This window comes from Burkholderia sp. F1, from assembly GCF_050813845.1.
GTDB lineage: Bacteria > Pseudomonadota > Gammaproteobacteria > Burkholderiales > Burkholderiaceae > Burkholderia > Burkholderia ubonensis.
The window spans coordinates 1127826-1185496 of sequence record NZ_CP172422.1; the positions used below are offsets into that span (position 1 = coordinate 1127826).

43 protein-coding genes (2 of these 43 cut by a window edge) are annotated in these 57671 nt (G+C 68.8%); 25 read left to right on the plus strand and 18 right to left on the minus strand.

The annotated features are described in order from the left end of the window. The 4 genes from ACFIMZ_RS24200 to ACFIMZ_RS24215 form a co-directional block, all read left to right on the plus strand. Positions 1–44: the end of an efflux RND transporter periplasmic adaptor subunit gene (locus ACFIMZ_RS24200; RefSeq protein ID WP_431824826.1), read on the plus strand. 1150 nt of this gene lie to the left of the window's left edge; 44 of the gene's 1194 nt are visible here — the last part of the coding sequence; its start codon lies off the left edge, out of view; its stop codon occupies positions 42–44. Positions 45–57: 13 nt separating this feature from the next. Further along, on the plus strand, positions 58–3231 hold the full coding sequence (locus ACFIMZ_RS24205) for an efflux RND transporter permease subunit (protein ID WP_431824827.1): 3174 nt from the start codon (positions 58–60) through the stop codon (positions 3229–3231). Continuing rightward, entirely contained in the window at positions 3228–4688 is a 1461-nt protein-coding gene (locus ACFIMZ_RS24210; RefSeq protein ID WP_431824828.1) for an efflux transporter outer membrane subunit, read from the plus strand. Before ACFIMZ_RS24205 ends, ACFIMZ_RS24210 begins: the two co-directional genes overlap by 4 nt. A 320-nt stretch (positions 4689–5008) precedes the next feature. Further along, complete coding sequence (locus ACFIMZ_RS24215) at positions 5009–5623, plus strand: cysteine hydrolase family protein (RefSeq protein ID WP_431824829.1); 615 nt, start codon at positions 5009–5011, stop codon at positions 5621–5623. Positions 5624–5626: 3 nt separating this feature from the next. On the opposite strand, the gene ACFIMZ_RS24220 is transcribed toward ACFIMZ_RS24215, so the two are convergent. After that, positions 5627–6106, minus strand: a complete 480-nt coding sequence (locus ACFIMZ_RS24220; RefSeq protein ID WP_431824830.1) for a nuclear transport factor 2 family protein — start codon at positions 6104–6106, stop codon at positions 5627–5629. A gap of 270 nt (positions 6107–6376) precedes the next feature. Here ACFIMZ_RS24220 and ACFIMZ_RS24225 point away from each other — a divergent pair, with 270 nt between their 5' ends. Further along, positions 6377–6763: a winged helix-turn-helix transcriptional regulator gene (locus ACFIMZ_RS24225; protein WP_431825349.1), complete on the plus strand. Its 387-nt coding sequence runs from the start codon at positions 6377–6379 to the stop codon at positions 6761–6763. Positions 6764–6956: 193 nt separating this feature from the next. Here ACFIMZ_RS24225 and ACFIMZ_RS24230 read toward each other — a convergent pair whose 3' ends face one another. Beyond that, the gene (locus tag ACFIMZ_RS24230; RefSeq protein WP_431824831.1) at positions 6957–7331 is read right to left on the minus strand and encodes a hypothetical protein; all 375 of its coding nucleotides are present in this window, start codon (positions 7329–7331) and stop codon (positions 6957–6959) included. A gap of 593 nt (positions 7332–7924) precedes the next feature. Between ACFIMZ_RS24230 and ACFIMZ_RS24235 the strand changes: the two genes are divergently transcribed. After that, complete coding sequence (locus ACFIMZ_RS24235; RefSeq protein ID WP_431824832.1) at positions 7925–9046, plus strand: porin; 1122 nt, start codon at positions 7925–7927, stop codon at positions 9044–9046. 161 nt (positions 9047–9207) lie between these two features. On the opposite strand, the gene ACFIMZ_RS24240 is transcribed toward ACFIMZ_RS24235, so the two are convergent. Further along, positions 9208–9606 (minus strand): GreA/GreB family elongation factor, encoded by a 399-nt coding sequence (locus ACFIMZ_RS24240; protein ID WP_431824833.1) that lies wholly within the window; start codon positions 9604–9606, stop codon positions 9208–9210. Positions 9607–10121: 515 nt separating this feature from the next. On the opposite strand from ACFIMZ_RS24240, the gene ACFIMZ_RS24245 reads away from it, so the two are divergent. Continuing rightward, on the plus strand, positions 10122–10448 hold the full coding sequence (locus tag ACFIMZ_RS24245) for a DUF4148 domain-containing protein (RefSeq protein ID WP_431824834.1): 327 nt from the start codon (positions 10122–10124) through the stop codon (positions 10446–10448). Between the two features lie 162 nt (positions 10449–10610). On the opposite strand, the gene ACFIMZ_RS24250 is transcribed toward ACFIMZ_RS24245, so the two are convergent. After that, a complete protein-coding gene (locus ACFIMZ_RS24250) occupies positions 10611–11072 on the minus strand; it encodes a CBS domain-containing protein (protein WP_431824835.1) in 462 nt (153 codons plus the stop codon). A 176-nt stretch (positions 11073–11248) separates the two neighbouring features. On the opposite strand from ACFIMZ_RS24250, the gene ribA reads away from it, so the two are divergent. Both ribA and ACFIMZ_RS24260 read left to right on the plus strand, forming a co-directional pair. Continuing rightward, positions 11249–11899 (plus strand): GTP cyclohydrolase II, encoded by a 651-nt coding sequence (gene ribA / locus ACFIMZ_RS24255; protein WP_059612592.1) that lies wholly within the window; start codon positions 11249–11251, stop codon positions 11897–11899. A gap of 148 nt (positions 11900–12047) precedes the next feature. Next, positions 12048–12647: a GNAT family N-acetyltransferase gene (locus ACFIMZ_RS24260; RefSeq protein WP_431824836.1), complete on the plus strand. Its 600-nt coding sequence runs from the start codon at positions 12048–12050 to the stop codon at positions 12645–12647. Between the two features lie 25 nt (positions 12648–12672). Here ACFIMZ_RS24260 and ACFIMZ_RS24265 read toward each other — a convergent pair whose 3' ends face one another. Beyond that, the gene (locus tag ACFIMZ_RS24265) at positions 12673–13062 is read right to left on the minus strand and encodes a VOC family protein (RefSeq protein ID WP_431824837.1); all 390 of its coding nucleotides are present in this window, start codon (positions 13060–13062) and stop codon (positions 12673–12675) included. 105 nt (positions 13063–13167) lie between these two features. Then, complete coding sequence (gene shc, locus ACFIMZ_RS24270) at positions 13168–15204, minus strand: squalene--hopene cyclase (RefSeq protein WP_431824838.1); 2037 nt, start codon at positions 15202–15204, stop codon at positions 13168–13170. A 64-nt stretch (positions 15205–15268) separates the two neighbouring features. On the opposite strand from shc, the gene ACFIMZ_RS24275 reads away from it, so the two are divergent. Further along, positions 15269–15946 carry a TetR family transcriptional regulator gene (locus ACFIMZ_RS24275; RefSeq protein ID WP_431824839.1) on the plus strand — a complete coding sequence of 226 codons (678 nt, stop codon included), beginning with the start codon at positions 15269–15271 and terminating at the stop codon, positions 15944–15946. 144 nt (positions 15947–16090) lie between these two features. Continuing rightward, positions 16091–16318: a hypothetical protein gene (locus ACFIMZ_RS24280; protein WP_431824840.1), complete on the plus strand. Its 228-nt coding sequence runs from the start codon at positions 16091–16093 to the stop codon at positions 16316–16318. A gap of 148 nt (positions 16319–16466) precedes the next feature. Here ACFIMZ_RS24280 and ACFIMZ_RS24285 read toward each other — a convergent pair whose 3' ends face one another. The 3 genes from ACFIMZ_RS24285 to ACFIMZ_RS24295 form a co-directional block, all read right to left on the minus strand. Beyond that, positions 16467–17264, minus strand: a complete 798-nt coding sequence (locus ACFIMZ_RS24285; RefSeq protein WP_431824841.1) for a hypothetical protein — start codon at positions 17262–17264, stop codon at positions 16467–16469. A gap of 47 nt (positions 17265–17311) precedes the next feature. After that, positions 17312–17920, minus strand: coding sequence for an acyl-homoserine-lactone synthase (locus tag ACFIMZ_RS24290; protein ID WP_431824842.1), 609 nt, complete (start codon positions 17918–17920; stop codon positions 17312–17314). A 207-nt stretch (positions 17921–18127) separates the two neighbouring features. Then, a complete protein-coding gene (locus tag ACFIMZ_RS24295; protein ID WP_431824843.1) occupies positions 18128–18571 on the minus strand; it encodes a DUF4902 domain-containing protein in 444 nt (147 codons plus the stop codon). Positions 18572–18642: 71 nt separating this feature from the next. On the opposite strand from ACFIMZ_RS24295, the gene ACFIMZ_RS24300 reads away from it, so the two are divergent. Further along, on the plus strand, positions 18643–19362 hold the full coding sequence (locus ACFIMZ_RS24300) for an autoinducer binding domain-containing protein (RefSeq protein ID WP_431824844.1): 720 nt from the start codon (positions 18643–18645) through the stop codon (positions 19360–19362). A gap of 33 nt (positions 19363–19395) precedes the next feature. Here ACFIMZ_RS24300 and ACFIMZ_RS24305 read toward each other — a convergent pair whose 3' ends face one another. The 6 genes from ACFIMZ_RS24305 to ACFIMZ_RS24330 all read right to left on the minus strand — a co-directional run bounded on the left by ACFIMZ_RS24305 (position 19396) and on the right by ACFIMZ_RS24330 (position 26674). Beyond that, positions 19396–20103, minus strand: a complete 708-nt coding sequence (locus ACFIMZ_RS24305; protein WP_098551726.1) for an MgtC/SapB family protein — start codon at positions 20101–20103, stop codon at positions 19396–19398. Positions 20104–20457: 354 nt separating this feature from the next. Further along, a complete protein-coding gene (locus ACFIMZ_RS24310) occupies positions 20458–22005 on the minus strand; it encodes a TolC family protein (RefSeq protein ID WP_431824845.1) in 1548 nt (515 codons plus the stop codon). Beyond that, positions 21992–24139: an FUSC family protein gene (locus ACFIMZ_RS24315; RefSeq protein WP_431824846.1), complete on the minus strand. Its 2148-nt coding sequence runs from the start codon at positions 24137–24139 to the stop codon at positions 21992–21994. Before ACFIMZ_RS24315 ends, ACFIMZ_RS24310 begins: the two co-directional genes overlap by 14 nt. Then, positions 24120–25169 (minus strand): multidrug transporter subunit MdtN, encoded by a 1050-nt coding sequence (gene mdtN, locus ACFIMZ_RS24320; RefSeq protein WP_431824847.1) that lies wholly within the window; start codon positions 25167–25169, stop codon positions 24120–24122. Before mdtN ends, ACFIMZ_RS24315 begins: the two co-directional genes overlap by 20 nt. Continuing rightward, entirely contained in the window at positions 25166–25456 is a 291-nt protein-coding gene (locus ACFIMZ_RS24325; protein WP_431824848.1) for a hypothetical protein, read from the minus strand. The genes mdtN and ACFIMZ_RS24325 overlap by 4 nt, the downstream gene beginning before the upstream one ends. 315 nt (positions 25457–25771) lie before the next feature. After that, the gene (locus tag ACFIMZ_RS24330; protein ID WP_431824849.1) at positions 25772–26674 is read right to left on the minus strand and encodes a LysR substrate-binding domain-containing protein; all 903 of its coding nucleotides are present in this window, start codon (positions 26672–26674) and stop codon (positions 25772–25774) included. A 231-nt stretch (positions 26675–26905) separates the two neighbouring features. Here ACFIMZ_RS24330 and ACFIMZ_RS24335 point away from each other — a divergent pair, with 231 nt between their 5' ends. Then, positions 26906–28054: a metallophosphoesterase gene (locus ACFIMZ_RS24335; protein ID WP_431824850.1), complete on the plus strand. Its 1149-nt coding sequence runs from the start codon at positions 26906–26908 to the stop codon at positions 28052–28054. Positions 28055–28119: 65 nt separating this feature from the next. Here ACFIMZ_RS24335 and ACFIMZ_RS24340 read toward each other — a convergent pair whose 3' ends face one another. Then, entirely contained in the window at positions 28120–28704 is a 585-nt protein-coding gene (locus ACFIMZ_RS24340) for a malonic semialdehyde reductase (protein ID WP_431824851.1), read from the minus strand. Between the two features lie 255 nt (positions 28705–28959). Here ACFIMZ_RS24340 and ACFIMZ_RS24345 point away from each other — a divergent pair, with 255 nt between their 5' ends. The 8 genes from ACFIMZ_RS24345 to ACFIMZ_RS24380 all read left to right on the plus strand — a co-directional run bounded on the left by ACFIMZ_RS24345 (position 28960) and on the right by ACFIMZ_RS24380 (position 51216). Next, on the plus strand, positions 28960–29568 hold the full coding sequence (locus ACFIMZ_RS24345) for an alpha-ketoglutarate-dependent dioxygenase AlkB family protein (protein ID WP_431824852.1): 609 nt from the start codon (positions 28960–28962) through the stop codon (positions 29566–29568). 243 nt (positions 29569–29811) lie between these two features. Continuing rightward, positions 29812–30018, plus strand: a complete 207-nt coding sequence (locus tag ACFIMZ_RS24350) for a hypothetical protein (protein ID WP_431825350.1) — start codon at positions 29812–29814, stop codon at positions 30016–30018. A gap of 279 nt (positions 30019–30297) precedes the next feature. Then, positions 30298–30732 carry a type II secretion system minor pseudopilin GspI gene (gene gspI, locus ACFIMZ_RS24355; RefSeq protein WP_431825351.1) on the plus strand — a complete coding sequence of 145 codons (435 nt, stop codon included), beginning with the start codon at positions 30298–30300 and terminating at the stop codon, positions 30730–30732. Further along, the gene (locus ACFIMZ_RS24360; protein WP_431824853.1) at positions 30716–31378 is read left to right on the plus strand and encodes a PulJ/GspJ family protein; all 663 of its coding nucleotides are present in this window, start codon (positions 30716–30718) and stop codon (positions 31376–31378) included. Before gspI ends, ACFIMZ_RS24360 begins: the two co-directional genes overlap by 17 nt. Positions 31379–31508: 130 nt before the next feature. Then, the gene (locus ACFIMZ_RS24365) at positions 31509–33776 is read left to right on the plus strand and encodes a tetratricopeptide repeat protein (RefSeq protein ID WP_431824854.1); all 2268 of its coding nucleotides are present in this window, start codon (positions 31509–31511) and stop codon (positions 33774–33776) included. 40 nt (positions 33777–33816) lie between these two features. Next, positions 33817–36069, plus strand: a complete 2253-nt coding sequence (locus ACFIMZ_RS24370) for a tetratricopeptide repeat protein (RefSeq protein WP_431824855.1) — start codon at positions 33817–33819, stop codon at positions 36067–36069. Next, a complete protein-coding gene (locus ACFIMZ_RS24375; protein ID WP_431824856.1) occupies positions 36066–38354 on the plus strand; it encodes a tetratricopeptide repeat protein in 2289 nt (762 codons plus the stop codon). The genes ACFIMZ_RS24370 and ACFIMZ_RS24375 overlap by 4 nt, the downstream gene beginning before the upstream one ends. Before the next feature lie 304 nt (positions 38355–38658). Then, complete coding sequence (locus ACFIMZ_RS24380; protein WP_431825352.1) at positions 38659–51216, plus strand: filamentous haemagglutinin family protein; 12558 nt, start codon at positions 38659–38661, stop codon at positions 51214–51216. Between the two features lie 231 nt (positions 51217–51447). Here ACFIMZ_RS24380 and ACFIMZ_RS24385 read toward each other — a convergent pair whose 3' ends face one another. Beyond that, positions 51448–52761, minus strand: coding sequence for a substrate-binding domain-containing protein (locus ACFIMZ_RS24385; RefSeq protein ID WP_431824857.1), 1314 nt, complete (start codon positions 52759–52761; stop codon positions 51448–51450). A gap of 276 nt (positions 52762–53037) precedes the next feature. Further along, a complete protein-coding gene (locus tag ACFIMZ_RS24390) occupies positions 53038–54348 on the minus strand; it encodes a substrate-binding domain-containing protein (RefSeq protein WP_431824858.1) in 1311 nt (436 codons plus the stop codon). Positions 54349–54863: 515 nt separating this feature from the next. On the opposite strand from ACFIMZ_RS24390, the gene gspF reads away from it, so the two are divergent. From gspF to ACFIMZ_RS24410, 4 genes are all read left to right on the plus strand, one after another. Further along, positions 54864–56081 (plus strand): type II secretion system inner membrane protein GspF, encoded by a 1218-nt coding sequence (gene gspF / locus ACFIMZ_RS24395; RefSeq protein WP_431824859.1) that lies wholly within the window; start codon positions 54864–54866, stop codon positions 56079–56081. A 98-nt stretch (positions 56082–56179) separates the two neighbouring features. Then, positions 56180–56620, plus strand: coding sequence for a type II secretion system major pseudopilin GspG (gene gspG, locus ACFIMZ_RS24400; RefSeq protein WP_431825353.1), 441 nt, complete (start codon positions 56180–56182; stop codon positions 56618–56620). Between the two features lie 70 nt (positions 56621–56690). Next, a complete protein-coding gene (locus tag ACFIMZ_RS24405; RefSeq protein WP_431825354.1) occupies positions 56691–57122 on the plus strand; it encodes a GspH/FimT family pseudopilin in 432 nt (143 codons plus the stop codon). Positions 57123–57425: 303 nt separating this feature from the next. Further along, positions 57426–57671, plus strand: partial view of a secretin and TonB N-terminal domain-containing protein gene (locus ACFIMZ_RS24410; RefSeq protein WP_431824860.1) — the start only. 495 nt of this gene lie beyond the right edge of the window; only the first 246 of its 741 coding nucleotides appear in the window; the start codon lies at positions 57426–57428; its stop codon lies off the right edge, out of view.

Here is a 57671-nt window from a genome sequence, read left to right on the forward strand (position 1 = left end):
TGCAGGCCGCGTCCGTCGAAGCCGCCGCGCCCGCGGCGCAATAACGGGAGGACGAACATGGATTTCTCCCGTTTCTTCATCGACCGGCCGATCTTCGCGGTCGTGCTGTCGATCGTCACCTTCGCGCTCGGGCTGATCGCGATTCCGATGCTGCCCGCGGGCGAGTATCCGGAAGTCGTGCCGCCGAGCGTCGTGGTGCGCGCGACGTATCCGGGCGCGAACCCGAAGGCCATCGCCGAATCGGTTGCCGAGCCGCTCGAGGAGGCGATCAACGGCGTCGAAGGGATCATGTACATGAAGTCGGTGGCCGGCTCCGACGGCAGCCTGCAGGTGGTCGTCACGTTCGTGCCGGGCGTCGATCCGGACACGGCCGCGGTGCGCGTGCAGAACCGCGTGAGCCAGGCGCTGTCGCGCCTGCCCGACGAGGTGCGCCAGTACGGCGTGACGACGCAGAAGCAATCGCCGACGCCGCTGATGTACGTGAGCCTCTACTCGCCCGACAACAGCCGTGATTCGCTGTACCTGCGCAACTACCTGACGCTGCACGTGAAGGACGAGCTGTCGCGGATCACCGGCATCGGCGACGTCGGCGTGTACGGCTCCGGCGACTATGCGATGCGGATCTGGCTCGACCCGAACCGGCTCGCGTCGCGCGGGCTGACCGCGAGCGACGCGATCGCCGCGGTGCGCGAGCAGAACGTGCAGGTGTCGGCGGGCCAGCTCGGCGCGGAGCCGTCGCCGAAGGCGACCGACTTCCTCGTATCGATCAACGTGCGCGGCCGGCTGCGCACGGTGCAGGAATTCGGCGACATCGTGCTGCGCAACGGCGACGACGGCCAGGTCGTCAAGCTGTCCGACGTCGCGCGGCTCGAACTGGGCGCCGGCGACTATACGCTGCGGTCGTTCTTCAACGACAAGCAATCGGCGGTGGTCGGCGTGTTCCTGTCGCCGGGCGCGAATGCGCTCGACGTCGCGAAGGCGGTGTACGCGAAGCTCGACGAGCTGTCGAAGCGCTTCCCGCCCGGCATCGCGTACCGGTCCGTGTGGGACCCGACGGTGTTCGTGCGCGAATCGATTCGCGCGGTCCAGCACACGCTGATCGAGGCGGTCGTGCTGGTCGTGTTCGTCGTGATCCTGTTCCTGCAGACGTGGCGTGCGTCGATCATTCCGCTCGTCGCGGTGCCGGTGTCGGTGGTCGGCACGTTCGCGTGGCTGCTGCTGCTCGGCTATTCGATCAACACGCTGACGCTGTTCGGGCTCGTGCTGGCGATCGGGATCGTCGTCGACGATGCGATCGTCGTCGTCGAGAACGTCGAGCGCAACATCGCGCAGGGGCTGAGCCCGCGCGACGCCGCGCACCAGGCGATGAAGGAGGTGTCGGGCCCGATCGTCGCGATCGCGCTGGTGCTGTGCGCGGTGTTCGTGCCGATGGCGTTCCTGTCGGGCGTCACGGGCCAGTTCTACAAGCAGTTCGCGGTGACGATCGCGATCTCGACGGTGATCTCCGCGATCAACTCGCTGACGCTGTCGCCCGCGCTCGCCGCGAAGCTGTTGCGCCCGCACGGCGCGCGGCCGGACGCGCTCACGCGCGCGCTCGATCGCGCGTTCGGCTGGCTGTTCCGTCCGTTCAACCGCTTCTTCGAGCGCAGCTCGGACCGCTATCACGGCGTCGTCGGGCGCTCGCTGAAGCGGCGCGGCGCGGTGTTCGTCGTCTATGCGGCGCTGCTCGCGGCGACGGCGCTGCTGTTCAACACGGTGCCGGGCGGTTTCATCCCGGTCCAGGACAAGCTGTACCTGTTCGCCGGCGCGAAGCTGCCCGAAGGCGCGTCGCTGTCGCGCACGAACGCGGTGGCGGAGGAGATGGCGCGGATCGCGCGCAGCACCGAAGGCGTCGAAATGGTGGCGGGCTTCTCGGGCCTGAACGCGCTGCAGGGCGTGAACACGCCGAACATCACGAACTCGTACGTCATCCTCAAGCCGTTCGACCAGCGCAAGCGCAACGCCGCACGGATCAATGCCGAACTCGGCGCGCGGTTCGCGGCGATCCATGGCGGCATCGCATACGCGATGATGCCGCCGCCGATCGAGGGGCTCGGCAACGGGTCGGGCTATTCGCTGTACCTGGAGGATCGCGCGGGCCTCGGCTACGGCGCGCTGCAGAGCGCGCTGACCGCGTTCCAGGCCGCAGTCGCGAAGACGCCGGGGATGCGCTATCCGGTCAGCTCGTACCAGGCGAACATCCCGCAGCTCGAAGTGAAGGTCGACCGGTTGAAGGCGAAGGCGCAGGGCGTCGCGCTGACCGACCTGTTCAGCACGCTGCAGGTCTATCTCGGCTCGATCTACGTGAACGACTTCAACCTGTTCGGCCGCGTCTACCGCGTGATGGCGCAGGCGGACGCCGGCCATCGGCAGACCGCGGAGGACATCGCGAACCTGCGCACGCGCAACGCGAAAGGGGAGATGGTGCCGATCGGCTCGATGGTGACCGTCGAGCCGACCTACGGGCCGGACCCGGTGGTCCGCTACAACGGCTATCCGGCCGCGGACCTGATCGGCGACGCGGACCCGAAGGTGATGTCGTCCGCGCAGGCGATCGCGAAGCTCGAGCAGATCGCGAAGGACGTGCTGCCGCCGGGCATCACGCTCGAATGGACCGACCTCAGCTACCAGCAGGTCACGCAGAGCAACGCGGCGATCGTCGTGTTCCCGCTCGCGGTGATGCTGGTGTTCCTCGTGCTCGCATCGTTGTACGAAAGCTGGACGCTGCCGCTCGCGGTGATCCTGATCGTGCCGGTGTGCATGTGCGCGGCGCTGTTCGGCGTGTGGCTGTCGGGCGGCGACAACAACGTGTTCGTGCAGGTCGGTCTCGTCGTGCTGATGGGGCTGGCGTGCAAGAACGCGATCCTGATCGTCGAGTTCGCGCGCGAGCTGGAGATCCAGGGGCAGGGGATCGTCGAGGCCGCGCTCGAAGCGTGCCGGCTGCGGCTGCGCCCGATCGTGATGACGTCGGTCGCGTTCATCGCCGGCTCGGTGCCGCTGCTGATCGGCAGCGGCGCGGGCAGCGAAGTGCGTGCGGCCACCGGCGTCACCGTGTTCGCGGGGATGCTCGGCGTCACGCTGTTCGGACTGTTCCTGACGCCGGTGTTCTACGTTGCGATCCGCAAGCTCGCGGGCGGCACGCCGGCCGTCTGGAGCGAACAGCATGCCACCCTCGAAGGAGAAAACCGATGAGCGCAGTGTTTCGTCTTTCCGCGCTCGCGACGTCGCTGGCGCTTGCCGCGTGCGCGGTCGGTCCCGACTACGAGCGGCCCGCGTCGGCGGTTTCCGCGCGGTTCGCGCGCGACGCATTGCCGGCGACGCAGCGTGACACGGCGCCGGCCGGCACGTCCGCGGACGCGGATGCCGCATTCTGGCGCGGCTTCGGCGATCCCGCGCTGACCCGCCTGATTGACGCGGCGCTCGCCGCGAACCAGGACCTGCGACTCGCGGTGTCGCGCTACGACGCGTCGAACGCGCTGCTGCGCGAGACCCGCTTCGACCAGATTCCGACCATCACCGCGAGCGGGCAGGTCGGCCATCAACTGATGAGCAAGGACCAGGCGTTCGGCGCGCCGCGCGACCAGCGCGACAGGCCGACGTCGAGCGTCGGCATCAACGCCGCGTGGGAGCTCGACCTGTTCGGCCGTGTGCGGCGCGCGGTCGAAGCGCAGCGCGCGGAAACGGCCGCGAGCGCGGCGGACGTCCGCGCGGTGCGGATCGCGATCGCGGGCGAGGTCGCGCGCGCCTATGTCGACCTGCGCGGCTCGCAGGAACGGTTGCGGATCGCGCGCGAGAACGCCGACAACCAGCGGCAGACCCTTGCGCTGATCGATGCGCGCGTTGGCGCGGGGCGCGGCTCGGAGCTGGACGCCGCGCGCGCCCGCGCGCAGGTCGAATCGACGACGTCGCGGATCGCCGTCTACGAGGCGGCGATCGGCGTCGACGAGCACCGGCTCGCGGTGCTGACGGGCCAGCCGCCGGGCGCGCTGATCGGCGAGCTCGATGCGCCCGCGCCGCTGCCCGCGCTCGTCGCGGACATCGACCCCGGCACGCCGGGCGACCTGCTGCGCCGGCGTCCGGACGTTGCGGCGGCCGAGGCGCGCCTGCACGCGGCCACCGCGCGGGTCGGCGTCGCGACCGCGGACCTGTTCCCGCGCTTCACGTTGACCGGGCTGCTCGGCAGCATGACGAGCAGCTACGGCTTCTTTCGCTCGGGCAGCGACACGAACCTGATCGCGCTTGGCGTCGACTGGTCGTTCCTCGATGTCGGCCGCGTGCGCGCGCGGCTCGCGGCGAGCAACGCGGATGCGGCCGGCCAGCTCGCGCAATACCGGCAGACGGTGCTCGGCGCGCTCGAGGAAACGGAGAACGCGCTGCTGCGCGCCGCGCGCACGCGCGACGAAACCACGCATCTGGAGCGTGCGGCGACCGACAGCGCACGCGCCGCGCAGCTCGCGCATGCGCGGTTTACCGCGGGGGCGATCGACTACTACGAGGTGCTCGACGCGGAACGCACGCTGCTGCAGGCGCAGGACGCGGCGGCCGACGGCCGGATGCGCAGCGCGGACGCGACGGTCGCGCTGTACAAGGCGCTCGCGGGCGGCTGGCCGTCGGGGGCAGGGCCGGATGCGCCGATTGCGCGGCGGTGACGCGGGATGAGGTGGCGGGCTGCCGCGTGCCGGCGCTCGCGGCGGCCCGGTCGCCGCCCCGGCGACGCGTTCCCGTCGCGCGTCGCTTGCCTGAAGACACGGGGCCGGCCGGCGGCGTGCTGTCGTCGGCATCGCGCAGTGCGGGCCGCCGTCCCCGACGTCCGGTTGGCCCGATCCTTTCCGATGTTGTCCCGCGGGCCGCTGTCGCGTGCCGCCGCGCGGCCCGACACTGGCGCCTCGCGGCTTGCGCCGCGAACGGCACGGCCGGCGCAGGCCGGGCGATGCCGTTCCGTTTCCCATCCACATCGAGAGAGCGACGCATGCAACATCCCACCATCCGCACCCTGGCCGGCGCGACCGCGCCCCAGTCGATCCGGGCCGACGGCACGGCGCTGCTGGTCATCGATTTCCAGAATGAATACTTCAGCGGCCGGCTTCCGATCCCGGACGGCCTGCGCGCGCTGCGCAACGCGCAACGCCTGATCGCGCTGGCGGATCGCGCGGGCATGCCGGTATTCCACGTCCAGCACGTCGCGGCGGCCGACAGCCCGATCTTCGCCGATGCAAGCGACGGCATCCGGCTGCACGCCGACCTGCAGCCGGCGCCGCATCATGCGGTGGTGAAGAAGACGTCCGTCAGCGTGTTTCCGACGACCGATCTCGACGTGCGCCTCAAGGCCGCGGGCATCGACACGCTGATCGTGACCGGACTGATGACGCATGCGTGCGTGGCCGGCGCGGCGCGCGATGCGGTGCCGCTCGGCTACGCGGTCATCGTCGTCGACGACGCGTGCGCGACGCGCGACCTCGATACGGCGGACGGCAACGTGGTGTCGCACGACGTACTGCATCGCGCGACGCTGGCCGCGCTCGACGATACCTTTGGCGACGTTCTGACGACGGAACAGGTGCTGAAGCTCGACCTGATCCGATGACGGTCAGAACATCGTGTTCGCGTTCGCGGATTTTTCCGGCACCGGCTGGATCACGTCCCAGTGCTCGACGATCTTGCCGTCCTTCACGCGGAAAATGTCGATGACCGCTTGCCCGCGATCGCCCGGATGCTCGGTCGAGTGGACGTGCAGGTAGACGAGATCGCCGTCGGCCGCGCTGCGCACGATCCGCGCGCGCGATTGCGGATTGTCCTTGAAGGCGCCGGTGAAATACGAGACGAACGGCTGCTTGCCGTCCGGCACGTAGGGATTGTGCTGTTTGTAGTCGTCCGCCACGACGGTCGCGGCCGCGGCGATCTCGTGCCGGTTGAAGAAGCGGTCGTAGAACGTCAGCACGAGCTGGCGGTTCGCTTCCTCGGCTGCCGGGTTGCGCGACGTCGGCGGATTGGCCAGCGCAGCCGTGGCGCCGGCCAGCAGGCCGATGCCGATGGCGAGGAAGCGAAGGGGCGAGCGGGATGGGGTCATGAGCGTGTTCCTTGTCTGCGGGTGCTGTCGCCGACCTCGACGCGAAGGTCTCCTGATGAAGTCGTTGGCGTCGTTGTCTGCGGTGGTTCGGATACGGCGTGAGATGCGCCATCCGGGCGTTGTCGACATGCTTCGTAGAACAGGCGAAGCAGGCCGGATCCGAGTCGCCGGAATGGTACAGTGGCCGCACAACCGTCACAAGAAGTCACCGCGGCGTGAACAGGTCACGCCGCGGTGACCGCATTCATTCCCGTGAAAGACATTCAGGCATTGCCGACCTCCTCCGCCGACGAACCGGTCGCGTTCGACCAGCCGTGCCCGATCCGCGACGTGCTCGACCGGATCGGCGACCAGTGGAGCCTGCTCGTGCTCGAGGCGCTCGCCGACGGAACCCTGCGTTTCAATGAGCTCGGCCGTGCGATCGGCGACATTTCCAGGCAGATGCTGTCGCGCACGCTCAAGCGGCTGGAGCAGGACGGCTTCGTCAGCCGCACGCTGTTCGCCGAGGTGCCGCCTCGCGTCGAGTACGAGCTGACCGCGCTCGGTCGGTCGTTTCTCGTGCCCATGCGTACGCTGATCCGGTGGGCGGACGAGAACCATCGCGCGATCTGCGATGCGCGCCGTCACGTGCGTGAGCGTGACGGCGACGCGCGTTAGCGGCGATTCCGAGGGTAATGACGTTCGGCGTGCCGTGCCTTGTTCCGCATGCTGCATCGGCCAGGCAGGCTGGTTTCGTCATCCGAACGTCTTGCGTGGCGCGCGGGCGGCGGCCCGATCGGGCCGTTGCTGTTTCGCGATTCTTGCGTGCGGCGTGTCGGCGGGCAGGGCGACGTGAACGTGCGGCTTCCGGCTAGCGCCAGTACCCGTCGACGTATGCCCATGTCGGCCCCTGCCGCCGCCAGTAGCCGGGAATCCAGCGATGACCGGGGCGTCGCGCGATCCAGCGGCCGGGGATCCATATATATTGCCCGCCTTGCCAGCGCCAGTAGCCGTCCGTCCAGAGATAGCCGTGCGGCCGTGGCGGCGGCGGGCGGCGGTCATGGCGCCGCGGCGGCGGCGCGACGCCCGGGCGGCTGTCGTAGGGCGGGCCGCCTGGCACGCGGTGGGGGCCGGACGGCCGGTAGACGGGCGGAGCGGGCTGGGCCGAGGCGGTGCGCAGCCATGCGGCGCTGCCGGCAAAGGCGGCGGTCAGTCCGATGGCGCGCAACAACGAGCGTCGATTCATCGCGTGTCCTGTTCTGCTGTCGGGTTCGTCGTACCTTAGCCTGCCTGCGCAACGGTCGGGTTACGCGCCCGGTTAAGGCTGTTACGGCGTGTCACGGCCGCCTCGATTACGCGGATGACGCCGCGGGCCGTGGATAGATGGAATCACCTGCGTTGCGACCATTCGTCGGAAGTTTGCCGTCCGTGCGCCCGTTCCGGGCCCCGGAAACTCAATATTTGAGATTGAAACAGGTAAAAATTGCCGGATTTGTGTCGTTTGTACGATTCCGTTTGTTGTTTCTATGCAACCGTCAAGACGGTGACACGGAAGAATGTTGCTATGAATGCAACCAAAAAGCCCCCGTCAAGACGCCAAAAAGAATCGTCAAAACAAATACTTATGACGCGGCCCTGTTTTCATTATTTCTAGTTCTGGAAAAGCTTATTTCTTTATTTGCGAATGGCGGCCCTAGGGTACACCCCTAAACTCACGGTTCCCAAACGGGCAACCATCCGGGCGCAGCCAGCAGGACCGATGGCGTTTCCGGGTGGTTGCAGACCGTTTATGAACAAGGTCGCGAGACCTGCCTCTTTTGATAGAAGGGAGCTCCACGAATGAACAAGACTCTGATCGTTGCAGCAGCTGCAGCATCGTTCGCAACCGTCGCTCACGCGCAAAGCAGCGTCACGCTGTACGGCGTGCTGGACGCAGGCATCACCTACCAAAGCAACGTTCAGCCGACCGCTGGCGGCAATGGCAAGTCGCGCTTCTCGATGGGCAGCGGCATTGACCAAAGCCGCTTCGGCCTGCGTGGTTCGGAAGACCTCGGTGGCGGCCTGAAGGCAATCTTCACGTTGGAAAGCGGCTTCAACCTCGGCAACGGTGGCCTCTCGAACAACAAGGGCATGTTCAACCGTCAGGCGTTCGTCGGCCTGTCGAGCCAGTACGGCACGGTCACGCTGGGCAAGCAGTATGACGCAGTTCAAGACTACCTGGCGCCGCTGACCGCAACGGGCACCTGGGGTGGCACGTACTTCGCGCACGTTGGCAACAACGACCGTCTGAGCACGAACGGTGACGTCGCACTGAACAACACCGTCAAGTTCACGAGCGCAAACTACGCTGGCCTGCAATTCGGCGGCACGTACTCGTTCTCGAACGACACGAACTTCGGCAACAACCGCGCATACAGCGCCGGTCTGTCGTACCAGTTCCAGGGCCTGAAGCTGGGTGCAGCGTACGCGCAAGCGAACAATGCAGGTGTGACCAACACGGGTGCAGTTAGCCAGCCGTTCGACGCGAACGGCAAGGCAGTTACGCTTACCCCGGCCCGCAACCGTACGTACGGTGTTGCTGCTGCGTACGCATTCGGCCCGGCACAAGTCGGTGCAGCATGGACGCAATCGCGTCTCGACAACATTACCGGTATTTCGGGTTCGCTGCGCACCGACAACTACGAAGTCAACGCGAAGTACAACCTGACGCCGGCTCTCGGCCTGGGTGCTGCTTACACGTACACGAACGCGAAGGCTGGTAGCGAAAGCCTGCACTGGAACCAGTTCGGCCTGCAAGCTGACTACGCGCTGTCGAAGCGCACCGACGTGTACGCACAGGCTGTGTACCAGCGTTCGTCGAAGAACGCATCGGCTTCGATCTACAACGGCGACAACAACACGCTGCCGAGCACGTCGATCAACCAAACCGCAGCAACGGTTGGTCTGCGTCACCGCTTCTAAGCGTGACAGCTGGGTAACCAGCTCTGAAAAAGGCGCCTTCGGGCGCCTTTTTTTTTCGTCTGTGACCCAGGCAGAAAAAAGCGAGGCATCCAGTCCGGATGCCTCGCTTTTTCCATTTGTGGCAGACGGCGGAGCCGCTGCTTTCTGCTCACGCAGTCACGTCAACGCGTGTATTCGCCGTTGGCCTCCGGCTGGAACACGATTTCCACGACCTTCATCAGCTTTTCCGTGCCGCTCGGCTGCATCACCTTCACCAGCTGGCCGCGCTGCGTGCCCAGCAGCGCCATGCCGACCGGCGAAAAGACGTTCAAGCGTCCTTGCTCGAGATTGGCTTCCTCCGGATAGACAAGCGTCCAGGTCGTCTTCTCGTGGTTCGTCTCGTCGAGCAGCGTGATCTGCGAGTTCATCGTGACGACGTTCGCCTTGATGGCGTCGGGCTGGACGATATCGGCGCGTTCGAGCAATGCGTCGAGCATCGCCTGGAAGCGCGGGTTGTGTTCGGCATGTTTCTCGAGGCGTGCGACGTCGAGTTCGGTCAGCTGATAAAGGCGTTGTTTCATGGCAGTTCTCCAAATGATCGGCAGGGGCAGGCGGGGCTTACCTACGTGGATCGCCCGGAGCCTGTCTGACTTGGCTCCGGGTGGAGACTGGCTGGTCAGATCAAGCGCCGGGCAGGGGCGAGCGGAGCCTGGGCCGCGCGTCGAGCGAGGGGATGCGCCGGGTTGCCGGCGAACGCGCGCACGCCGTCCGGACGGGACGGCGAAACAGCGGAAAGCAGGCGTGCGCGCATGGTGGGTGAGAATTCGTCAGTCGGATAAAACCTTTCGATTGTACAACACCCGGGGAAAACCGTTGATCGATGTGTCAGCGATTTGTCAGGGATTGTTGTCGGATTGGCGTAAGTGAGCAGGGTATGACGACCAAGAAGCGTCCGATATTTGCCAAAAACGCAACGCAGTATGTTCAAACCAAGGGTTTCCCCTCGGTCGTGCGGCGACTAGACTGAACTCAATCGCTTCAGACAACCCTGCCGGAAGCGACGTGCAAAACAAAACACACTCGGAGGTAAGTCATCATGAAGTCGATCATCTACGCAGCGATTGCCGCTTCCGTCCTCGCCACGCCAATTGCGTCGTTCGCGCAGCCGGAGCAGGGCTTGACCCGCGACCAGGTCAAGGCGGAACTCGTCCGGCTCGAGCAGAACGGCTACAAGCCCCAGACTGCCGATTCGCAGTATCCGGCCGACATCCAGGCCGTCGAGCAGCGGATCCAGCCGAGCCAGCCGATGCTCGCGCACGCCGATACGAGCGGCTACGGCGCCGTGGCAACCGGCGCGGCGCAGTCGGGCCGCCCGATGCGGGAAGCGCCGAATCCCGTGAATTCGGTCTACTTCGGCAACTGAACTGAATAGCCCGGGTCTGCCCGCACGCATCCAACACCGCCGAGCGACGCGCGCCTGACACGCGCATCGCTCGCAAGCAGGCGCAGAACCTCCGTCGCCGCATTCCGGCGGCTTTCCAGCCCAGACGCTCGCGCGTTTGGGCCTTTTTTGCCGGGAGCGCCGTCAGACGGACGTGACGGCCGGGGTTCCGTGAATGTAGTGCTCCAGCTGGCTGATCGTGAACTGCTGGTCGGCAATCACGCTTTTGACGAGGTCGCCGATCGAGATGAGGCCGATCAGCTTGCCGTCGTCGAGGACAGGCAGGTGGCGCATCCGGTGCTCGGTCATCAGCGCCATGCATTCGTCGCTGGATTGAGAGGGTTCGACGTAGCGGACCTTCGCGGTCATGATCTCCTCGACGCGCGTGGCCTTCGACGAACGGTCCAGCAGCACGATCTTGCGCGCGTAGTCGCGCTCGGTGACGATGCCGGATATGTCGTCGCCATCCATGACCAGCAGCGCGCCGATGCCCTTTTCGGCCATCAGCTTGATGGCGTCGTAGACGAGGTCGGTTTTCCTGACGGTGTAGATGGTGCGGCCGTAATCCGGCTTGGCCTTGAGAATCTGCGCGACAGTCGTGCTCATACGCTTTCTCCGAGTGCAGGACAATGCAGGGAAGGCTGGGCGTGATGCGCGGCACCCGATTGATCCAGTATAGGCGGGTGCGCGGCAGCGGCGCGTGACAGATTGCAGATTAGCGGTAAACTGCCGTCACGTGCCATCCAGAAAATTCCTATATTCCTGATCGTTCGATTGATTTCATGATGTCTTCGCGTCCCCAATCGCCCACGCAGGGCAATGGCCGGGCCGACGAGTGCGTGACGCTCGTCGCAACCGCGTCGCTGCCCACGCGCTACGGCACGTTCACGTCGTATGCTTTCCGCGTCTCGGGTAGCGACGCCGAACACCTTGCGCTCGTCATGGGCGACGTTGCCGGTGAGCAGTCCGTGCTGACGCGGCTGCATTCCGAATGCCTGACCGGCGACGTGTTCGGCTCCTATCGCTGCGACTGCGGCGAGCAGCTCGATCTCGCGTTGCGCTATATCGCCGCGGAAGACCGCGGCGTGCTGCTGTACCTGCGCGGCCACGAAGGGCGCGGCATCGGCCTGAGCAACAAGATCCGCGCGTATGCGCTGCAGGAGCAGGGGCGGGATACCGTCGAAGCGAATCTCGACCTCGGCCTGCCCGACGACGCGCGCGAATACGATTCCGCCGCCGCGATCCTGCGTATCCTCGGCGTGACGTCGGTGCGCCTGATGAGCAACAATCCGAAGAAATTCGACACGCTCGTGAAGCACGGCATCCCCGTGTGCGAGCGGGTCGCGCTGGCGGTGCCGGTGCGCGAGGAAAACGAGCGCTATATCCGCACCAAGCAGGCCAAGTTTGGCCACTACTTCGAGGAAAACGAGTGACGCGTGTCGACGCGTCGCCGTGGCCTGCATTTCGATGCGGCTTTTCCGATCGTCGCGGTACTCAATCGAAGCCGGTTCGTCCGGCTTTTTTCATGCATCGTGCCGACGGTGACGCGTGGCGAGATGGTCGCGTGCGCAACGTTTCGCGGTGGTGGTGCGGTCGACGAAGCGATCCGGGCAGCGAATGAGCGCTTCCTTGGAGATTGCGACGGAACGCCTGACGCTGCGCCGGTGGCGGCAGGGTGATGCCGACGCGTTCGCGGCGATGCATGCCGATGCCGAGGTGACGACGTGGCTTGCGCGCGGCCCCATGTCGGTGGCCGATGCGCGCGCCGACATCGACCGGTTCGACGCGCATTTCGACGCGCACGGCTTTGGCCTGTGGGCGGTCGAGCGCAAGGTCGACCGCATGTTGATCGGCCTCTGCGGCCTGCATCACGAGGACCGGGGCATTCATCCGCTGGCGCCTTGCAGGGAGATCGCATGGCGGCAAGCGCGTGCCGCGCGGGGGCACGGGTACATGAGCGAAGCAGCGTCGGCCGTACTGGCCGACGGGTTTCAGCGGATCGGGCTGGCGGATATCTTCGCGTGGACCGCGGACGCCAATCTTCGATCGCAACGCCTGATGCAGCGTATCGGCATGCAGCGGCAACCCATGCTGGATTTCGATCATCCGGCGCTTGCGGACGGGCATCCGTTGCGCCGGCATGTCGTGTACGTCGCGCGGCCGCACGTGAGTTCCTGCTGACAGGCCTGCATATCGATGCGTCGGCTTATCGCGGCCACGCGGCGTTTTGCAGGACGATCCGGTAGCCGTCGAGGTCTTCGAACGTCTGGCCGGACGCTTCCCAATACGGATTGAACGCCGTCACGCGGACGAACCCGTGCGCCGTCGCGCGAGCGCATGCGGCCTTCCAGGTTTCGCTGTCGGGCAGATAGAAGACGATCAGGTCTTCGGGCGTCGGGGCCGGCGCGACGGGGTGCGTTCGGCAGTGCGTGAACTCGAAGTGATAGTCCATGCCTTCGCGCCCGAGCATCACGCCGTCGAAGCCGTCGTGGTCCTGAAACCTGGCAAGTACCGCGAGCCCGAACGCGTCGCAATACATGCGCTCGGTTGCGGCGAGATGGCTGACGGGGCGGGCAATGCGCAGATGGGCTTTCATGAGCGGGAATGACGCGGTCGACGAAGCTGCAATGATAGGCCGCCGGTCGGCGCGCGGCACGCGCGGCATTCGCGCGATGCCGCGTGTGCTGACCGGGCCGCGCGGTTACGCGAGAGCCGGATCGGCGATCGTTGCTGCCGTACCGGGACCCGGCACGGACGGCGCGGCCTGCGCACCGGCGAGGCGCCGATAGCGCGCGAGCGCCCACAGCGGAAAGTACGCGGTGTAGCCGTGATACTTGAGGTAGAAGATGCGCGGAAATCCCGGCGCATTGTGCGAGCGATGCCACCAGAAGCCGTCGTCCTGCTGGACCGACAGCAGGTAGGCGATGCCGCGGCGCACGGAATCGGACTGCCAGTCGCCGAACGCCATCTGCGCGAGCAGCGCCCACGCGGTGCAGTTCGACGTGCTCTCGCCGTAATTGGTCGCACGGAGCCGCGGGTCCGCGTAGCTGTCGTTCGTCTCGCCCCAGCCGCCGTCCGCATGCTGGTGCGCGCGCAACCAGTCGAGCGCGCGCGCGATGTAGGGCTGCGACTTGTCCTCGCCGGAGAGCGCGAGGCCGGCCAGCACGCTCCACGTGCCGTACAGGTAGTTCGTGCCCCAGCGGCCCCACCAGCTTCCATCGGGCTGCTGGGTGCGCTTCACGTATTCGATGCAGCGTGCGTATGCCGCCTGGTTTTCCGCGCGTTTCGTGACGCCGAAGCACAGCAGCACGCGGCCCGACACATCCTCGGTCGGCGGATCGAGCAGCGCGCCGTGATCGGCGAACGGAATCGCGTTGAGATACAGGCGATCGCAATCGGCATCGAAGGCGCCGAAGCCGCCGTTGCGCGATTGCAGCCCGCGCATCCAGTCGAGCGCGCGCGCGACGCGTTCCGCGTAAGGATTCTCGCCCGATGCCCGCGCCTGCGCGCGGCCCCGGCGGTCGAGCATCGCCGTGACGACCGCGCTGTCGTCGATATCGGGGTAGTACGGGTTCGCGTACTGAAACGCCCATCCGCCCGGTTGCGTGCCCGGACGCGCGTTTTCGCGCCAGTCGCCTTCCAGGTCGTTCACCTGGCGCGTCGCCAGCCAGTCGTACGCGCGCGCAATACGCGCGTCGAGCTCGCGATCGGAGGTCTGCGCGTCCGGCGCCGCGGGCGTCGCGCCGCGAGCCTGTTCGAGCGCCATCGTGCTCCACGCGGTGTCCCACACCGGGGAGAGGCAGGGCTGGCAATACACGCTGCCGTCCGCCCGCGTGACCAGCAGCTTTTCGAGCGCGTCTTCGCAGTCGCGCCGCAGCGGATGGTCTTCCGGGTAGCCCAGCACGCCCATCATCTGGTAGCTGTACACGATCGGCGGAAAGATGCCGCCGAGCCCGTCGTCGCCGTTCATGCGCTCCGCGCACCACGCTTCGGCGTGCCGGATCGCGCGTTGCCGCAGGCGGCGCGGCAGCAGCGGCTCGAGATGCCGGACCGTGCGGTCCAGCGCCAGAAAGAGCCGGCGCATGCCCTTGGCGGGTGGAAAGTAGTGGCGCTCCTCGTCGGGCGGCGTGACGAAGAGCTCGGCGATCGATACGTTGCGCGGATTGCGCGCGCGCGCCCGGAGCGAACACAGCACGAGCAGCGGCACCATCGTCGTGCGCGCCCAGTAGGCGACCTTGTACATCGAGACCGGCACCCACTTCGGGAACAGCACGAACTCGACGGGCATGAACGGCGCGGCGCGCCACGGCACCTGGCCGAACGTCGCGAGCAGGATGCGCGTGAACACGTTCGACCGGGCCGCGCCGCCGAGCTTCAGGATGGCTTCCCGCGCGCGGATCATGTGCGGCGCGTGCTCGGAATCGCCCGCCGCCTTCAGTGCGAAATACGCCTTCACGCTGCACGAGATGTCCGGGGCGCCGTCGACGTACAGGTCCCACGCACCGTGCGTTTCGACCCGCTGGATCGCGCGCAGGTAGCGCGCCATCTGCGCCTGGCGAACGTCATCGATCTTGTCCATGAAATGCATCATCAGGATGTATTCCGCGGTGATCGTCGCGTCGGATTCCAGTTCGAAACACCAGCTGCCGTCCGGTTGCTGGAGGCCTGAGAGGGCGTCGCGTCCGCGGAGGATGGCGGCGTCGAGCGCGGACGGGGAGAAGGAGGGGGTCGGTTTCATGGCGCGGATAATACCATCCGGATGGAATGTTTGATCGGAGGGAGGGCGATGATAAGATCCGCGTATGAAAAAACGCCCCGACACAGTGCCGCGCGACGCGCCCATGCAGACCAGCGCGCACGCGGCAGAACAAGCATCGACGCTCGCCGCCCCGGCCGCTTCCGGCGTGCGGCGCAAGAAGGCCCCGGAGCAGGTGCGCTCGCAGCTCCTCGCCGCCGCATCGGACCTTGCCACCCGCCATGGCGTACAGGCGCTGACGCTGGACGCGGTGGCCGAGCGCGCCGGCGTGACGAAGGGGGCGCTGCAATATCACTTCGCAAACAAGCAAGGCTTGCTCGACGCGCTCTTCGAGCAAACGATCGCGCGGTTTTCCGGGCAGGTGGCGGAACGGATCGCCGCGGATCCTGAGCCGGCCGGCGCGGCCTCGCGCGCCTATATGCACACGATGCTCGACCAGAAGAACCCGGCGGCCAGCACGGATGTGCTGCGCGTCCTGGTGGCGTCGATGGTGAGTGAACCGGAGGCGCGCGAACGCTGGTCAGCGCCGATCAGCGAATTGAGCCGTCCCGATCCGGTGCCGCTCGCGCAGGCCGCGACGCTGATGATCTGCCGGCTCGCGGCCGACGGCCTGTGGCTCTGGGATCTGCTCGGCTGCCAGGACATGCCGGACGAACTGCGTGCGGAAATCGTCCGGCAGCTGGAGCGCATGACCGTCGACGCAGGTTCGGCGCCGGCACGATGACGGGTGTTTCGCTAGTGGGCGCGCCGATGATGCGCCTGCCGCAGGTTCGGACGAATCCCGTTGGCAGCTAACGGTGTGAGCGATCGTAAGCCGGCGCTTCGGCGGCCTGTCGCCGGGCCATACCGTCAGTCTCGATGGGCGGCCGTGCTGGAGAGCCTGTTCGGGTTCGTCGCGAAGGGCACGATGGCGCTGGCTGCGTTGATCGCAGTGGCCCTTGCGATCCTTGCCGGCGACGGGTTCGAACTCGTCAGTCTGCCGACGACGAAAAAAGGGTGGCTGCGCTTGCTGCTCGTGCTGGCGGCACTGATTGCGCTCGTCTTTGCCGTGCTTTGCTTCATGGGGCCGGGCAGCGCGCATTTCGCCGGCAAGTAGTGCGTTGCGCCGCGCACAGGCAATAAAAAAGCCCGCTGCTTGAGCGGGCCGAAACCATGTTTGGAGACATGGAGGAGACAGGCGTAAATTTAAGGGAAAACCCTAGCGCCGGCAACCGGCAATGGATCGCCTGTTGTATTCCTGCAACTCAAGGGGCTCGGTGCGCACGCGTGTCCATGCCGCGTGCCCGGTTGCTTCCGAATCGTTCGTGGGCGATCGGCAGCGCGAACTTGTCGCGCATTTCCGTTTCGATCCACGCGCAGGCTTCGCGCGCGCAGTCGTTCAGCTCGTGCCGGGTCGCGTGCCCGTCGATGTCGTAGACGAAGCGCACGTCGACCTCGTCGTCGGCGAGCTGGCGCTCGAGCTGATTGAGCTGCAGTTGCGGCGTGTGCCGTTGCGCAAGCGCGCGAAGCTCGTCGAAGTGATACTCGAGCCAGTCCGCGAAGAACAGCGCGTCGGTGCGGCACGACAGGCGGAACGCCGCGCTGCGCGACAGGCGCGCGGTGCCGTCGGCGCCGGCGATCGGCGCGGGCGCCGGGTCGTGCCGATCGTCCTTCGGGCCGGCTGCCGCGTCGGCGACGGGCGCGAGCGGGTGCCGGATGTGCCGGTAAGGCTCGCGGTCGCGCAGCGTGTGCCACAGCAGCTCATCGCTGGCGGCGCACGACGGCTGCATCGTCAGGTCATGGTGGCCGTCGCCGGTCGCGGCGACGGCGCGAATCACGAGGCGCAGCGAGCAGAGCGGTTCGTTTCGGGCCAGCAGCGTGGCCGCGCGCGGCAGTCCGCAGACGAGCGGCGCAGGGCCCCCGGCGCGGAACACGAGCCCGTGGCGGTCGAGCCGCACGAGCGGCAGCGGCTCGGGAAACGACGGGTACGCGACGGCGATGCGCGCGCCGTCGGCGCGCGTCAACTCCGGCATCATCGAGCGAAAGACCGTTGAATGGTCCACGTTGACTCTCCTTCGAATACGATAGCGCCCGAGCGGAACGAATGTGCTCAGGCGGCGATGGCTTGCCGGGCGCCGCTTCCCGGGACGATTCCAAGCGCTGCAAAGGTTTGCTGGTCGATATCGATCCAGCAGGCGACCACCATCCGGCCGTCGATCATCTTTGGCGGGCCGGCCCGGTGCGCATGCACGCCGATGCGCCGGAACAGGCGCTCCATGCTGGCGAACGTCACGCCGATCAGCTGTCGCGCGCCGAGCTGCGCCGCGCATTCGACGACCGCGGCCAGCATCGGACGCACCGCCCACGCGGCAGCTTCCGCCGAGCCGGCCTCGCCCGTCGCGGCAAAGCGCGACAGCTCCCACACCATGGCCGACTGCGGCGGCGTCACGTCTTCCGCGAGCAGATCCGCGAACAAGGTCTTCAGCAGATAGGGGCGGGTCGTCGGCAGCAGACGCGCGCAGCCGCACATCTCGCCGTTGCCGTTGCGCGCGAACACGTAGACGGTATCGTCGCGGTCGAACTGATCGCGCTCGTCACATTCGCTCGCCGACGGGAGCGCCCACCCGAGCTGCTCGACGAATACACGGCGCCGGTAGCGACCGATATCCGCTGCAAGCGCGTGTGGCAACCGCCCTTCCTCGTGAACGAAGGTCTGCATGGTGTCCTCGGGTCTTTGCTTGGAGTGCGTGCATTACAGCGCGCGTCCCGAGGGGGAGTAACTGGTAACTCTTACAGGGTGACGGGCGAAAAAATCCGACCGGGATGTGGTATCGGTTTCTTGAACGACGGGATTGAAAACCGGCGCGGATTTGCTTATAAAGAGCGCCTGGGCGTCAATCGTCGGATGAATGCGTGCGTCGGGTTGTCACTGGAGCGTCGGCCGGGCATGATGCGCGTCGTGATGCGCGAAGACGGCGGACGCGACGGCGGCGGGCCAGTCGAGGCGGGCGAGGCGGGCCACGAGCGCCGCGGCGGTGCGGAACATGCCGATGTCGGCGCCGGCGGCGTCGACGGCCATCACGTTGCTGCGGACGTCGCCGCCGGCGATCACGAACGCGCCCGACGCGCGCTCGAGGTACCAGTCCCAGCCGAGCGTCACGTAGGCGACGCCGGCGCGGGCAGGGCGTTGCCACTCGGTGTAGCCGGCGAGGCGGGCATCGACCGCACAGTTTTGCAGCTCCGCGAGCAGCGCCGAATCCAGGCCGCTCGCGACATGATCGAGCGCAAGCTCGGCCAGTGCGCTTTCGGAAAGACGCACATAACCGTCCGGAGACGGACCATGGATGGGTTGCAGCAAAGGTGAAGTCATGCGCGGAATGTATCAGCCTCACCTGATGCTGAAACCTGATAAGTATGACAGCGTGACCTGTCGGAGAACGAATGGAACTGCGTTGGCAGGATGCCTACCATCAATTCAGCGCCGCTGAAGATGAGCAGCAACTCTTCCAGCGGATCGCCGCGTATTCGAAGCGCCTGGGCTTCGAGTATTGCTGTTACGGGATTCGGGTGCCGCTGCCGGTGTCGAAGCCGGCCGTCGCGATTTTCGACACCTATCCGGACGGCTGGATGGCGCACTACCAGGAGCAGAACTACATCGACATCGATTCGACGGTTCGCGACGGCGCGCTCAGCACCAACCTGATCGTCTGGCCGGACGCCGACAAGGCCGGAGCGTCGCCGCTGTGGGCGGATGCGCGCGCATCCGGCCTCGCGGTCGGCGTCGCGCAGTCGAGCTGGGCGGCGCGCGGCGCGTTCGGCCTGTTGAGCATCGCGCGCCATGCCGACCGGCTCACGTCCGCCGAGATCAACATGCTGACGCTGCAGACCAACTGGCTCGCGAACCTGTCGCATTCGCTGATGAGCGGCTTCATGGTGCCGAAGCTGGCGCCGGAGGCGAACGTCACGCTGACCGCGCGCGAGCGCGAAGTGCTGTGCTGGACGGCCGAAGGCAAGACCGCGTGCGAGATCGGCCAGATCCTCAACATCTCCGAGCGGACGGTCAACTTCCATGTCAACAACATCCTCGAGAAGCTCGGCGCGACCAACAAGGTGCAGGCGGTCGTCAAGGCGATCTCGGCCGGACTGATCGATACGCCCTGACGGGCGGCGCGGGCGCGCGCCGTTGCGCCCGCGTCACTCCATCAGCGGTTCCGCTTCCTTCGCGGTCCAGCTCACGCTGGAGATGCTCTTCTCCATGCTCATCCGGCTCGCGATCTGCTCGAGCTTCTGCTGATCCTTCGGATGCAGCTTCAACGTCGCGGTGACCTTCAGCCGGTCCGGCTGGTCGGGCACGTCCTCGCTCGTCAGGCTCTGGAACGACAGCGGCTTCGCGTACATCGAATTCGACAGCAGCGTGCGAATGTGCACCTCGTCCGCCGTGAGGCAGATCACGGTGATCTGGTATTCGCGCACGAGATCGGCGTTCGACACGGGCGTCGCGTTGATCGCCTGGCTGACGCCGCGCAGCACCGTGTTGGTGAGCAGCACGACGCCCGTGCCGGCGAGCGCGGGCACGTAATGGCCGGAGCCCGACAGCACGCCGACGGCGGCCGAACACCACAGCGTCGCGGCCGTGTTGATGCCCTGGATCGAGCCCTTGTCGCGCATGATCACGCCGCCGCCGAGGAAGCCGACGCCCGACACGACGTACGCGGCGATCTGCGTGACGCCCGCGACGCCGTTGCCGGTCAGCACGCCGAGCGTCACGAACAGGCAGGCGCCGCTCGCGACCAGCGTGATCGTGCGCAGGCCCGCGGTGCGCTGGCGCATCTGGCGTTCGAGGCCGATCGCGACGCCACAGGCGAACGCGGTGAAAAGACGAAGTGCGAAATCGAAGGTCATGAGTTGTCCTGCCGTACGGGGCGCGCATGCAGCCCGGCATCGCGTCGACACCCGGCCGGGCGGCGGCGCGATGGCGGTCACCACGCGGTACTGTACCGCGCGAATGCGTCATCGAATGTGAAACGGGGCGGCGTGCGGACTCGCGGGAACGCGAGCCGGGGCAGGAGAACTGCGGCGGGCAGGCGTTCAGGCGGCGAGAAGCGCACGCAACGGAGTGCTGCAACTGTCCACGACGGTTCCTGAAGGAAGAATGGGCGGCATTCTAGTGGGCGGCGCTCGGGCGCGTCAACTCGGTCAGCGGCGGGTTCGGCCGCGGGCGGGAGGCGGCGCGACGCAAGCCGCCTCCCGCGCCGGTCATTGCGCGGCCCCGATCGTCCCCGTGGCGAGCGCGAGCGTGGCGGCGGCCGACAACGCGCCGCAGTAGCTGTCGACGTCCGCATTCTTCGCCGCGAGCAACTGGCTCTGCGCGAGCGTCGCGTCGGTCACCGAGCCGACGCCGTTGCGGTACGCGGTCAGCGCGGCATCGTAGGTCGTCTGCGCGGCGGCGACGAGCGCCGTCGCGGCCTCGTGCGATGCGAGGCTCGTCTGCAGCGCGTTCTGCGCGGCGACGATCTGCCGGACCGCTTCCTCCTTCGTGCGCGTCAGCCGCGCCGACGCGCTCTCGGCGTCGTTGCGCGCCTGCATCAGCACCGCCGAGCGCAGGCCGCCGTCGTACAGCGGGATCGTCACGCCGACGAACACGCCGCCGCCGTAGCGGCTGCCGTTCAGGTTGACGGTCGGCGCCTGCTGGCCGATCGCCGGCAGCGCGGTGATTGCCGTGCCGCCGCTGCTGTACGAGGTCGACGCGGACATGAACACCTTCGGCATGAACTCGGCCTGCGCCGCCTTCACTTTCGCGCGGTTGGCGTTCTCGAGCGCATATGCGCTCTGCAGATCGGGGCGGCGCGCGATCGCGTCCGCGACGATCGAGTCGACCGACGCGCGCAGCGCCGGCGGCAGCGGCCGCGGCGGCAGCGCCGCGATCGTCGGCTTCGACAGCGGCGAAATGCCGAGCGCGGAGACGAGGCCCAGGTAGCCGTCGCTCTCGGCGCCGCTCGCCTCGACGAGCGCGAGATTGGCCTGCGCACGGTTCTGCGTCGCCTGCGCGACTTCGACGACGGTGCCGACGCCCTGCTTGAGCCGCGAGCGGGCGGCCGCGGCGATCGCCTCGGCGTTGGCGAGGCTCTGCCGCGCGCTGAGCGCGCGCGATCGTGACGCTTCGTAGCGGTAGTACGCGACGGTCACGTCGTGGATCACCTGCTGGTGGACGGCCGTGAACGCGACGTTCGACACGATCGACGCCTGTTCGGCCGCTTCGACGCGCGCGGCCCGGCCGCCGAAGTCGAACAGCAGCCATTGCAGCGACAGCGCCGAGATCGTGCCGTGCACGGTCGTGTCGCTCGAGCCGCTGCCGAGCGGCGTCGAGGTCGAGCCATGGCTGCTCTGGTAGGCGCCCATCGCGGTCGCGGAGAGTTGCGGCAGATATGCGGTCTTCGCGATGCCGACCGCGAGCGCCGCGTTGCGCGCGTCGTTCCAGGCGATGCGGGTCAACGGGTTCGTCGATTCGGCGAGGTCGATCAGTTCGGGCAGCGTGTACGCGTGCGCCGCATCGAGCGCGGCGGGCGGCGGCACGGCCGCGAGCGCGGGCGTGGCGGGCAGCGTGTAGTCGTGCGGCGCGCGCGGCGCGTGTGCGGGCGCCGCGCCAGGCACGAGCTCGCCCGCTGCCGACGTCGGCGGCTGCCATGGGCGGTCGGACGCCTCCGGCGCCAGATCGAGCGACGACGTCGCGCAGCCGGCCAGCGCGACGGCGGTCGCGAGGGCGGCCGCGGCGATCGAGGCGGCCGGCGGTTCAGGTAGGCGCATGGGGGTGAAGCTCCTTCGATGTGGCTTGACGGGCGGCGTCGGCGATGCGTGCGAGCCGCGCGTCGATCAGGTTCAGCAGCGCGTCGCGTGCGGGGTCGGCGCGGTCGCCGGACGGTTGCGACGACGGCGGGGCGTCGGGGCGCGCGTCCTGCGCAGGCGGCCGTGCGTCGTCGGTCGTGCGCGCGGCGGGCGGCTGCGATGTCGGCGGCGTGGCGGCGGGCGCGTGGCGCTCGGCGCCCGTCCCCGACTCTGCGTCGCGCAGCCCGGCCATGCGCGCAAGCCGCGTGCCGATCGCCGCATCGCCCGGCGCGCGTTCGGCGAGCAGGAACAGCGGGCCTTCGAGCGCGCCCAGTTCCGCGAGCGCGCGCCGCCGAGCGGCGAGCCACGCGGGCGCGGGCCGTACCCACGACGGTTCGTAATGGATCAGGCCGAGATCCTGCGCGATCGCGCCGTGGCGCGCGAAGGCTTCGGCCGCCTGGGCGCGCCGTTCGGCCGGCTGCGCGATCTGCGCGAGCCGCCGCCACTGGTCGACCAGCGCGGCGAGCGCCGCGTCGACCTGCTTGCCGATGCTGACCGGCCAGATGCGCGTGAACACGAGATACACGACGACGTTGCCGAGCAGGATGCCGATCGTGCGGTCGCGCGCGAGCGTCAGGTCGAAGCCCGGGCCCGCGCCCTGGATCACGCACAGGAAGAACGCGAAGGCGATCTGGAAACCCGCATACGCGATCCGCGGCGACCCGAACGCGACCCATGCGGCGAGCCCCGCGCCGACGAACACGAGCGCCATCAGATGGCCGATCGACGACAGCGCCGGCACCACGAACACCAGCGCCGCGGTGCCGGCCAGCGCGCCGACGATGCAGCCGGCGATCCGCAGCGTGAGCTTCTCGACCGTTTCGGCGGTCGAGCCGAGCGACACCATGTAGCAGGTGATGAAGCACGTATGGATGCCCGACCAGTCGAGCTGCGAATACAGCAGATAGCAGAACATCGCCGCGGCCGTCGTCTTCAGCGCATAGCGGATGTGATCGGGATTGGTGCGGGCGTCCGGCAGGAAGAAGCCGCCGCGCGGGGCGGGCGGCGGCGCGGCGGGTTCGGCGGCGTTGCCTGCGGCGGGCGCGCTCGCGTCGACGGCCGGCGCGCCGGGTTCCGCGAAGCGCGTGATCGCCGCGTGCAGGTCCGTCGCGACGACGCGGGCGAGCGGCGCCAGCGCATCGGCCGGCGGCAGCGCGAGCGTCACGTCGACCGGATAGCCGCCTTGCTCGAGCATGCCGGCCATCTCGTCGAGCGTCGCCGCGACCGGCGCGGCGAACGCGTCGGGCAGCCGCGCGCCGGGCTCGCGGTCCGCCAGCGCGACCGCGACGAGGATCGCGGTGCTCGACGCGACGGCCTGCCGCAGTGCGACGACGTCGGCGGCGGACGACGTGCCTTCGAGCTTCGACAGCTTGAGCCAGGTCAGGAGCTGATGGTCGCCTTCGCGCAGGCACGCGTCGAACGCGGCGCGCACGTCATCCGTATCGCGCGCGTCATCTTCGCCGCGCAGCCGTTGCGCGGCGAGCCGCAGCCGCTTCGCGAGCTGCGCGCCTGCAAGCCGGCGCGGCGACGGCGCGATCAGCAGGTTGACGACGATCGCGATGCCGACCGGGATCGCGACCATCAGCCACGTGTAGAGCAGCGCGCGCGTCGCGGCTTCGCCGACCGGCACGAGGCCGAGCTCGTCGAGCCCGAAGCCGACGATCATCGCGAGGATCGCGCCGACGGGGCGCAGCTTGCTGGCCGACGTCAGGTAGAGCAGCCCGACCGACAGCACGGCCATGCACGCGACCCGCAGCACCGAATACTCGATGCTGAAGATCGCGACGCCGAGCACGAGCGCGATCACGGCCGTGATGACCAGCATCATCGCGGTCGCGAGCACGACGCTCGTCACGCGGTCGGCCCGGTTCAGGAAGAACACCACGTAAGCGGAGATCGCGGCTTCCGGCGTGCCGTACGCGCTCGTCACGAGCACGGTCAGCGTGCAGATCAGCGCGACGCGCACGGCCATCGACGCGCGGCCCGGAAACGGCGCGAGCAGACGCAGGACTTCGCGCGGGCCGGGCGACCGGACGTCAGCGGCAGGCTGAGCCATGCCGGACCTCGACGATCGCGCTCGCGCCGACGCGCACGAGCTTGCCGTCGGGTTCGTCGAGCTTCACGCGCACCGGGAAGCGCTGCGCGACGTGCACCCAGTTCACCGATCGCTGCACGATCGGCAGTGAGCGCGGCAGGTTGATGCGGTCGCTGTCCGCGATTCCCGCGCCGATGCCGACGACCTTGCCCGTCATCGCGCGGCCGCGGTCGATCATCGAATAGACGGTCGCGCAGTCGCCGACTTCGATGTGCTTCAACGCCGTCTCGCGGAAATTGCCGACCGCGAACCATTCGCGTGCGTCGATCAGCGTGAAGATCGACTGGTTCGGCGCGAGGGTCTCGCCGACGAGCACCGACAGGCCCGTCACGAGCCCGTCGTGCGGCGCGCGCACGACGGTGTCGTCGAGCGCGTGCTGCGCGCGGGCGAGCGCGGCCTCGCGCGCATGCAGCGTCGCGATCGCGTCGGCGTCGTCGCCGATCGTCTGCGCGGACGAGCGCTGCTGTTCCTGCGCCTGCGCGAGGGACACGGCCGCGTCGCGCTGCCTGACCTTCGCCTGGTCGAATTGCTGCGCGCTGACGTAACCCTGGGCGGCGAGCGGCGCGAGCCGGTTCACGTCGCGCGTCGCGAGGTCGTAATTCTGCGTCGCGCGCTTCACCTGCTCGGCGGCGACCGACGCGTTCGAGCGCTCGCCGACCAGGGTCTTGCGGCGCGTGTCGAGCGACGCGCGCGCGAGCTCGACGTCGGCCTGCGCCTGCGCGACCGTCAGCCGGTACGGCACCGGATCGATCTCGTACAGCAGGTCGCCTTTCGCGACGCGCTGGTTCTCTTGCACGGCAAGCTTCACGATGCGCCCGCCGACGGGCGACGCGACATGCACGATGTCCGCGTCGATCGACGCGTCGTCGGTCGACGGATAGGCCGTCGTGCGGTGATACGCGTAGGCGAGGGCGGCGATGCCGAGCCCGACGATCGCGAGCGCGATCAACCGGCCTTTGGTCGAGGGTTGGCTGATGCCGGCGAGTTTCATGCGACGGGCCCCGTGCCGGTAAGCCAGACGAGCACGGCGATCACGAGCCCGATCGCGGTGCAGACGGCCAGTTGATAAGGCACCGTGGCCGCCCAGCCGGTCGCGACGAACACGCGGTGCGCGACGATCGCGCCGATGATGCCGACCAGCGCGCTGACGAGCCAGAGCGGGAAGTACGCGCCGAACAGCACGTAGGACGGCGCGCCGCGCGACGCGCAGCCCGCGAGCGGCAGGGCCGGCGCCAGGGCGGCGACGCGGAGGGACGCGCGCGACGTTGTTTTTCTCATGATGTGACGAACTTGACGAATGAGGGGGGGCCGGTCGCGCCGCGACGACGGTTCCGCGATACGGTGCCGATAATAAATCAGCGCGACGTGGACGACCAGCCGCGACTTGTTCGGCAGCCCTGATGGCGGGCCGGGTTTTCGCCAGGACCGCGCGACGCAGGCCATTCCGCCGAAGCAGGGACGTATAGGGTTGCTAATGAGACTGCAAGGACAGGGAAAGCAAGGCAGGCAAGGCGAATCCGTGCGTTTGATGCGCCGTCGCGGTCGAATCGGCGCGCGAACCGCGGATTCCCGCGTGAACCGGCGCGAATCCGCTCAATCCTGCCGGCCGAGCCCGTCCTCGACGAGCAGGTCGACCAGCTTGCGCGCGAATCGCGGCAGCGCGTCGAGGTCCGCGACGCAGATCTGCAGCCGGCGCTCGGCCCAGTCGTCGTCGAGCGGCACGATGCGCAGCGCCATCGTCTTCGCATGCCGGCGCGCAGTGCCTTCGGGCAGCACGCCGACGCCGACGTTCGCCTCGATCATCCGGCACGCGGTCTCGAAGCTGCTGACCTGGATGCGCCAGCGCAGCGTGTGCTGCACGTCCGCGGCCGCGCGCTTCAGGAAATTGTGGATCGCGCTCGCTTCCGGCAGGCCGACGAAGTCGTAGCCGAGGGTGTCGACGAACGGCACGGACTTCCGGTTCGCGAGCGGATGGCCGGGCGCGGTCGCGAGCACGAGGCGGTCGCGCCGGTACGGCATCGCGTGCAGCCCGTCGATGCGCACGTTGCCGGCGACGATGCCGATGTCGACGACGCCTTCCTGCACCGCGCGCACGATGTCCGGGCTCAGCCGCTCCTGCATGTCGACGGTGACGTCCGGATGGTCGACGAGATAGGTGCGCAGCACGGCCGGCAGGAATTCGCTCATCGCGGTGGTGTTCGCGAACACGCGCACGTGGCCCTTCACGCCGGACGTGTATTCCTGCAGGTCGCCGGTCAGCTGCGCGAGCTGCCGGAGCACGCGCCGCGCATGCGCGAGCAGCGTCTCGCCGGGCGCGGTGACCGTCACGCCCTGGCTCGTGCGGCTCAGCAGCTTCACGCCGACCTGTTCCTCGAGGTGCTTGATGCGCATGCTGGCGGCAGGCACCGACAGGTGCGCGCGTTCCGCGCCGCGCGTCAGGCTGTTCGCCTCGGCGATGTGCGTGAAGAGATTGAGGTCGACCAGATCGAAGCGCATGACGGAATCGGGGGATGGATGGGGCGATTATCGCGCGAAGCAGCACAACGCCGCAGGTTCGCGCCGCGGGTTCGCGGCTACCGGGCAAGCCGGACGGGTGAGCGGGCGACCGGCTGCGGGCGCCCGGTCGCCGTTCGGCCGCCGACGTCGGGTTCGGCGGGATGTGTGTACCATCGGGCGTACGGTGCGGGCCTCGCTGGCTTGTCGTGCCGCAACGTGGGTGAGCGCTCCATGCGAAGCTTCCTTGTCCGGTTCATTGCGATCGGCTTGCTGTTCCATCTGTACGTCGGGATGCGGATCATTCCCGACGCGTTCGCGTCGACCACCGCGCGCGTCGCCGCGGCGCTCGTGCTCGTGAGCTTCTGCGTGCTGATTCCGCTCGGGATGTTCGCGCGGCGCTTCGACGAAGGCTGGCCGGCGGCGCTGTTCGGCTGGACCGGCGCGATCGCGATGGGGTTCTTCTCGTCGCTGCTCGCGCTGACGTTCCTGCGCGACCTGATGCTGCTCGGCGTGGCCGCGTGGCGTGCGCTCGGACACGCCGGCGCGTGGAGCGGGGCGGCGGCGGACAGCGCGCCGGGCGTGCTGGCCGGCGCGCTGCTGATCACGGGAATCGGGTTCGCGAGCGCGCGGCGCACCGCGGCGGTCAAGCGCGTGTCGATTCCGGTGCAGGGCCTGCCTGCCGCGCTCGACGGCCTGAAGATCGTGCAGCTGTCGGATATCCACGTCGGGCCGACCATCAAGCGCGCGTATGTCGAGCGCATCGTCGGCGCGGTCAATGCGCTCGATGCCGACATCGTCGCGGTCACGGGCGACGTGGTCGACGGGTCGGTCGAGCGGCTGCGCGAGCACACGGCGCCGCTCGGGCGCATGAAATCCCGGCACGGCAGCTTCCTGGTGACGGGCAATCACGAGTACTACGCCGGCGCGCATGCATGGATCGCGGAGTTTCGGCGCATCGGCCTGACGGTGCTGCTGAACGAGCACGTGGTGGTCGAGCACGACGGGGCGCGCGCGGTGGTCGCGGGCGTCACCGACTTTACGGCCGGGGCGTTCGACCCGGAACACCGCAGCGACCCGGCGCGCGCGCTGGCGGGCGCGCCGCGCGACGTCGGGACGCGGATCCTGCTCGCCCATCAGCCGAGGAGCGCGGAACAGGCGAGCCGGGCCGGATTCTCGCTGCAGATCTCGGGCCATACGCATGGCGGGCAGTTCCTGCCGTGGCCGCCGTTCGTGCGGCTGCAGCAGCCGGTCATCGCCGGGCTGCGCAAATTCGGCGATCTGTGGGTCTATACGAGCCGGGGAACCGGCTACTGGGGGCCGCCGAACCGGTTCGGCGTGCCGTCCGAGATCACGCTGATCCGGTTGACGCGGGGCGCGTAGGCGGCGCCCCGCGCCGGCGTGGCGTACTTGCCGCGGCGCGCGCGTTCGTGCGCGCCGCGCGAGCGTCACGCGATGCGGGCGATGTCGTCGAAGTCGAAGCGCGGGCTGCGCGGGAACAGCCCGGCCGGATCGCCGTAGCCGAGGTTGACGAGGAAATTGCTCTTCACCGTGGTGCCGGCGAAGAACGCGGCGTCGACCGCCGCGTTGTCGAAGCCGGACATCGGGCCGGCGTCGAGGCCGAGCGCGCGGGCGGCCATGATCAGGTACGCGCCCTGCAGCGACGAGTTGCGGAACGCGGTGGCCTGGATCAGTGCTTCGTTGCCCGCGAACCAGCTGCGCGCGTCCGCGTGCGGGAACAGTCGCGGCAACTGCTCGTAGAACGCCATGTCCATCCCGACGATCACCGTGACGGGCGCGGCCATCGTCTTCGCGAGATTGCCTGCGGACAGCGCCGGCTTCAGGCGGGCCTTCGCTTTCGGCGACTTGACGAACACGAAGCGCGCCGGGCTCGAGTTCGCCGACGTCGGGCCGAATTTCGCCACGTCGACCAGCCGATGGAGCAGCGCGTCGTCGACCGGCTTGTCCTGCCAAGTGTTGTGCGTGCGCGCGGTGAGGAACAGCTGGTCGAGCGCGGAATCGGAAAGCGTCATGATGATGAGGTCCGGAAAAGGGCCGACGAATCGCGTCGGCCGGGTTGCATGGGATCGTGGCGCCGCGGCGGCGGCGCGACATGGCGCGATGATAGCGTGACGCGCCGGCGCGCGCCCGGCAGCGCATTGGCCGGGCAGCGGCAGCGCATTGAACGCCCCGACGCCGCGAATGAGCGAGCATGGCAGCCGCGTGCGCGGTTCGCTACCATGCAATCATGCGTCGCCCGTCGATGTTTTCCGCCTGACCCACCCGATATGTCCACGTTCGATCTCTTCGATGACACCCCCGCGCCCGACGTCGACTGGTACCCGGACTGGCTCGCGCCGGCCGACGCCGATCGCGCGCTGGCCGCGCTGATCGGCGAGGTCGCGTGGCGCCAGGATGCGATCCGCACGCCGCGCGGCCGCATCCCGCTGCCGCGGCTCACCGCGTGGCAGGGCGAGCCGGACGCGGTCTACGTGTATTCGGGCATCCGCAACGTGCCGGCGCCGTGGACGCCGGCCGTGCTCGACCTGAAGCGCGCGGTCGAGGCGACGTGCGGCGCGCGGTTCAACAGCGTGCTGCTGAACCGCTACCGCAACGGGCAGGACAGCATGGGCTGGCACGCGGACAACGAGCCCGAACTCGGCGACGCGCCGGTGATCGCGTCGGTGAGCCTCGGCGCGATGCGCGTGTTCGACCTGCGGCACCGCGCGAGCGGCGTCACGCATGCGTATCGGCTGACGCACGGCAGCCTGCTCGTGATGCGCGGGCGGACCCAGGCCGAGTGGCAGCATCGCGTGCCGAAGGCGCCGTCCGTGCAGGGCGAGCGGGTCAACCTGACGTTCCGGCGGGTCGTCGCGGCGCCGGCCGACGCCGCCTGACGCAAGCGCGGCGTGCGTTCGGCGCGCTGCAGCGGCGGCCACGGCGAGCAAATGCCGACGAGTGATGTGGTTTGGCTATCGGTTAAATTTTCAGATAGCCCAGTGAAACCGCTGATGGTGCGGCGCAACATTCCCCGTGTAGACTGTCTGATGGGCCGGCGCGTACCGATTGCTGCCGGAATGATTGCATCGCATGCCCGAGGGCCGGCCAGCACCGGACGACGGGCGGCGGGAGAACTTCGCGTGACCGGACTGATTGAATCCCTCGAACCCTTGCTGCACGTCTTCGAACAGGACGGCGAATGGCAATGGGCGCTGACGGTGAAGCGGGCGGCGGGCGTCGGCGTGAAGGTGGTCGCGTTCAGCCGGGAAGGTTTCCTTCGCGAGGCCGACGCGCATGCCGCCGGCGAACGCGCGCGCGCGTCGCTCGACGGCGCGGTGCCCGCCTGACGCTTCCCGTCGCTTCCCGTCGTTTCCCGTCGTTTCCCGCCGGCCGCGGCGCGCTCCGACCGTGGCGCGTTGCCGCGGCGGCCGGGTCTTCCGTTTTTCTTCATCGTCGGCCACGACGCCGACCGGCGCGCCGCGCGTGCGCCTTCCCGCCCCGTCAGGAATGGTCCGTATCTTTCGACACGCGGCTGCCACAGGTTTTGCTTAACGTAGGCGCGCATCCGGCCGGACGCGCGTTGCGCGAGCCGCGCCGGCATGACGGACAACCGACGGACGTGGGTCATGTGGGACGACAAGACAGGCTATGACGATCGCCCGGTCCGCGGCGGGGCGTCGGCGGCGCGGGGGCCGCAAACCGGTTTCACGCTGATCGAGGTGCTGATCGCGCTCGCGATCGTCGCGGTCGCGCTGGGCGCGGTGATGCGCGCGATCGGCGCGCTCGCGTCGGACACCGACACGGCCCGCATGCGGCTGCTCGCGCTGTGGAGCGCCGACAACGCGCTCGGCGCGATCCGCATCGCCGCGAGCTGGCCGCCCGTCGGCGCCAGCACGTTCGCGTGTCCGCAAGGGCCGTACCGGTTCGTGTGCCGCCAGTCCGTGACGGCGCTGCCCAGCCCGCTCGTGCGTCAGGTGACGGTGAGCGTCCATGCGTCGGCGTCGAGCCGGACGGTGCTCGCCGAAGTCGTCACCGTGGTGCAGGATGAAGCGCGGCACTGAAGCGCGCGCCACGCGGCGCGCACGCGGCTTCACGCTGATCGAGATGCTGGTCGCGATCGCGCTGCTCGCCGTGATCGCGCTGCTGTCGTGGCGCGGTCTCGACGCGACGATCCGCGGCCGCGACGATATCGCGTCGAATCTGGCGCAAACGCGTCTGCTCGGCCGCTATTTCTCGCAACTGCAATTCGACCTGCTGAACCTCGTGACGGCCGACGAGGTGTTCGGGCCGCCGCTGCGGATCCGTCCGAACGAGCTGGTGCTCGTCCGGCATATCGGCGTCGGCGGCGGGCCGACGCACGTCCAGGTGGTCCGCTACCAGCTGAAGGGGCGCGAGCTGGCGCGCAGCGCATCGCAGCCGCTCGCGTCGCTCGCCGAGCTCGAGGACGCGCTGCATCACATGGACAATTTCGCGAAGGTCGTCGTCAGCCGCGACGCGCGCACGATGCAGCTGGCGGTGTGGATCGCGCCGGGCGGATGGACCACCAGCCAGGCCGTCGTCGAGCAGACCTACGCGCAGTTTCTCGCGCAGCACGGCATCAGCACCATCACGTCGCTCGGGATGCCGCTGCCGCGCGGCATCCGCTTCGCGGTCGCGCTCGGCACGCCGTCCGTCGAATACGAACGGACGATTCCGATCGGGCAGTAAGCGCGGCGGCACGCCCGGGGTGGCTCGTCTCGCCTGCCCGCCAAAATGGTCCGTAACATTCGTCATACGCGTGTTACCGCTCGTCCGCTAGTCTCGCTTCGACAGCGATGGCCGCGACCCGCCGCTTTGGATGGTCGACCGGCAACGGATTCCGCAAGACGGCAAGGGGGCCAACGTGGCGGGCGAGTACTCAGATGGTGCACACGCACGCGCATCCGCGCGCGATGCGTCCGGAACCCGCGCGCCGGCGGCGATGCTGTCCCGCGCGCAGAACTGGCACGGCGCGGGGCGGTTCGACGACGCCGCGCGCGAATATCTCGCGGTGCTCGCGAACGAGCCGGACAATCCGCAGGCGCTGCACCAGTACGGCGTGCTGCAATTCCAGCGCGGCGCGGCCGCCGATGCGGAAGCGCTGCTGCGGCAGTCGATCGCGATCGACGCGGGCGTGCGCGCGCTGTCGGATCTCGGTGCGATCCTGGGCGACAGCGGGCGCGTCGACGAAGCGCTCGCGCAGTTCGACGCGGCGCTGCGCGTCGATCCGCACGACGTGCAGACGCTGGTGCGGCAGGGCAACACGCTGGTCGGGCTGCGCCGCTACGAGCCCGCGCTCGCAGCGTTCGACCGGGCGCTCGCCGTGTCGCCGCTCGTGCTCGACGCGTTGTGCAATCGCGGCAGCGCACTGCGCGCGCTCGGGCGTCATCAGGAAGCGCTCGACACCTACGACCGCGCGCTGATGGTCGAGCCGCGCTCGTTCGAATCGTGGTTCAACCGCGCGCTCGTGCTGCGCGCGCTGCAGCGTCCGGCCGACGCGCTGCATTGCGTCGACCGCGCGATCGAGATCCGGCCCGGCATCGCGGTGATGCTGTCGATGCGCGGCCAGACGCTCGTCGATCTCGGGCGCGTGAACGAAGCGTTGAGCGCCTTCAACGAAGCGATCGCGGCCGACCCTTCGCTGGTCGAGGCGCTCTACAACAGCGCGGTCGCGCTCGAACGGCTGGGCCGCGCCGACGAGGCGCTCGCGCGCTGCGAACGCGTGCTCGCGCTCGAACCGCGGCATGCCCGCGCGCTCGCGTGCCGCGGCAATGCGCTGCTGCAAATGAAGCGCCACGACGCCGCGCTCGACAGCTATGCGCTCGCGCTCGACATCGACCCGGGCGCGCACGAGGTCCGCTGCAATCAAGGCACCGCATTGCGCTTCCTGAAACGTTTCGACGAAGCGCTGCAAAGCTACGACGCCGCGCTCGCGAACGACGAGCGCTTCGGCGAGGCCTGGACCAATCGCAGCAGCGTGCTGCAGGACCTGCACCGCTACGACGACGCGCTGCGCTCGCTCGACCGCGCGCTCGAACTGCGTCCGGACCATGCGGCGAACTGGCTCAATCGCGGCAATCTCCACTACGCGACCGGACGCGCGGACGATGCGCTGGCGGCCTACGACCGCGCGATCGCGCTGGACGCGGACTATGTGGACGCGCATTTCGCGCGGGCGTCGCTGCACCTCGTCGAAGGCGATTTCGCGCGCGGCTGGGCGGAATACGAATGGCGGCTGCGCGATCCGGCGCTGGCGCGCTACGACCGTGCGTTCGCGCAGCCGTCGTGGCGCGGCGACACGCCGCTCGCCGGCCGGACGATCCTGATCCATGCGGAACAGGGCTTCGGCGACACGCTGCAGTTCTGCCGGTACGTGCCGCATCTCGCCGCGCAGGGCGCGCGCGTCGTGTTCGAAGTGCCGCCGCCGCTGCGCACGCTGATCGCGTCGCTGCAAGGGCCGGCGCAGGTGATCGCGCGCGGCGAATCGCCGCCGCCGTTCGACTGCCACTGCCCGCTGCTCAGCCTGCCGTTCGCGCTGCGCGCGACGCTGCCCGACATGCCGCGCCAGACACCTTATCTCCATGCGGACCCGCGGCGCGTCCGGCAGTGGACGGCGTGGCTCGGCGAATCGCGCCGCCCGCGCATCGGGCTCGCGTGGGCCGGCAATCCGGAGCACCGCAACGACCACAACCGCTCGATCGACTTCGCGCTGCTCGCGCCGCTGTTCGCGCTCGACGTCGAATGGGTCAGCCTGCAGAAGGCCGTGACCGGGCGCGACGACGCGTTGCTGGCGAACGCGCCGGTGCGGCGCTGCGACGACGAGCTCGGCGATTTCGCGGATACGGCGGCGCTGGTCCGCTCGCTCGACCTGGTGATCTCCGTCGATTCGGCGGTCGCGCACCTGGCGGGCGCGCTCGGCCATCCGGTCTGGGTGCTGCTGCCCGATCCGCCGGAATGGCGCTGGCTGCGCGACCGGGACGACAGCCGCTGGTACCCGAACGCGCGCCTGTTCCGCCAGGCCGCCGCGGGCCGCTGGGCGAGCGTGATCGACGCGGTGTGCGCCGCGCTCGACCGGATCACGCGTTAGACACGACAGACAACACGATGCGACAACCGGGGGCCAGAGAATGACATCGAACGGGGCAGGGACGCCGCTCGCGACAGCAACGATTCCGGAGCCGCCGCCCGCGATCCGTCAGCCCGATGCCGCGCGGCTCGACCGGCTGCTGGCGCGGGCGCGCAACGCGCATCAGGAGGGCGCGCTGCACCATGCCGAAAAGGCTTACGCGGAGCTGCTGGCGCTCGCGCCCGAACATCCGGAAGGGCTGCATCTGCTCGGCGCGGTGCGCTTCCAGCAAGGGCGGCTGGCCGAGGCCGACACGCTGATGCGGCAGTCGATCGAGCTGCAGCCGGCGCCGCTCGCGCTCGCGAACCACGCGGCGGTGCTTGCCGGTCTCGGTCGCGAGCAGGACGCGCTCGCGCGCCTCGACGACGCGCTCGCGATCAATCCCGTGCACCAGCGCGCGCTGTTCCAGCGCGCGGGCCTGCTCGCGCAGCTTGCGCGTCACGACGATGCGCGCGCGGCTTACGATCGCCTGCTCGAACTCGCGCCGCAGTTCGCCGACGGCTTCGTGAAGCGCAGCGAGACGCTGCTGGCGCTCGGCCGCTGCGACGCCGCGCTGGCCGATTGCGATCGCGCGCTCGCGCTCGCCGGACGGTCGTTCGACGCGTGCCGCGCGCGCGGCCTCGCGCTGCGCGGGCTCGGGCGCTTTCGCGACGCGGCGGACAGCTACGGTCACGCGCTGGCGCTCGTGCCGGGCAGCGCCGAGGTGATGTTCCTGCGCGGCGTCGCGCACCTGGATCTCGGCGAGCCGGCGCTCGCGCTTGCCGATTTCAACGCGGCGATCGCCGCGAGCCCGGATTTCGTCGACGCGATCTTCAACAGCTCGATCGCGCTCGAACAGCTCGGCCGGCACGACGAGGCGCTCGTGCGCTGCGACCGCGTGCTCGCGATCGAGCCGCGGCACGCGCGCTCGCTCGCCAATCGCGGCAACGCGGCGAGCCACCTGGAGCGCTACCGCGACGCGACCGACAGCTACGCGCGTGCGCTCGACGTCGAGCCGGACAATCCCGGCGTGCTGTGCAACTACGCGAGCGCGCTGATGCGGATCGACCGCCACGGCGACGCGCACGATGCGTGCGACCGCGCGCTGGCGGCGCAACCGGACTACCCGCCCGCGTGGTTCACGCGCGGCCGCGTGCGGCTCGAGACGCACCGCTACGACGACGCGCTCGACGACTTCGCGCGCGTGATCGCGGCGACGCCGCGCGACAAGTTCGCGCATTTCCATTGCGGCAACGCACTGCGCGCGCTGCGGCGCCACGTCGACGCGCAGCAGGCGTATGCGGACGCGATCGACATCGATCCAGACTACGTGCTCGCGCACTGCATGCGCGCGTTCCTGTGCCTGTCGATTGGCGATTTCGAAGCCGGCTGGGCCGAATACGAATGGCGCTGGCGCGACAGCCAGCTCGACGCGAGCCGGCGCGCGTTCGCGCAGCCGCGCTGGACGCACGGGATGCCGCTCGACGGGCAGACGATCCTGCTGTACGCGGAGCAGGGGCTCGGCGACACGCTGCAGTTCTGCCGCTACGTGCCGCTCGTGAAGGCGCTTGGCGCGCGGGTGGTGCTCGAATCGCCGGTCGAGCTGACGACGCTGCTCGCGACGCTCGACGGCGTCGATACGCTGGTCGCGCGCGGCGCGCCGCTGCCGCCGTTCGACCTGCATTGCCCGCTGCTGAGCCTGCCGCTCGAATTCCGCACCGATCTTGCGTCGATTCCGTCCGGCGCGCCGTACCTTCGAGCGGACCCGGCGCGCGCCGCCCGCTGGCGGGAACGGCTCGGCGCATCCGCGCGGCCGCGCATCGGCCTCGTCTGGTCCGGCAACCCGCTGCACCTGAACGACCGCAATCGATCGATGACGCTGACCGACCTGCTGCCGCTCATCGACGACCGCTACGAATGGGTGAGCCTGCAGAAGGTGATCCGCGACGAGGACCGCCCGCTGCTCGAAGGCGGGCCGGTCCGCTTCGTCGGCGACGACCTCGAGGATTTCGCGGATACGGCCGCGTTGACCGCGCTGATGGACTGCGTGATCAGCGTCGATACGTCGGTCGCGCACCTCGCCGGCGCGCTCGGGCGGCCGCTGGCGGTGATGCTGCCGCATACGCCCGATTTCCGCTGGCTGCTCGAGCGCGACGACAGCCCGTGGTATCCGACCGCGCGGCTGTTCCGGCAGCCGGAAGGCGGGCAGTGGGCGAGCGTCGTCGAGCGCATCCGGGACGCGCTGCCGGCGCTGGTCGGCGGAGTCGCGCGATGAGCGCGCGTCAGGGGGGCCGCGCGATGAACGCGCAGGCCACGCGGCCGGGATCGACGCCGGAATTCACGCCGAACGCGGGCATCGGCGCGGTGCGAGCGGCGCTCGACGATGCGCTGCGCAACGCGCGCGCGCGGTTCGAACAGCGCGACTTCGCGGGCGCCGCGCGGCTGTACGAGGGCGTGCTGGCGATCGCGCCCGATCACGTCGAAGCGCTGCACCTGCTCGGCTTCGCATACCTGCGCATCGGCGACCCGGCGCGCGCGGAGCCGCTGATCGCGCGTTCGATGCGCTCCGGCCTGAGCCAGCCGTGGAATCTCGCGAACCATGCGGCGGCGCTCACGGGCATCGGCCGCCATCGGGACGCGCTCGCGTCGTGCGAGCGCGCGCTTGCCCAGGACCCGGGCCATGTGGAGGCAAACGCGGTGCGCGGCGACGCGCTGCTTGCGCTCGGGGAACGCGACGCCGCGCTGGCCGCCTACGATCGCGCGCTCGGCCGCGAGCCGGGGCATGCGCTCGCGTGGCGCAAGCGCGGCGAGACGCTGCGGATGCTGGGCCGGCCCGCCGACGCGCTGATCAGCGTCGAACGCGCGTTGCGGCTTGATCCGAACGATCCGGCCGCGCACGCCGAACGCGGCCATGCGCTGCGCGCGCTGGGGCGTCGCGACGAGGCGCTGCACGGCTACCAGCTTGCGATGGTCGTGCGCGGCAAGACGCCGGATCTCGTGTACGCGTGCGGCGTCGTGCTGACCGAACTCGGGCGTCCGGCCGACGCGCTGGCGTGTCTCGACGAAGGGCTGGGCCGCATGCCGGACGACGTGCAACTGCTGTTCGCGAGCTGCGTCGCGCTCGACCTGCTGGATGCGCGCGACGAACTGCTGAAGCGCTGCGACCGGCTGCTCGCGCTGAATCGCGACAACGCCGCCGCGTGGGTCGGCCGCGGCAATGCGCTGCTCGGGCTCGAGCGGCACGCGGACGCCGCGCACGCTTACGGCGAAGCGCTGTCGCGCATGCCCGACGATATCGATGCGCTGCGCAACCGCGCGGCCGCGCTGCGCGCGCTCGGCGCATTCGACGACGCGCTCGTCCACTACGACCGTGCGCTCGCGACGACCGGGCCGCACGCCGAACTGCTGGTCCAGCGCGCGCTGACGCTGCAGCAGCTCGGCCGCTACGACGACGCGCTCGCGAGCCATACGGCGGCGGCCGGCGCGCCCGCGGACACCGCGCAGGCGCTGTTCACGCGCGCGGTCGCGCGCCAGCAGCTCGGCGAGCACGACGCGGCGCTCGACGATTTCGTGCGCGCGTGCGAACGCGATCCGCATCACGGCGCGGCGCGCCGCTCCGAGGCGTTCTGCCGCCTGCTGATGGGCGACTTCGACACCGGCTGGCGGCAGCACGAAGCGCGCTGGCAGGCCGCCGACGCGGTGCTGCACCGGCGTCACGCGGACCGGCCGCTGTGGCGCGGCGACGCATCGGTCGCGGGCCGGACCGTCCTGCTGCATGCGGAGCAGGGCTACGGCGACACATTGCAGTTCTGCCGCTACGCAAGCCTCGTTCACGACCGGGGCGCGACCGTGCTGGTCGAAGCGCCGGCCGCGCTCGGCGAGCTGCTCGGCACGCTGCGCGGCGTGAGCCGCGTCGTCACCGAAGGGCAGCCGACACCCGCGTTCGACCTGCACTGCCCGCTGATGAGCCTGCCTTACGCGTTCCGCACGACGCTCGACACGGTGCCGGCCGACGTGCCGTACCTGTGCGCCGACGCGCGGCGGCGCGCGGCGTGGGCCGGCCGGCTCGATGCGCTCGCGCCGCCGCGCCGCCTGCGGGTCGGGCTCGCATGGTCCGGCAACCCGCGCCACGCGAACGACGAGAACCGCTCGCTGCCGTTTGCCGGGCTCGCGCCGCTGCTGGCGCTCGACGCGACGTTCGTGAGCCTGCAGCCGCAGGTGCGCACGCGCGATGCGGCCGCCTTCGCGGCGAGCGGCGTCGTGTCGTTCGACGACGCGCTGACGGATTTCGCGGAGACGGCCGCGCTCGTCGACACGCTCGATCTCGTGATCAGCGTCGACACGTCGGTCGCGCACCTGGCGGGCGCGCTCGGGCGGCCGGCGTGGGTGCTGCTGCCGCGCGTGCCGGACTGGCGCTGGCTGCTCGAGCGCGACGACAGCCCGTGGTATCCGTCCGTGACCCTGTTCCGGCAGGCGCGTCCGGGCGACTGGCCGGCGGTCGTGGCGCGCGTCGGCGCGGCGCTCGCCGCGCTCGCGCAGTCGCACCGCGAGCCGGCGTGACCCGGTGCATATGACAAAAGCTACGGACCTTTTCCGCGCGGCCGGAATGGTCCGTAGCACCCGCCATGCCGCTGCCACGCGGGCTTCGTATGGTCTTCGGATTCCAGTGGCCTGTTCAGCGCGCATCGACACGCGCGGCTACGGATCGGCGCCGGCCTCGGCGCGATCGCGGCAACGCGCAATTTTCCAGGGTTCGGGGTGAAGAATGGCAGCACGCGCACGCGCAGTACGACAACATGACCCGATTCGTTCGCGGTCCGTCCTGAGATCGGACCTGCGTCCGCTATGCCGGGCGGTCGCCGTGATGCTCGCGGCGGGCGTCACCGCGCACGCGCATGCGGCGGGCATCATGAACCTCGGGCAGGCGACCGCGCGCGCGTCCGGCGGCGGCGCGGGCGGCGCCGGCGGCCTGCCGGGCGTGCCGAATCTCGGCGTGTCGCCGCAGCAGGCGCTGCAGGCGAGCCAGCCGTCGATCCGCAACCTCGGCTACGCCGCGCATGCGATCGCCGCGCAGATCGCCGCGCAGCAGAATGCGGCCGCGGCCGCCGCGAAGTTGCCGTCGAGCGTGCCGAACGGGCTCGCGCCGGGCGGGCTGCAGGTGGCGGCGGGGGCGACGGGCGATACGAACAACCCGGTGCTGTGGTTCAACGCGAATGCGCCGCAGCAGAGCGTCGACGCGACCGGGCACGTGAACGTCGACGTCAGGCAGACCGGGCAGAACGCGGTGCTGACGTGGGAGACGATGAACGTCGGCCGGCAGACGACGCTCAACTTCGACCAGTCGGGCGGCACGCAGACGAACGGCGCGAACAACTGGGCGGTGCTGAACCGCGTGAACGACCCGAGCGGGCGGCCGAGCCAGATTCTCGGGAACATCACCGCGCAGGGGGCGGTGTATGTGATCAACCGGAACGGCGTGCTGTTCGGGGCGGGGTCGCAGGTCAACGTGCATTCGCTGGTGGCGTCGTCGCTGAATCTGCTGGACATGAAGAACCAGCCGATGCCGACGCCGGACGGCATTGCCGCGAGCAACCAGCAATTCCTGAGCCTGCCGGCCGGCAAGACGGGCGGGCTGGCCTATCCCGAGTCGGGCAGTTCGTCCGGCGTGGCGGGGGTGGTGAATCGCCCGAACGAGGTGCTGGGGCTCGGCAACGTGGCGACGGCGAACGGCACGTATCAGGCGCCGGGCGACATCACGATCGAGCAGGGCGCGTCGATCACGACGCACGTGAACGGCACCGTCAGCGACGGCGGCTTCGTGCTGGTCGCGGCGCCGAACGTGACGAACGGCGGCAGCATCACGGCGACCGACGGCCAGGTCGTGCTGGCCGCGGGCATCGGCGTGAGCCTGCGGCCGAACGGCATTCCCAAGCCCAACCCGCAACTGCTGCTGCCCGAGCTGAGCGGCCAGGTCCTCGCGACGCAGAACGGCGCGACGGTCGACATCACGCCGGCGGGCACGCTCGTCAACACGGGCATCGTGCAGGCCGCGCGCGGCAACGTGAACCTGCTCGGCAGCCGTGTCGCGCAGGACGGCGTGGTGGGCGTCACCACGAGCGTGAACACGCCGGGCCGGATCACGATCTCGACCGTCGACGAGTACAGGTCGAACGACCCGCTCGGCAACGCGTATCCGGGGACGCTGCTCGTGACGGGCAGCGCCGACGATGTGTACCGGGCGGGCCTGCTCACGTTCGGACCCGGATCGGTGACGACCGTGCTGCCGGACAAAAACGGTCAGACGGCGACATCGACGCCCGGCACGGTGTTTACGCCGGGCGGCATCGCAATGACGGCGGGCGCGGTGTGGTTCCAGGGCGGATCGCTGATCGAGGCGCCGGGCTCCAACGTGTCGGTGACGGCGCTTTCGCCGTCGGCGCTGGTCTATACGCCCGACGTCGCGCGGAACGCGGCGCCCGGCCGCATCTACCAGGATGCCGGCTCGACGATCGACGTGTCGGGGCTCGCGAACGTCGAGCTGCCGATCGGCCAGACGCTCGTCACGGTGCCGCGCATCGGCCAGAACGAACTCGCCGATTCGCCACTGCTGCGCGACAGTTTCCTGGCCGGTCTGAAGGACGTGATCGTCGACAGCACGCTGACGGGCACGCGCAGCGACGGCGTGTCGTGGGTCGGCAGCCCGATCCTGAACCTGTCGGGCTATGTGAACCTGATCCCGCGCACGGTCGACCAGCTGCTGACCAACGGCGGGACGATCACGCTGTCCGGCAACGAAGTGATGACCGCACCCGGTTCGTCGATGAACCTGAACGGCGGCTACGTGCACTACGACGGCGGCATCGTCGCCACGACGCGCCTCGTCGACGCGAACGGCGCGCTCGTGCCGATCGGGCAGGCGAGCCCGTTCGAGACCTACGTCGGGATCGCCGGGCAGTTCACCGAAAACCATCCGCGCTGGGGCGTGGCGAAGACGTGGTACAACCCGCTGCAGACGGGCGGCGGCTATCAGCCGGGCTACATCGTCGGCGGCAACGCGGGCACGCTCGATCTCTTCGCGGCCTCGGCGCTCGTGCTCGACGGCGACATCAGCGCACAGGCATTCGGCGGCGCCAGGCAGATGCAGGGCAACAGCCTGCCGTCGGGCGGGACGTTCAATCTCGGCGCCGATCCGAAGCTCGACGGCAGCGCGCTCGCCAATCTCACGTGGAACAACGCAACCGGCGCCCCGTCCGGCGTATCGGGCCTGACGATCCTGCAGGACCGGGCGCCGCAGCTCGACGATCTCGCGCCCGGTTTCTCGAGCGGCACGCCGATCGACAAGACGGCGCTGCAGGACGTCGCCGCCACCGATCCGCGCAACGTGCTGACCACGATGGTGGTGCCGGTCGCCGCGCTGAACGGCGGCGGTTTCTCGAACGTGAACGTGACGCAGGACACGCATGGCGGCAAGGGCATCGTCGTCGCGCAGGGCACGCGCCTGAACGTGCAGCCGGGCGGGTCCATCGCGCTCGGCAGCCCGACCGGCGGCGCCGACGTCAACGTATCCGGCAGCCTGTCCGCGCCGGGCGGCGCGATTTCGATCACGAGCGGCGGCAACATCGTCGTCGGGCCGCAGGCGGTGCTCGGCGCGGCCGGCCAATGGGTCAACAACGACGTGCGGGCGGCGCCGGGCACGACGCGCGGCAATACCCAGTTCATCAACGGCGGCAGCATTTCGCTGGCGACCAGCGAGGGCTCGGTCGGAGCCGTCGGCGTCGGTGTCAAGGACACGACGGGCTCGATCCTGCTGCAACCCGGCAGCGTGCTGGACGTATCGAGCGGCGGCGAACTGCTGTCGAACGGCCAGTTGCTGATGCAGAACGGGATCCCGGTCGGGCGCGGCGGGAACCTGACGCTGCAGACTTACGTGGCGCCCGCGACAAAACAGTTCGGTCACACCGGCGACGGCAGTGCGGTGTTGCCGACCACCCAGCCATCGAACGGCACGATTGCGCTCGGCGGCACGATTCTCAGCGACGGTTTTTCGGGCGGCGGAACGTTGACGCTGCAGGCGCTCGGTTTCCGGATCGGCGGCGATCCGGCGGCCGCTGCACCGTGGGACGTCTATTTGCCGGAGCGCTTCTTCACGCAGCAGGGGTTCGGCAAGTACGTGCTGAACGCGTACTACGATGCGACCGTGGCGCCCGGCGCGACGGTCGCCCTCACGCAACGCAATCTCGTCCCCGACGCACTCGCACTGCAGCAGGCGGCCACGGGCGCGAACCTGTCGACGGCCGGCCTGACGACGTCCGGCCGTCTCGACGACTATCACCGGCAGCCGACGAGCCTTGTGCTGACGGGCGGCAACCTCGTGTCGTGGCAGACGCTGTCGAGCGCAGTGCCGTCGTACCCGGGCGTGTCGGGCGCGGTCACGCTGTCGTCCGGCGCATCGATTCATGCGGATGCCGGCGCGAGCATCGGCTTCGGTTCGCCGACGCAGGTGACGGTGCTCGGCTCGATCGTGGCGCCGGGCGGGGCGATCACGCTCAGCGCGGATGCCGGCGGCACTTTCGCGCAGACGGGGCAGTACGGTATCGTCACGCCCAGCGACAGCCGGTCGGTCTGGCTCGGCGCAAATGCGACGCTCGACGTGTCCGGCATCGCGATCGCGAACCCGCTCGCCGCGCCGGCCAAGGTCGGCGGAGCGGCCGTCGTGCCGAACACCGGCAAGGTCCTGCCGGGCGGCTCGGTCACGCTGTCGAGCGATGCGGGCTATGTGGCCGCGCAGCCGGGTTCGCGGATCGACGTGTCCGGCGCATCCGCGAACTTCGATCAGTTGCAGGCGAACGGCACGTACGCGTCGCAGCCGCTCTGGAGCGATGCCGGTTCGATCACGCTGTCCGCCGCGTACGGCCTCTTCGCCGACGCGACGCTCGCCGCGCGGGCGGGCGCCGCGCAAGCGCGGGGCGGTACGCTGACGATCCTGCCGCATCAGAACCGCAACGCGGCCGGTGCGACCGCGCTGGTCGTCCGGCAAAGCGGCGAACTGACGCCGACCGGCCTCGCGCCAGGCCAGAGCTTCGTCACGGCGATCGACCCGACCACCGGATTGCCGATCGGCAAGCCGACCGGCGTGCTCCAGTTCTCGGCCGACCGGCTCGACGGATCGGGGATCGCGAATCTCGTGCTCGGCGACGCCACGCCTTCGACAGCGGGCATGGAAGTGCCGCCGATCGCGTTCGCGGGCGACGTCAGGCTGGCGCTGCCCGAATCGGTCACATTGAATACCGGGCGCGTCGCGGCGCTCGGCATGGATCAGTTGGTGACGCTGCTGTCGATGCCTGCTCCGCAATCGAACGGCAGTACGAATCCGACGTCCGTTCTGCAGACCCTGCTTGCCGGGCCGCCGCAGCGGCCGTCCGGCACGACGATCGAGATCGATGCGCCGTACGTCGCGCTGGCCGGGCCGGCATTGACATCGCAATCTTCGGCATTTGCGCCGGTCGCGACGGTGTCCGACGCGACGCTGAACGTGAACGCGTCGTTCATCGACCTGCGCAATCAGTTCCAGCTCAACAACATCGGACACGCGAACTTCACCAGCGCCGGCGACATTCGCGTGAGTTCGACCAATTCGAATCCCGCGGGCACGGCTTCGGCTCCCGGCATGCTCTATACGCCCGGCAACCTGTCGTTCAAGGCCGCGGATCTGTATCCGGCCACCGGCAGCACGTTCATCGTCGACGCGGTCGGGCCGACCGATCCGGCAACCGGCAAGCCCGCGCCGACGACGGTCACGTTCGCGTCGAACGGCGCATCGGCCACGCCGCTGTCGGCGGGCGGCACGCTGCTCGTCGATGCGACGGACATCGTGCAGGGCGGCACGGTGCGCGCGCCGTCCGGCACGCTCGTGTTCGGCGTCGGCGATCCGTCGAATGCCGCGACCAAAACGCAATTCGCCGGCCTGCCGCTCGTCGCGACCGATTCGGTCACGCTGGCGAACGGCAGCACGACGTCGGTATCGAATGACCGCCTCCTGATTCCGTACGGCACGACGGTCGACGGCGTCGCGTGGCAGTTCAACCCGGTCACGGGCGTGACGGCGCCCGACCTGGCCGCGCCGCCCGCGAAGTACGTCGGCGTCAACGCCAGCCGCGTCGCGCTCGACAAGGGCGCGACGATCGACCTGTCGGGCGGCGGCGACCTGCAGGCGGTCGAGTGGGTGCCCGGCACGGGCGGCACGCGCGACGTGCTGTCGCAATACAACATCAGCTATGCGAACAATCCGGCCGGCGTGACGGTGCCCGTCAATCCGGGCGCGGCGAACGTCTATGCAATCATGCCGGGCGCGCAGGCGCCGGTGGCGGCCTACGATCCGGTATTCGCGCAAACGGTGCAGCCGCCGGCGGGCGGCGCGGCGGGCAGCACGACGGTGAAGCTCGGCGTCGGTCAGGCCGGCATGGGCGATGCGATCGGCAAGGCCGTGTACCTGTCCGGCGTGCCGGGGCTGGCCGCCGGCTACTACACGCTGCTCCCGGGCAAGTACGCGACGCTGCCGGGCGCGTACCGCGTGACGGTGGCGGGCGTGCCCGGCAACGTCGTGCCGGGCGCGAGCCAGGTGCTGCCGGACGGCACCGTGACGACGGCGGGCTACTTCGCCGATGCCGTGACGGGCGGCCGCAGCGCGACGCCGACGCTGTTCAGCGTGCAGTCGGGCCCGGTCTGGCAACGCTACTCGCAGTACACGGTGACGGGCGCGAACGGCTTCTTCACGGCACAGGCCGCGAAGAAGGGCAACGTGACGCCGCCGCTGCCGGTGGACGGCGGTCAGCTCGTGCTGGCGGCAACCAGGGCGCTGACACTCGGCGCGACGCTGAACACGGCTGCCGGCGTTGGCGGTGCGCCGGCCGAAGTCGACATTGCGTCGCAGGACATCCAGATCACCGGCAACGGCGCCGCCGCGTTGCCGGGCTATCTGCAGATCGGCAGCGACGCGCTCGATTCGCTGAACGCGGGCAGCCTGCTGATCGGCGGCACGCGCGCGGCGACCGCGAAAGGCGTGACGATCACGCCGATCGCGAACAGCGTCGTCGTGTCGAACGACGCCAGCACGGCGCTCAAGGGCCCGGAAATCCTGCTCGTCACGAAGACCGACGCGAACGGCGCGGATCCGAACGCGGCGAACGGCTTGCGCGTCGATGCGGGCGCATCGGTCGCGGCGGCGGGCGACTATCCGGCGGCGAAGGACCAGCCGCTCGCCATCGCGGGCGACGGCGCGCTGCTGCGCGTATCGAACGGCGCGATGACGCCCCTTACGCGCACGGGCTCGACAGGCAGCGGCCTGCTGACGGTCGGCGCCGGCGCGACGCTGACGGGCGGGCAGGCGCTGACGCTCGATTCGTCGGGAAACCTGAAAGTCGATCCGAGCGCCGTGCTGTCGGCCAAGGCAATCACGGCGGACGGCTCGGCGATCACGTTCACGGGCGCGAACGGCGCGGCGGCCGCGGCGCTGCCGGGCTTCGTGATCGATCCGGCGGGGCTGGCGCAATTCGGCAGCGCGCAGCAGGTGACGCTGCGCAGCTACGGCGCAATCGGCTTCATCGGCGACGTGAACGCGACGTTCGGCAACAGCGTGGACCTGAGCGCGGGCACCTTCACGAGCGACGGCGGCCATGTGACGCTGAACGCGCAGCAAATCGCGTTCACGAACGAGACGGGCGCGCCGAACGGCGCGGCCGTAACGGGCAACGGTACGTTGACCGTCAACGCAAAGGAAATCGATTTCGGCGCGGGCACGAAAACGATGAGCGGTTTCGGGGCCGCGAGCATGACGGCGACGGGCGGCATCGTCGGGCAGGGCACCGGCACGTTCGACTTCGGCGCGCTGCCCGTCACGCTGAATGCGCCGGTATATCTCGCCGATACGAGCTCGGCGTCGACCGTCAAGACCACGGGCGCGCTGACGCTGAACAGTGCACCGGGCGCCGCGCTTGCAAGGACGCCGGTGGGCGGCGCATGGCGCTTCGTCGGCGGGACGATCGCCGACAACGGCGCGACGATCGCCGCGCCGGCGGGCAACGTGAGCCTCGAGGCGACGAGCGGGAACCTGACGATCGGCAGCGGCTCGACGGTGAGCGCGGCCGGGGTGTCGAAGCAGTTCTTCGACGTCGTGCGCTACGCACCGGCCGGCGCGATCACGCTGACCGCCGACAAGGGCACGGTCGACGTTCAGGCGGGCTCGACGCTCGACTTCTCGGGCGCGAACGGCGGCGGTGCGGCGGGCAGCCTGACGCTGTCGGCGCCGCGGCAGGTCGTGAACCTGAACGGCACGATCAAGGGCGGCGCGGCGAGCGGCTATGCGGGCGGCTCGCTGTCGCTCGACACGGGCGGCGCGGCCGATCTCGACGCGCTCGCGAAGACGCTGGCGTCGAGCGGCGTGAACCAGGCGATCGCGATCCATACGCGCGCGGGGAATCTCTCGCTGTCGGCCGGCAACACGCTGACCGCGCACGCGGTGTCGCTGACGGCGGACGGCGGCGCGGGCAACGCGGCGGACACGGCGAACGGCAACGTGAACGTGCTGGGCACGATCGACGCGTCGGGCAAGGCCGGTGGCGCGATCGCGCTGTACGGCCGCAGCGGCGTCGATGTCGAGGGCACGCTGCTCGCGCGCGGCTCGAATCCGAACCAGCGCGGCGGCAAGGTCGACATCGGCTCGAGCGGCGTGTTCGACCCGAATTCGCCCAATCCGTACGACGCGACCTACGGCTACGAGAACATCGATCCGTCGCGAGCCGGGCTGATCCGGGTCGGCGCGAATGCGCTGATCGACGTGTCGGGCGGGACGGCGGGCGGGTTGTCGGGCGGCACGGTGAATTTCCGCGCGCCGCTGCTGGCGGACGGCACCGTGAATGTGTCGCTGCCGTCGTCGGGCTTCGACGCGGGCAAGGGAATCGCGGGTTCGCGCGCGACGACGCTCGAAGCATACGCGGTATGGAGCACGACGGATGCGACGGCGGGGGCGAAGCACTTCGACGGCGTGATCGATCCGGCCGGCTGGTATGACGCCCGAGGGCACTTGCTGGCCGGTACGTTCACCGCGCAGAGCACGTCCGGCTCGCCGACGACTTTCACGTTCACGCCGGATGGAACCGGCGGCGGCACCGTGACGAACAACGCCACCGGCGCGGCGGCGGCGGTGACGCAAGCGCAGTTGCAGAGCGGCAACAGCGCGATCGGCTTCGGCGGGTTGCAGACGATGTTCTTTGCGCCTGCGTCGGGCGGCGCCAACGCGGATCATCAGACCTTCTATGGCTACCTGGGCGGGGACGCGTCGGCGGCCGCGCCGGGCACGTTGATGGGCTTCGTGCGGCACGGGCTCGATGCGCTGAAGAATCCGTTCGCCGGCACCGGGATCGCCAATGCGCGCATCGTGCCGGGCATCGAGCTGGACAATCCGGGTGCGTCGATCAACGGCGGCAACATCGCGGTGCTGACGAACTGGAACCTCGGGGCGGGGGCGTCGCCGACGAATCCGGCATTCCGGTTCAACGGACAGGCGCCGGTCGTGACGTTGCGGGCGGAGAACGACGTCGACGTCAGGGCGAGCCTGTCGGACGGCTTTTTCCAGATCGACAATCCGATCGGGAGCAGCATCGTCGCGCCGCGACCGACGCCGTCGACGTACGGCGCAACGAACTACATGTGGTCGACGCAGGCGTTCGGCCCGTTCAATTACATCCTGGCGAATTACAGTTATCTCGGCCTGACGGGACCGTACAACTGGACATCGGGGAATAGCGACGAGATTGCGCAGTATTACGGCATGTACAAGGAATACGCGCAGTACCTGACGTCGCAGTTGTCCAACGGTATCTGGGCTTACGTCTACGCAAACATGATGCACCAGAACGCGCCCATCGCGGCAGGGCAGCCCGTCCTGCCGCTTCAGGCGCCGACGGCGGCTCAGGAGCAGGCCGACCCGACGTGGTATCCGCGTTATCTCGCGCAGTACCAGTCGTACGTCAAGGACATGATCAAGTGGCAGGCCGCCCATCCTGACGTCACACCGCACGTCGACCAGGTGCAGGCGCCTCCGGCCGTGCTGGTGCCGGTCATCGCCGGGGACATCACGGTGCAGCCGCCCCAGACGGACAACACGCCGTCGCCGGTCGCGGTGGCGGCGAACGCGCTGCCGCTGCTTTCCGCCAGCCTGAACCCGGGGAGCAGCACGTCGTACCGGCTCGTGGCGGGCGCCGATGCGTCGAGCACCAACCCGCTCGCGCTGAAGCCGTCCAATGTGTTCTCGTCGTCGGCGGGCGGCAACGTGATCGTGGACGGGCATTTCGAGTACAACAACGCGACCAACCCGAACATCGCCAATCCGAACGGCCGTGCCGTCGTCGCGCCGACGATGGTCCGGACCGGCGTCGGCTCGATCGACATCGCCGCGGCGAACGATGTCTCGCTGTTCGATCCGGCTGCCGCGCGCGAGCCGGGGGCGACGGTCATTCCCGGCGTGATCTACACGGCCGGCACGCCGTCGCCGAATGCGCCCGTTGCGCCGGCGGGGGCGACCACGGTCGTGCAGGGCGGGGCGGCGCCGGCGCCCAATATCCTCGTCACGTCGGCGGTCAATCCCGAGGCCGCCGGCGACATTTCCATCCGCGCGCAGGGCGACATCGCCGGTCTCGAGAACGTCGTCGACACGAACGGCACGATCTCCGGGCGGGCCGGTGCGCCGATCGGCCAGTTCTGGTGGCAGTGGATGCAGATCACCGCGAAGCCGACGATCGTCACGGGCGGCAGCGGTCATGTGCCGATCGACCGCACGTCGATCGACTTCGGCGCGTTCGGTCAGGGCGTCATGAGCGTGGGCGGCAACGTCTCGATTAACGCGGGCGGCAACATCGCCGATCTCGGCGTGTCGCTGCCGACCACCTGGTACAAGGATGCGACGGGTACGCCGATCACGGTCGGCGGGGGCAACCTGACGGTGCGGGCGGAGGGCGATATCCGGAGCGGCGACTATTTCGTCGCGAAGGGCGAGGGAACGATCGTGGCAGGCGGGCGCATCGGTTCGGACATCGTCGTGCAGCCGTGGCTGGTCGGGCAATTGCCGATGTCGGTCTCGACGTTGCTGGCGACGCAGGACGGCGTGCTCGATGTCAGCGCACGTCAGGGGGCGGACATCGGCGGTGTGTTCAATCCGTCGTACACGCAGGGCGATGTGCTGCAGAACAGCTACCAGCGGTATGCCGATTCGCAGGCCTATTCGGCAAATTCCGCGGTGAATGTCCAGGCCACGACGGGCGACGTCGTGTTCGGCTCGCTGCCTGTGAAAAAACTCATTGGCGGATCGGACCCAGGTGCGAATTCGAAGAACGACTTGTCGTACGTCTTGCCGGCAACCGTGAATGTGACCGCGTTCTCGGGTGGTGTCGACGTCTTGTCGAGCACCGCACTTTTCCCTTCCTCGTCGGGCAATCTGAATCTCGTCGCGGATCAATCAATCAATTTCTCGAATCTCTATGGCAATGTCAGGGGTGGCGCCGGATTCGGCATGCTCGATCTGGATCCGTCATGGATGCCTTCCGCGATGAATCCGTTCGCCGTCGTGCCCCTGCTCGGCGATACGACGGCGGCTGCGCACGCCGTCGGCGCGTTGCATGCCGACGATCCGGTACCGGCGCGCATCTATAGCCTGAACGGCGATATCGTGAGCGGCACGCTGCAAACGACCGGCGGAAGTGCGGGGTTTTACGACAAACTCATGCTGATCGTGATCGACAAGCCGGCGCTGATCCAGGCCGGGCGGGACATCGTCAACCTGTCGTTCCAGGGGCAGAACCTGCGCAAGTCGGACGTTACCCGGATCGTGGCAGGGCGCGACATCCATGACACGCCGCTGGCGTACAACGCGGAGACCGTGCCGGCATTGGTCCTGGGCGGGCCGGGAACCTTCGACATCGACGCGGGGCGGAATATCGGCCCGTTGACGAGTCAGACGGAAGCCTACGCCGCAAACGCGGGCGGATCGTCGGTCACGGGGGGGCTGACGGGCATCGACGCAATCGGCAATGCGTTCAATCCGAACCTGCCGCACGACGGCGCGAACGTGAACGTATTGTTCGGTGTCGGTCCGGGCATCGACACCGGCACGTTCATCTCGAAGTACGTCGACCCGGCGAGTTCGGTGCCGGGTGTGGCGGGCACGGCGCCCGCACTCATCGCGTTCGTGCAGCAGTACGAGGCTGGACGGGTGATCGATACGGGGCTGGTGAAGGACCAGCCGGCGCTCGCCCCGCTCGACGCGGCGCAGGCGTGGGCGAAGTTCAAGGCATTGCCGTCATACGTTCAGCAACTGTTCGCGGAGCAGGTGCTGTTCAACGTGCTGACGCGTGTCGGCGAAGACTACAACAATGCCGCCAGCCCCTATTTCCAGAAGTACGCACGCGGCTACGAGGCAATCAATACAATGTTCCCCGCGTCGTTCGGCTATACGGCGAACAATCTGGGCGGCGGCGGAAACGGCGCGAACAAACCGGTCGCGACCGGCGATCTCGACATCCGCAACACGACGATCCAGACGCAGCAGGGCGGCAACATCTCGACCCTCGGGCCGGGCGGGCAGGCGCTGGTGGGCAGCGCGTCGGCGCCGCCGCAGATCGTGGATGCCAGCGGCAAGGTGATCGTCGGACCCGGCGCGATGGGCATCCTGACGCTCGAGAAGGGCGACGTGAACATCTTCACGGATCGCAGCGTGTTGCTCGCGCAAAGCCGGATCTTCACCGAGCAGGGCGGCGACATGACGATCTGGAGCTCGAACGGCGACATCAACGCCGGCAAGGGCGCGAAGTCGTCGGCCGATACGCCGGCGCCGCAGTATCTGTGCGACGCGAACCATTACTGCACGGTCGACGCGCGCGGCCAGGTGACGGGCGCCGGCATCGCGACGCTGCAGAGCGTGCCCGGCGCGCCGCCGGGCACGGTCAACCTGATCGCGCCGCGCGGCACGGTCGATGCGGGCGATGCCGGGATTCGCGCGGGCAACCTCAATGTCGCGGCGCTGCGCGTGGTGAACGCGGACAACATCCAGGTGACGGGCAACGCGAGCGGCGTTCCGCTGGTGCAGGCGGTGAACACTGGCGCGTTGACCGCGGCGAGCGCGGCGGCAACGGCGGCCAGCCAGGTTGCGCAGGACATCGCGAAGAACGGCGCATCGGGTGCGCCGGCGCGTCGCTGGACGATTTCGGTGCAGGTCGAGGGTTTCGGCGACGCGGGCGACGATGGTTCGCGAAAGCGCAAGCAGGCGAGCTACGATCCGTCGAGCGCCGTGTCGATTCTCGGCTTCGGGCAGGCCGGGGCCGCTCAGCGTGCTGCGTTGACCGAGGATGAGCGCGCGAAGTTGGGGAAGATCTGAGCGCAGTCAGGTGAAGCGTGACGCGGGTCGCCGGCTTTACCGGTGGCTCGCGTTTTTTTTGTGCCGGGTCGCGCGGATCGCAGGGAGAGAAGATGTCGTGCGGGGGAATGCGAGGAAGCGTCACGGAAACTGCGTGAGGGATGCGCGGGATGAACGGCGTGAAGAAACTGCGTCCCTGGCGAGCCAAGGACGCAGTGTTATCAGCTTCGGAAATCGCTGTCGGTCGGTTGCTTAACGACCGGTGACTGTGCCCGTGCAGACGCTTGTGTTGCCGATGTCGAGGTTGAAGCCGCTCGCGTTGCTCAGGAAGTTACTCGCGATGGCACTCTGGTAGTTCGGCGGAACCGTGTCAAAACCGTTGCCGTGAACGATCGACGCGAAGCTGGCGTTCGTGTAGTGGGTGTTCAGGAAGTCGTGAATAGCGATCTTGACGGCGGGGTCCTGATAGCACTGGCTCAGGATGATCTGGCTCGTGCCCGAAATCGGATAGCCCGACGTGGGCTTGCCAACGTTCGGCACCCAGTTCGCCGGGTTGGAAGCGGCTCTCTTGGTGCCCGGCGCTCGAGCCGACGCCACGCTAGCGATCGCGGCCGAAGCGTTCGCATACGTCGGCGCATAGTACCGGGTGCCGTTCACGAGGCTCGCCACCGGCAGTTGCAGCGCGCCGGCCGCCGTCACGACCGTGCTCGACGGAGCGAGATAGCTGTTGGTATAGCTCGGACTCAGGTACGCGACCGCTGCGGCGCCAGCATTAGAAAATGAAGCCAGCGCATTTCGTACACCCCCGTCTGAATCGGCCGCGACAAAGTTCAACGGGACGCCGCCCGGGAACGCAGTCGTGTTCGCGAAGGTCAGCGAGTCGACGAAGAATACGCCGGCCGCCGTGTTGCCGGTCGTGCAGACCGCGGCGAGATGACGGGTCAGCAGTTCGGTCGTGCCGCTGCCATCCGCACGGTAGATCACCTTGATCGGCGCGTACAGCGCGTAGGCCGAACCGGTTTCCGGGTTGACGACCTGGTCCCAGTTCGTCAGCTTGCCCGAGAAGACGCCGCACAGATCGTCGTCGTTCAGCGCGATACTGTGCGCCTGATTCGGCGTCGTTTGCGGTGTCGTCGTGCTCGTCACGGCCGGGCCGTTGACGACCGGAACGGTGATCGGCGTGACGATGTACGGAATCTGGATCAGCGGGCCGCTGGTCGCGCCGAGATCGGCTGCGTACCGCGTGATCTGGAAGGTCGACAGCGGCGCCTCGCTGTTCGCGAAATGGACCGCGCCCGTGACGCCTGCGCCGAAGAACGATGACTTGTTCCACAGGAAGGCGCCCTGGCCATATCCCGGGCCGACCGGGAAATAAGCGAACGTGCCTTTGGTGGTGCCAAAGAGACCGATTTCGGTCGCCGGGTTGTAGATGGAGCCGATAATCGGTGCGACGAGCGACGAACCGCCGCCTTGAACGACGGGGCCCGCGGCCGTCGCGGCCGACGCGCCCGCGCCGGAGACGAGCAGGGCGATGATCTGACAGAGCTTGCGCTGATGGAGTCTCATGCGAATGTTCCCATTGAAGTGAGACGGGGCGCCGACTGAACGTCCGGAAGCTGTCGCGTGCCCTCGATGGGCAGCCTGTACGGGAGCATGGATGCGAAGTCCGATCCAGGTCCGTCTGTGGATGGCTTTCGTTGCGCGACCGTTCGGTGTCCTGGCGGGTCGTACCCGACTCGGCCGACGACCGGGCGCGCGGATTGAACATGCAAACAAAAACTGCGCCCTTGGTTGCCCAGGGGCGCAGTCGTGTCAATGGCGGTCAGTCGATCCGCCGAACGCTTAACGACCCGTGACCGTGCCCGCGCAGACGCTCGCGTTGCCGATGTCGAGGTTGAAGCCGTTCGCGTTGCTCAGAAAGTCGTTCGAGATGGCCGTCCGGTAGCCCGACGGCACCGTGTCGAAGCCGTTGCCATGAACGATCGACGCGAAGCTCGCGTTCGTGAAGTGCGCGTTCAGGAAGTCATGCACGGCCGTCTTGACCGACGCATCCGCGTAGCACTGGCTCAGGATGATCTGGCTCGTGCCCGAGACCGGATAGCCGGACGTGGGCTTGCCGACGTTCGGCACCCAGTTCGCCGGGTTGGAAGCGGCGGTCTTGTTGCCCGGCGCTTGAGCCGACGCCGTGCTCGCGATCGCGGCCGAAGCGTTCGCATACGTCGGCGCGTAGTACTGGGTGCCGTTCACGAGGCTCGCCACCGGCAGTTGCAGCGCGCCGGCCGCCGTCACGACCGTGCTCGACGGGGCGAGGAACGTGTTCGTGTAGTCCGGGCTCAGGTAAGCCACGGCGGCCGTGCCGGCCGACGAGAGGCTCGCCAGCTGGCCGCGCACGCCGCCGCTACCCGACACGGGGACGAAGTTCGACGGGACGCCGCCCGGGAACGCCGTCGTGTTCGCGAACGTCAGCGAGTCGATGAACGTCACGCCGGCGGCCGTGTTGCCGGTCGTGCAGACCGCGGCGAGATGACGGGTCAACAGTTCGGTCGTGCCGCTGCCGTCCGCACGGTAGATCACCTTGATCGGCGCGTTCAGCGCGTAGGCCGAACCGGTTTCCGGGTTGACGACCTGGTTCCAGTTCGTCAGCTTGCCCGAGAAGACGCCGCACAGGTCGTCGTCGTTCAGCGCGATGCTGTGCGCCTGACCCGGCGTCGTTTGCGGCGTCGTCGTGCTCGTCACGGCCGGGCCATTGACGACGGGCACGGCGATCGGCGTGACGATGTACGGAATCTGGATCAGCGGACCGTTGGTCGCGCCAAGGCCCGACTTGTACGACGCGAGCTGCGTGGCCGACAGCGCCGCATCGCTGTTCGCGAAGTGGACCGTGCCCGTGACGCTCGCGCCGAAGTACGTCGGCTGGTTGTTCAGGAATGCATTCATGCCGGCGCCCGAGCCGACCGAGTAGTACGTGAACGAGCCTTGGGACGTGCCGAACAGGCCGATTTCGGTTGCGCTGTTGCCGATCGCGCCGATGGTCGGCGCGACGAGCGACGAGCCGCCGCCTTGCACGTTCGGAGCGGCCATCGCGGCCGTTGCGCCCATGCTCGAAACGAGAAGAGCCAGGACCTGACAGATCTTGCGCTTGCTGGATTTCATGAAAATTCCCTTGAACGAAGATAAACGACGGAGCCTGCTGCCGCGGCCAGAATGCGATGTCGGCCGCGGAGTAACTGTAGGAGGGAATTCGCAATGCGCGTGTGAATTTTTCATAAAGAATGGTCCGTAACATTTTTGATGAAAGGCCGATTGCCTTGCTCCGCCTAGTAAATCATCGAATCAACGAGAATTCAGGCCGGAATGTTGCTGGAGCACGGCGGAGCGTCGCCCTGAATCGCGCTAGCGCAGCCCTGAGTCATTTTCGTGGCAGATGTTACGGACCTTTCTGTCGATCGGCGCGGGTTGAAAATGGAATTTCATTAATTAATTTACTGGGCAACGCAAATCGCCAATATCGATAAGAAAATAATCAAACCGCATAATCCCCGCCGCCCAAAAAGGTGGCCCAACATCCGTCACAAATTTGCGCCGATTCACTCTTTAGTCTTTGCCCGCGAATCCACCGGGCGCGACGTCGCCCGACGCAGTGTTGCGCGTGACGGGAGGCCACTGACATGTCCGCATTCCGCTATGAAGCGATCGATCGCGCCGGCAAGACGCTGAGGGGCGTGCTGGAAGCCGACAGCGCGCGCGCGGGGCGCAGCCAGCTGCGCACGCAGGGGCTCACGCCGCTCGTCGTCGAGCCGGCCGCGTCGCGGCTGCACGGCGAGCGCAACCAGCGCCTCGCGCTCGGCCGCAAGCTGTCGCAGCGCGAGCAGGCGATCATCACGCGCCAGCTCGCGAGCCTCCTGATCGCCGGGCTGCCGCTCGACGAATCGCTGTCGGTGCTGAGCGAGCAGGCCGAGCGCGAATACGTGCGCGAGCTGATGGCGTCGATCCGCGCCGAGGTCGTCGGCGGCCATTCGTTCGCGAATGCACTCACGCAGCATCCGCGCGATTTCCCGGAAATCTACCGCGCGCTCGTCGCGGCGGGCGAGCACACGGGCAAGCTCGGCATCGTGCTGTCGCGTCTCGCCGACTACATCGAGCAGAGCAATGCGCTGAAGCAGAAGATCCTGCTCGCGTTCACGTATCCGGGGATCGTCACGCTGATCGCGTTCGGCATCGTCACGTTCCTGCTGAGCTATGTCGTGCCGCAGGTCGCGAACGTGTTCACGAGCACCAAGCAGCAACTGCCGATGCTGACGGTCGTGATGATGGCGCTGTCGGATTTCGTGCGGCACTGGTGGTGGGCGTCGCTCGCCGCATTCGCGGCGGTGGTCCTCGCGATCCGCAAGGTGCTGTCGCAGACGGGCCCGCGGCTTGCGTTCGACCGCTGGCTGCTGACCGCGCCGCTCGCCGGCAAGCTGGTGCGCGGCTACAACACGGTGCGCTTCGCGAGCACGCTCGGCATCCTGACCGCGGCCGGCGTGCCGATCCTGCGCGCGCTGCAGGCGGCGGGCGAAACGCTGTCGAACCGCGCGATGCGCGCGAACATCGACGACGCGATCGTGCGCGTGCGCGAAGGCTCGGCGCTGTCGCGCGCGCTGAACAACGTGAAGACGTTTCCGCCGGTGCTGGTGCACCTGATTCGTTCGGGCGAGGCGACGGGCGACGTGACGACGATGCTCGACCGCGCGGCGGAAGGCGAGGCACGCGAGCTCGAACGCCGCACGATGTTCCTGACGAGCCTGCTCGAGCCGTTGCTGATTCTCGCGATGGGCGGCGTGGTGCTCGTGATCGTGCTGGCGGTGATGATGCCGATCATCGAGCTGAACAACATGGTGCAGTGATGAACCGGTCGGCGCACGAATGAAGCAACCCCGTTCCTTGACGCGAGAGTAAAGACATGATGATGCGAGACAACGAGACCGAACCCGTGCACGACGCGATGCGCCGAACCCGCGACGAACGCCGTGCGCAGCGCGGCTTCACGCTGATCGAGATCATGGTGGTGGTCGCGATCCTCGGCATCCTCGCCGCCCTCGTCGTGCCGAAGATCATGAGCCGCCCGGACGAGGCGCGCCGCATCGCCGCGAAGCAGGACATCGGCACGATCATGCAGTCGCTGAACCTGTACCGCCTTGACAACGGCCGCTACCCGTCGCAGGAGCAGGGCCTGCACGCGCTGATCCAGAAGCCGAGCGCCGATCCGATCCCGAACAACTGGAAGGACGGCGGCTATCTCGAGCGGCTGCCGAGCGACCCGTGGGGCAATGCGTACCAATACCTGAGTCCCGGCACGCACGGCGCGATCGACGTGTTCAGCTACGGCGCGGACGGCAAGGCGGGCGGAGACGGAAACGATGCGGACATCGGCTCGTGGCAATAGGCGCGCCGTGCGCGCAGCGGCCCACCGGTCGCAGGCCGCGCGGCGCGCGGCGGGCTTCACGCTGCTCGAGATGCTCGTCGTGCTCGTGATCGTCGGGCTGCTGGTCGCGGTCGTGACGCTCGCGCCGTCGCGCAACCGGCGCACGGATCTGGCCGAGGACGCGCAGCGGCTCGCGAGCCTGCTCGAATCGGCCGGCGACGAGGCGCAGGTGCGCTCGATGGCGATCGCGTGGCAGCCGGTCGGCGGCGGTTACCGGTTCGTGCAGCGCACCGAAAGCGGCGCATGGTCGCCGATGACTGACGACCTGTTCCGCGCGCGCCGCTGGGGCGCCGAAGTGACCGGCGTGTCGGTCCGCCATACGGGCGGCGGCGAAGCGATCCAGCGCGTCGTGCTCGGCGACGAAAGCATCGACGTGCCGGTGACGATCACGCTGTCGTCCGGTTCGACGCGGGTCCTCGTCGTCGGCACGGGGATCGGCAACTTCGTCGTGCAACAGCCATGAGCGGCCGCACGACGACGCGCGTGCGACCCGCGCGAGCGCCGACGGCAAGCCGGGCGTGACGAGCGTCTCTGCGACGCTCCGGTCGCCGCCGAGTCGGCGCGCATGCGATGGGTTGCGATCCGTTGCAGCGCCGGACACGCGCGACCGGCATACGAACGGCTTGCGGTTTGAGCGCTTGCCGTCACAATTCACCTGACTGTCACATGCTCCGCTCACAATCTGTCATTCGCTTGCCGCGGAGCCGCTCACGGGGGTGCGGGGGATTCGACGGCAGCGTGCAATTCCACTTCCGTCCAGGAATTCATGATTCGTTCACGGGCGCCGGCCGGCGTCCTGGCGATCGTCGCGTGGTTCACCCTTGCCGCGTTGTTCATGCGTGTCGTGCAGGCGCAGGAGACCGGAACCGCCGGACGTCAGCCGGGTACCACGGCGTACTTCGATCTGCCCGCGCAGCCGCTCGCGAAAGCCTTGCAGGATTTCGCGCGGATCACCGAGCTGATCGTGCTGGCGCCCGCGCCGCTGCTCGACGGGCGCACGAGCGCGCCGGTC

Excerpts from the sequence above, each read along its gene's own strand:
- ACFIMZ_RS24360 (WP_431824853.1), top strand. The coding sequence starts at position 30,716 with ATGAAGCGCGGCACTGAAGCGCGCGCCACGCGGCGCGCACGCGGCTTC.
- ACFIMZ_RS24245 (WP_431824834.1), top strand. The coding sequence starts at position 10,122 with ATGAAGTCGATCATCTACGCAGCGATTGCCGCTTCCGTCCTCGCCACG.
- ACFIMZ_RS24275 (WP_431824839.1), top strand. The coding sequence starts at position 15,269 with ATGAAAAAACGCCCCGACACAGTGCCGCGCGACGCGCCCATGCAGACC.
- ACFIMZ_RS24390 (WP_431824858.1), bottom strand. The coding sequence starts at position 54,348 with ATGAAATCCAGCAAGCGCAAGATCTGTCAGGTCCTGGCTCTTCTCGTT.
- ACFIMZ_RS24240 (WP_431824833.1), bottom strand. The coding sequence starts at position 9,606 with ATGAAACAACGCCTTTATCAGCTGACCGAACTCGACGTCGCACGCCTC.
- ACFIMZ_RS24310 (WP_431824845.1), bottom strand. The coding sequence starts at position 22,005 with ATGCGCCTACCTGAACCGCCGGCCGCCTCGATCGCCGCGGCCGCCCTC.
- ACFIMZ_RS24330 (WP_431824849.1), bottom strand. The coding sequence starts at position 26,674 with ATGCGCTTCGATCTGGTCGACCTCAATCTCTTCACGCACATCGCCGAG.
- ACFIMZ_RS24405 (WP_431825354.1), top strand. The coding sequence starts at position 56,691 with ATGCTCGTCGTGCTCGTGATCGTCGGGCTGCTGGTCGCGGTCGTGACG.
- shc (WP_431824838.1), bottom strand. The coding sequence starts at position 15,204 with ATGAAACCGACCCCCTCCTTCTCCCCGTCCGCGCTCGACGCCGCCATC.
- ACFIMZ_RS24220 (WP_431824830.1), bottom strand. The coding sequence starts at position 6,106 with ATGACCCCATCCCGCTCGCCCCTTCGCTTCCTCGCCATCGGCATCGGC.
- ACFIMZ_RS24230 (WP_431824831.1), bottom strand. The coding sequence starts at position 7,331 with ATGAATCGACGCTCGTTGTTGCGCGCCATCGGACTGACCGCCGCCTTT.
- ACFIMZ_RS24300 (WP_431824844.1), top strand. The coding sequence starts at position 18,643 with ATGGAACTGCGTTGGCAGGATGCCTACCATCAATTCAGCGCCGCTGAA.
- ACFIMZ_RS24335 (WP_431824850.1), top strand. The coding sequence starts at position 26,906 with ATGCGAAGCTTCCTTGTCCGGTTCATTGCGATCGGCTTGCTGTTCCAT.
- ACFIMZ_RS24375 (WP_431824856.1), top strand. The coding sequence starts at position 36,066 with ATGAGCGCGCGTCAGGGGGGCCGCGCGATGAACGCGCAGGCCACGCGG.
- ACFIMZ_RS24325 (WP_431824848.1), bottom strand. The coding sequence starts at position 25,456 with ATGAGAAAAACAACGTCGCGCGCGTCCCTCCGCGTCGCCGCCCTGGCG.
- ACFIMZ_RS24295 (WP_431824843.1), bottom strand. The coding sequence starts at position 18,571 with ATGACTTCACCTTTGCTGCAACCCATCCATGGTCCGTCTCCGGACGGT.
- gspF (WP_431824859.1), top strand. The coding sequence starts at position 54,864 with ATGTCCGCATTCCGCTATGAAGCGATCGATCGCGCCGGCAAGACGCTG.
- ACFIMZ_RS24205 (WP_431824827.1), top strand. The coding sequence starts at position 58 with ATGGATTTCTCCCGTTTCTTCATCGACCGGCCGATCTTCGCGGTCGTG.
- ACFIMZ_RS24235 (WP_431824832.1), top strand. The coding sequence starts at position 7,925 with ATGAACAAGACTCTGATCGTTGCAGCAGCTGCAGCATCGTTCGCAACC.
- ACFIMZ_RS24305 (WP_098551726.1), bottom strand. The coding sequence starts at position 20,103 with ATGACCTTCGATTTCGCACTTCGTCTTTTCACCGCGTTCGCCTGTGGC.
- ACFIMZ_RS24345 (WP_431824852.1), top strand. The coding sequence starts at position 28,960 with ATGTCCACGTTCGATCTCTTCGATGACACCCCCGCGCCCGACGTCGAC.
- ACFIMZ_RS24250 (WP_431824835.1), bottom strand. The coding sequence starts at position 11,072 with ATGAGCACGACTGTCGCGCAGATTCTCAAGGCCAAGCCGGATTACGGC.
- ribA (WP_059612592.1), top strand. The coding sequence starts at position 11,249 with ATGATGTCTTCGCGTCCCCAATCGCCCACGCAGGGCAATGGCCGGGCC.
- ACFIMZ_RS24315 (WP_431824846.1), bottom strand. The coding sequence starts at position 24,139 with ATGGCTCAGCCTGCCGCTGACGTCCGGTCGCCCGGCCCGCGCGAAGTC.
- ACFIMZ_RS24340 (WP_431824851.1), bottom strand. The coding sequence starts at position 28,704 with ATGACGCTTTCCGATTCCGCGCTCGACCAGCTGTTCCTCACCGCGCGC.
- ACFIMZ_RS24265 (WP_431824837.1), bottom strand. The coding sequence starts at position 13,062 with ATGAAAGCCCATCTGCGCATTGCCCGCCCCGTCAGCCATCTCGCCGCA.
- ACFIMZ_RS24380 (WP_431825352.1), top strand. The coding sequence starts at position 38,659 with ATGCTCGCGGCGGGCGTCACCGCGCACGCGCATGCGGCGGGCATCATG.
- ACFIMZ_RS24215 (WP_431824829.1), top strand. The coding sequence starts at position 5,009 with ATGCAACATCCCACCATCCGCACCCTGGCCGGCGCGACCGCGCCCCAG.
- gspI (WP_431825351.1), top strand. The coding sequence starts at position 30,298 with ATGTGGGACGACAAGACAGGCTATGACGATCGCCCGGTCCGCGGCGGG.
- ACFIMZ_RS24290 (WP_431824842.1), bottom strand. The coding sequence starts at position 17,920 with ATGCAGACCTTCGTTCACGAGGAAGGGCGGTTGCCACACGCGCTTGCA.
- gspG (WP_431825353.1), top strand. The coding sequence starts at position 56,180 with ATGCGCCGAACCCGCGACGAACGCCGTGCGCAGCGCGGCTTCACGCTG.
- ACFIMZ_RS24370 (WP_431824855.1), top strand. The coding sequence starts at position 33,817 with ATGACATCGAACGGGGCAGGGACGCCGCTCGCGACAGCAACGATTCCG.
- ACFIMZ_RS24365 (WP_431824854.1), top strand. The coding sequence starts at position 31,509 with ATGGTCGACCGGCAACGGATTCCGCAAGACGGCAAGGGGGCCAACGTG.
- ACFIMZ_RS24385 (WP_431824857.1), bottom strand. The coding sequence starts at position 52,761 with ATGAGACTCCATCAGCGCAAGCTCTGTCAGATCATCGCCCTGCTCGTC.
- mdtN (WP_431824847.1), bottom strand. The coding sequence starts at position 25,169 with ATGAAACTCGCCGGCATCAGCCAACCCTCGACCAAAGGCCGGTTGATC.
- ACFIMZ_RS24210 (WP_431824828.1), top strand. The coding sequence starts at position 3,228 with ATGAGCGCAGTGTTTCGTCTTTCCGCGCTCGCGACGTCGCTGGCGCTT.